At 39.3% G+C, this 57671-nt stretch carries 30 protein-coding genes (2 of these 30 cut by a window edge); 18 read left to right on the top strand and 12 right to left on the bottom strand.

Features of this window, described 5'->3' with window-relative positions; all coding sequences use genetic code 11:
* The 4 genes from B5X70_RS18165 to B5X70_RS07045 all read left to right on the top strand — a co-directional run.
* Positions 1-10740: the 3' portion of a choice-of-anchor Q domain-containing protein gene (locus tag B5X70_RS18165; protein WP_198314208.1), read on the top strand. 2805 nt of this gene lie to the left of the window's left edge; the window shows 10740 of its 13545 coding nt (coding positions 2806-13545); its start codon lies beyond the left edge, outside the window; the stop codon is at positions 10738-10740.
* Positions 10741-10813: 73 nt separating this feature from the next.
* Positions 10814-11746, top strand: a complete 933-nt coding sequence (locus B5X70_RS07035; protein ID WP_079557189.1) for a hypothetical protein — start codon at positions 10814-10816, stop codon at positions 11744-11746.
* Positions 11747-12032: 286 nt separating this feature from the next.
* Entirely contained in the window at positions 12033-12497 is a 465-nt protein-coding gene (locus tag B5X70_RS07040) for an Lrp/AsnC ligand binding domain-containing protein (RefSeq protein ID WP_079557190.1), read from the top strand.
* Positions 12498-12995: 498 nt separating this feature from the next.
* Positions 12996-16886, top strand: coding sequence for a choice-of-anchor Q domain-containing protein (locus tag B5X70_RS07045; protein WP_079557191.1), 3891 nt, complete (start codon positions 12996-12998; stop codon positions 16884-16886).
* A gap of 100 nt (positions 16887-16986) precedes the next feature.
* Here the strand turns inward: B5X70_RS07045 and B5X70_RS07050 are convergent, their stop codons facing one another.
* Positions 16987-17940: a bifunctional metallophosphatase/5'-nucleotidase gene (locus B5X70_RS07050; protein ID WP_079557192.1), complete on the bottom strand. Its 954-nt coding sequence runs from the start codon at positions 17938-17940 to the stop codon at positions 16987-16989.
* Positions 17941-17960: 20 nt separating this feature from the next.
* Positions 17961-18587 (bottom strand): 5'-nucleotidase C-terminal domain-containing protein, encoded by a 627-nt coding sequence (locus tag B5X70_RS07055; protein ID WP_157666452.1) that lies wholly within the window; start codon positions 18585-18587, stop codon positions 17961-17963.
* A gap of 356 nt (positions 18588-18943) precedes the next feature.
* Between B5X70_RS07055 and B5X70_RS07060 the strand changes: the two genes are divergently transcribed.
* The 6 genes from B5X70_RS07060 to B5X70_RS07085 all read left to right on the top strand — a co-directional run bounded on the left by B5X70_RS07060 (position 18944) and on the right by B5X70_RS07085 (position 29061).
* On the top strand, positions 18944-23086 hold the full coding sequence (locus B5X70_RS07060; protein WP_159449994.1) for a hybrid sensor histidine kinase/response regulator transcription factor: 4143 nt from the start codon (positions 18944-18946) through the stop codon (positions 23084-23086).
* Between the two features lie 138 nt (positions 23087-23224).
* The gene (locus B5X70_RS07065) at positions 23225-24565 is read left to right on the top strand and encodes a Gfo/Idh/MocA family protein (RefSeq protein WP_198314206.1); all 1341 of its coding nucleotides are present in this window, start codon (positions 23225-23227) and stop codon (positions 24563-24565) included.
* Positions 24566-24597: 32 nt separating this feature from the next.
* A complete protein-coding gene (locus B5X70_RS07070) occupies positions 24598-25986 on the top strand; it encodes a putative oxidoreductase C-terminal domain-containing protein (RefSeq protein WP_079557240.1) in 1389 nt (462 codons plus the stop codon).
* A 36-nt stretch (positions 25987-26022) separates the two neighbouring features.
* Positions 26023-26877 (top strand): sugar phosphate isomerase/epimerase family protein, encoded by an 855-nt coding sequence (locus B5X70_RS07075; RefSeq protein ID WP_079557241.1) that lies wholly within the window; start codon positions 26023-26025, stop codon positions 26875-26877.
* The gene (locus tag B5X70_RS07080; protein ID WP_079557195.1) at positions 26878-27747 is read left to right on the top strand and encodes an FAD:protein FMN transferase; all 870 of its coding nucleotides are present in this window, start codon (positions 26878-26880) and stop codon (positions 27745-27747) included.
* Between the two features lie 15 nt (positions 27748-27762).
* On the top strand, positions 27763-29061 hold the full coding sequence (locus B5X70_RS07085; protein ID WP_079557196.1) for a Gfo/Idh/MocA family protein: 1299 nt from the start codon (positions 27763-27765) through the stop codon (positions 29059-29061).
* Positions 29062-29380: 319 nt separating this feature from the next.
* Here B5X70_RS07085 and B5X70_RS07095 read toward each other — a convergent pair whose 3' ends face one another.
* The 4 genes from B5X70_RS07095 to B5X70_RS07110 form a co-directional block, all read right to left on the bottom strand.
* The gene (locus tag B5X70_RS07095) at positions 29381-30364 is read right to left on the bottom strand and encodes a PorP/SprF family type IX secretion system membrane protein (protein ID WP_079557198.1); all 984 of its coding nucleotides are present in this window, start codon (positions 30362-30364) and stop codon (positions 29381-29383) included.
* 369 nt (positions 30365-30733) lie between these two features.
* Positions 30734-31657: a T9SS type B sorting domain-containing protein gene (locus tag B5X70_RS07100; RefSeq protein ID WP_157666451.1), complete on the bottom strand. Its 924-nt coding sequence runs from the start codon at positions 31655-31657 to the stop codon at positions 30734-30736.
* Between the two features lie 282 nt (positions 31658-31939).
* Positions 31940-32977, bottom strand: coding sequence for a PorP/SprF family type IX secretion system membrane protein (locus B5X70_RS07105; protein ID WP_079557200.1), 1038 nt, complete (start codon positions 32975-32977; stop codon positions 31940-31942).
* 67 nt (positions 32978-33044) lie between these two features.
* Positions 33045-38000 carry a T9SS type B sorting domain-containing protein gene (locus B5X70_RS07110; RefSeq protein ID WP_079557201.1) on the bottom strand — a complete coding sequence of 1652 codons (4956 nt, stop codon included), beginning with the start codon at positions 37998-38000 and terminating at the stop codon, positions 33045-33047.
* Between the two features lie 463 nt (positions 38001-38463).
* Between B5X70_RS07110 and thrA the strand changes: the two genes are divergently transcribed.
* Positions 38464-40893, top strand: a complete 2430-nt coding sequence (thrA, locus tag B5X70_RS07115; protein WP_079557202.1) for a bifunctional aspartate kinase/homoserine dehydrogenase I — start codon at positions 38464-38466, stop codon at positions 40891-40893.
* 257 nt (positions 40894-41150) lie between these two features.
* Here the strand turns inward: thrA and B5X70_RS07120 are convergent, their stop codons facing one another.
* The 5 genes from B5X70_RS07120 to B5X70_RS07140 form a co-directional block, all read right to left on the bottom strand.
* Positions 41151-41906: a GIN domain-containing protein gene (locus B5X70_RS07120; protein ID WP_157666450.1), complete on the bottom strand. Its 756-nt coding sequence runs from the start codon at positions 41904-41906 to the stop codon at positions 41151-41153.
* Between the two features lie 318 nt (positions 41907-42224).
* Complete coding sequence (locus B5X70_RS07125) at positions 42225-43376, bottom strand: acyloxyacyl hydrolase (protein ID WP_079557204.1); 1152 nt, start codon at positions 43374-43376, stop codon at positions 42225-42227.
* 165 nt (positions 43377-43541) lie between these two features.
* A complete protein-coding gene (speA, locus tag B5X70_RS07130; RefSeq protein ID WP_079557205.1) occupies positions 43542-45434 on the bottom strand; it encodes a biosynthetic arginine decarboxylase in 1893 nt (630 codons plus the stop codon).
* A gap of 92 nt (positions 45435-45526) precedes the next feature.
* Positions 45527-46525 carry a cellulase family glycosylhydrolase gene (locus B5X70_RS07135; protein ID WP_079557206.1) on the bottom strand — a complete coding sequence of 333 codons (999 nt, stop codon included), beginning with the start codon at positions 46523-46525 and terminating at the stop codon, positions 45527-45529.
* A 27-nt stretch (positions 46526-46552) separates the two neighbouring features.
* Positions 46553-47122, bottom strand: coding sequence for a hypothetical protein (locus B5X70_RS07140; RefSeq protein ID WP_079557207.1), 570 nt, complete (start codon positions 47120-47122; stop codon positions 46553-46555).
* A 644-nt stretch (positions 47123-47766) separates the two neighbouring features.
* On the opposite strand from B5X70_RS07140, the gene B5X70_RS07145 reads away from it, so the two are divergent.
* The 6 genes from B5X70_RS07145 to B5X70_RS07170 all read left to right on the top strand — a co-directional run bounded on the left by B5X70_RS07145 (position 47767) and on the right by B5X70_RS07170 (position 56553).
* The gene (locus tag B5X70_RS07145; RefSeq protein ID WP_088328519.1) at positions 47767-50121 is read left to right on the top strand and encodes a glycoside hydrolase family 2 TIM barrel-domain containing protein; all 2355 of its coding nucleotides are present in this window, start codon (positions 47767-47769) and stop codon (positions 50119-50121) included.
* Positions 50122-50133: 12 nt separating this feature from the next.
* Entirely contained in the window at positions 50134-51528 is a 1395-nt protein-coding gene (locus B5X70_RS07150) for a glycoside hydrolase family 88/105 protein (protein ID WP_079557208.1), read from the top strand.
* Between the two features lie 344 nt (positions 51529-51872).
* A complete protein-coding gene (locus B5X70_RS07155; protein ID WP_079557209.1) occupies positions 51873-53105 on the top strand; it encodes a DEAD/DEAH box helicase in 1233 nt (410 codons plus the stop codon).
* A gap of 158 nt (positions 53106-53263) precedes the next feature.
* Positions 53264-53854, top strand: coding sequence for a hypothetical protein (locus B5X70_RS07160; RefSeq protein WP_079557210.1), 591 nt, complete (start codon positions 53264-53266; stop codon positions 53852-53854).
* 154 nt (positions 53855-54008) lie between these two features.
* A complete protein-coding gene (locus B5X70_RS07165) occupies positions 54009-54743 on the top strand; it encodes an SDR family NAD(P)-dependent oxidoreductase (protein ID WP_079557211.1) in 735 nt (244 codons plus the stop codon).
* Between the two features lie 76 nt (positions 54744-54819).
* Entirely contained in the window at positions 54820-56553 is a 1734-nt protein-coding gene (locus B5X70_RS07170) for a cellulase family glycosylhydrolase (RefSeq protein ID WP_079557212.1), read from the top strand.
* A gap of 32 nt (positions 56554-56585) precedes the next feature.
* On the opposite strand, the gene B5X70_RS07175 is transcribed toward B5X70_RS07170, so the two are convergent.
* Complete coding sequence (locus tag B5X70_RS07175) at positions 56586-57167, bottom strand: thioredoxin family protein (protein ID WP_079557213.1); 582 nt, start codon at positions 57165-57167, stop codon at positions 56586-56588.
* A 209-nt stretch (positions 57168-57376) separates the two neighbouring features.
* Between B5X70_RS07175 and hemF the strand changes: the two genes are divergently transcribed.
* Positions 57377-57671, top strand: the 5' end (the start) of a protein-coding gene (gene hemF / locus B5X70_RS07180) for an oxygen-dependent coproporphyrinogen oxidase (RefSeq protein WP_079557243.1). Its footprint extends 602 nt past the window's final position; only the first 295 of its 897 coding nucleotides appear in the window; its start codon is at positions 57377-57379; the stop codon falls past the right edge of the window.

Genomic DNA, 57671 nt, shown 5'->3' on the forward strand with positions numbered 1-57671 from the left:
GGAAATGAAACAGAGTTGAATCAACGAAACTGGGTAGTGAATAAAACTATTTTAAGTGGAGATATTGGTGATTCTGATTTTCATGAGGATAATAGTTACCATGTTCTTAGAGCTATTGGAACACAGTTGATCCCCATTACCAATAATACTATATTGGATGGCTTTATTGTGGAGAGTGGTTATGCTGATGGGGATTCTGATTCAAATGATTATGGCGCTGGGATTTTTTTGGATTTTGCTTCTCCTATAATTAAAAATGTTTGGTTCAGAGATAACTATGCTGCAAATTCCGGAGGTGCAGTATATGGTATAAACTCATCTGTAGCAGAATTCGGAAATGTCATGTTTACGTATAACAGAGCGGAGCAAAATGGTGGAGCTGCAAGCTCCATGTCTTCGGCTATGAAGTTTTATAATTGTCTTTTTTATGGTAATTATGCTGGTGATTGGGGTGGAGCTATACGTCCTGTTAATACAATTGATGAAACAGAAGTAATCAATTCGATTGCATGGAATAATGTATCTAATCGGGGCGGTGGCCAATTTCCTTATGTATCTGTAAGACATACATTGCGTCAGATTTTTTTTAGTGGAAATGGGAATATTAGTGCAGACCCATTGTTTGTTGATCCGGAAAACGGAGATTTCAGATTGTCGAAGAACTCTCCTGCATTAAATATGGGAAACCCGACTCTTGTACCTGCCTGGTTAGAAACGGACTTTGTGAGTTATCCAAGGATTTCAGATGGAGAAATCAACATGGGGCCATATCAGAGCTTTGCAAGCAAGCCCTTTCTTAATTCCCCATATGATAACGCTTTGCTGGAAAGCGTTCAAAATAATGTAGAACTTTCATGGGAATTCCCTGATGATGCAACAGAAACAATCACCAGTTATTCTGTTGAATACAGAAAGAATAATGAAAACATTTCAATTATTGAAGGGGTTGATAATTCTTCCTATAATCTTGATAATTTAGTTGGTTCGGACATAATTCAATGGCGGGTAGGAGCAATAACGAATTGTGGATATACGAACTGGAGCGAATGGCGAACTTTTAGAATATTAAGAACCCAACCTCTTTTTGTGACAACAGAGGGGAGTGGAAATGGTGCGTCATGGCAAGATGCGATGAGTCTTCAGGAAGCATTGTCTTTAGTTGCACCTGGTGAGAAAATTTGGGTAGCTGCCGGCATTTATAAGCCAACAACAGATAATAATCGTACGATCTCCTTCGAGTTAAAGGATGGTATTGAACTTTACGGAGGTTTTGCTGGAAATGAAACCTCCCTTGATGAACGTAACTGGCGTCTGAATAAAACCATTTTGAGTGGAGATATTGGTGAGGTTGACGTTGAAACTGATAACAGTTATCATGTACTAACCGCGATTGGAACCGAATTAAATCCTATATCAAATTCAACCATATTTGATGGATTTATTGTTGAGAGGGGGAATGCAAATTTGTCTTCTAATAATAACAACAATGGCGGTGGTCTTTATCTTAGTTATGCATCGCCTATAATAAGAAATGTTTGGTTTAGAGATAACAATGCTTCATATCGTGGCGGTGCAGTGTATGGCATGAATTTATCCTCAGTCAGATTTGGTAATGTCTTGTTTACTAATAACAGATCTATAGATCATGGTGGTGCTGTTTATACCAGAAACTCCATCATGCGATTTATTAATTGCCTGTTGTATGGTAATCACTCTGAGAATTACGGAGGTGCTGTATATAGCGATAGCTCAGATAACGGAGCTGAAATAATTAATTCTATCTCATGGGAAAACACTGCAAGATTTTTTTCTCAATTCAGATATGTCAAGGTAAGTAATTCAATTGTTCAGGGAGGTTATACCGGCACCGATAATATTAATCAGGATCCCCGGTTTATTGCTGTTGATAGTTATGATTTTAGATTGTTAATGGACTCACCTGGTTTAAATGCCGGTAATTCAGAATTATCTCCTGAATGGTTATCTCACGATTTTGCTGGGAATTCCCGAATTACTGAAGGCCAAATAAATATTGGGCTATTTGAAGGCTCTAATTATGTGCCTATGCCTATTTCGCCTCTTGATAACACTATATTAGATAGCGATATTTCAGAGGTGGAATTATCCTGGCAAGTACCGGAAGAGAATCCTGTTGAGGTTACAGAATTCATAATTGAGTATGTGAAGAATGATGAAGATGCCATACTAACGCAAAATATTGATCAGCTAACTTATATCCTGGATGAAATAAAACCTTTTGATTATATAAAATGGCGGGTTGCTGGGATTGTTGCAAGTGGTGATCACAACTGGAGCGAATGGCGAAGTTTTAGGATTAAAAGATCGCATCCTCTCTATGTTAAAACTGATGGTGAGGGTGATGGTACTTCATGGCTAGATGCCATGAATCTTCATGAGGCACTGTTAACAGCAATTGAGGGTGATCAGATTTGGGTAGCTGCAGGTATCTACAAACCTACTAGCGATGATGATCGTTCCATATCTTTCGAGTTAAAAGAAGGGATAGAGCTTTATGGAGGTTTTGGCGGAGACGAAACTCAATTGAGCCAACGCAACTGGCGTCTGAATAAAACCATTTTGAGTGGAGATATTGGTGAGCATGACGTTGATATTGATAACAGCTATAATGTTTTAACAGCCATAGGCTCTTCATCAAATCCATTTTCAAACTCTACTGTTTTTGATGGATTTATTGTTGAAGGCGGCTATGCCAATGGGGATGCATTAAGGAATCAACAAGGCGGCGGATTGTATATGAGTCATGCTTCGGTCATTATCAGCAATGTCTGGTTCAGGCATAATTTTTCCGGCAGAGGCGGTGCAATATATGTAGGAAATGCACCAGCCGTAGCTTGTGGAAATGTTATCTTCTCCAATAATAGGGCTGAGAAAGATGACCAAGGTTACGGGGGAGCAGTATATTCCGTTAGTTCAGCAATGGAGCTTCATAATTGCCTGTTCTATTCCAATGTTGCTGATGGCATTGGAGGAGCTTTATATAATGCAACTGCCACCAGTGGAGTTAAGCTAATAAACTCTATTGTCTGGAACAATCAGGCAAGGATTGCTGGACAGATCTACAATTTATCAGTAACTAATTCTATAGTACAGGGTGGATATACAGGAAATGGTAATATTGATGTAAACCCATTAATTATTAATCCTGAAGATGGCGATTTTCGATTGTTAATGAATTCACCCGCATTAAATGCAGGTAATCCAGAACTTGTTGCTGATTGGCTGATTATGGATTTTGGAGGCAATTCCAGATTTACAGATGAAGCTTTAAATATAGGGCCATTTGAAGGCTTTGCTGTTGTTCCAACGATTGTTTCACCTGATGATGGATTGTTATTAGATTCTGGAATAACCGAGGTTTTAGTATCATGGGAATTACCAGAAGGCATTTTAGATTACTTTGTTGATTATTCAATTGAGTATGTTGTCAATGATGCTGCACCTATTCAGGTTAACAATATCGAAAGCCTCAATTATCTAATAGAAGGTTTAAATGGAGCGGATTTGATCAAATGGCGTGTAGCAGGCGTTACGACTGATAATTATGTAAATTGGAGTGATTGGAGAAGTTTTTTGGTTAAAAGGTCACATCCTCTTTATGTTACTGTTGATGGACAGGGTAACGGTACATCATGGCAAAATGCCATGACACTTCAGGAAGCCCTTTCGAAAGTTATCAAGAGTGACCAGATTTGGGTAGCATCCGGTACCTATAAACCAACCGATGGAATCGACCGCACCATCTCCTTTCAGTTAAAAGATGAAATAGAGCTTTATGGAGGTTTTGCCGGAAATGAAACCACTCTCGAGCAACGCAACTGGCAAATGAATAAAACGATATTGAGTGGGGATATTGGTGAAACTGGTGTGAATATAGATAACAGTTTCCATGTTCTTACGGCCATTGGTTCTTCTGCAAATCCAATTTCAAACTCTACCGTTTTAGATGGTTTTATTGTTGAAGCAGGGTATGCTGATTTGAATTCAAATAATAACAACCGCGGCGGAGGTTTATACCTGAGTTATGCTTCTCCTATAATTCGTAATGTTTGGTTTAGAGATAACCATGCAGATAATGATGGAGGTGCTGTATATGGAATAAATTCTTCTTCAGCTGAGTTTGGAAATGTTCTGTTTACCAATAACCGGTCACATAATGGTGGCGGTGGAGTTTATTCCTGGAATTCTGCAATGCAATTTCATAATTGCTTGTTCTATGGAAACTATTCTGATTCTTGGGGAGGTGCAATTCGAAGTAATGCCTCAGCGAGTGGAACTGTTGTAATTAATTCAATTGCATGGAATAACGATGCCAGAGCAGGAGGTGCTCAATTCAGCAATGTGTCGGCAACTTATTCATTGGTTCAAAATGGTTTTTCTGGTATAGGGAATATTAATCGTGATCCATTATTCAATGAATCAAGAAATTTTGATTTCAGGCTACGCATGAATAGTCCTGCCTTAAATGCAGGTAATCCGGAGCTCTTGTCAGAATTGTTAACCATGGATTTTGACGGTAAAACACGTGTTACCAACGGTGAAATAAATATGGGGCTTTATGAAGGTTTCGTTTATGCTTCTCCGGTTCCGGTTGCTCCAATTGACAATGCCTTAATAGATAGTGATGTTGCTGAGGTGGAGTTGTCGTGGCAGGTGCCGGATGAATCACCGGTTGAGTTTGCCGGGTTCTTAATTGAGTACAAAAAGAATGGTGAAGAGGGAGTCTTTACGGAAGAGTTTTATCAGCTAACCTATAATTTGGATGGGTTAAACTCTTTAGATATTATACAATGGCGAATCGCAGGAGTAACTCCTGATGGTCGTCGGACCTGGAGTGAATGGCGTTCGTTTAGAATTAAGCGGGAACATCCATTGTATGTAAAGCAGGATGCAACATCCGACGGCACGTCATGGCAAAATGCCATGACTCTTCAGGAAGCATTATCTGTGGCCAATTTTGGTGACCATATTTGGGTCGCTTCAGGAATTTATAAACCAACCAAAGACAATGACCGGACGATCTCCTTTGAACTTAAAGACGGGGTAGAGCTCTACGGAGGTTTTGTTGGCATTGAAACTGAACTGGATCAACGCAATTGGCGATTGAATGAGACCATTTTGAGTGGGGATATTGGCGAGGTTGGTAATGTTTCTGATAATAGTTATCATGTTTTATCCGCAAGACGAACTGAAGACAGCCCAATTACCAGTTCAACTGTTGTTGATGGTTTTATTGTAGAAGGTGGTTATGCTGATGGAGAATCATGGGTCAATAACCGTGGAGGCGCATTGACTTTAAATCATGCATCACCTTTAATCAGAAATATTTGGTTCAGGAATAATCATTCAACGGGCATGGGTGGTGCAGTATATGGTGCAAATTCATCCAAAGCTCTGTTTGGAAACGTAATTTTTACAGAGAACAGTTCTAATGGAGAGGGAGGAGCTGTTTACACAATAAATTCCCAAATGTATTTTTGCAACAGCCTGTTTTATCATAATAGTTCAGGAGCCAGGGGGGGAGCAATAAGTAATTCAAATTATGGGTTTGGAGCTTATGTGTTTAATTCAATACTATGGAATAACTTTTCAAGTGTTGCAAACAATCAGGCATGGAATGCTCAAATTAATCATTCCATCGTTGAAGGAGGGTACTCTGGTATTGGCAATATTGAAACTAACCCGGGGTTAATTGATGCTGAAAACAGTGATTTCCGCTTAGCAATGAATTCTCCTGCATTAGATGCCGGTAATTTAGAAGCTGTGCCTGAGTGGTTAGTGTCAGACTATACCGGCAAATTGCGCATTACCGATGGTAGAATAAACATTGGTCTTTATGAAGATTTTGTTTATACTCCCCTACTTGTTACCCCTGATAATAATGCTTTGATCAAGAGGGGGGCAACAGAAGTTGATCTTGTTTGGGAACTACCAGATGATGCCAACGAAGAATTTGAAGAATTCCTGATTGAGTATGTTACAAGTGACGGTGAGTCTGCCATCATTGAGAATTCAGCGCAGTTGAACCATTTATTTATTATTGGTGATCTCTTTGGAAAGATTCAATGGCGTGTGGCGGGTAAAACAGTTGAAGGAGTGCGCAACTGGAGTCAATGGAGCTCTTTTACGCTTCAGAGACAATATTCTTTACATGTTACAATGGACGGGAATGGAGGCGGTACCTCATGGCAAGATGCCACTAGCCTTCAGAAAGCGTTATCGGAAGCAATCGATAGCGATCAGATTTGGGTTGCTGCCGGGATTTATAAACCAACAGAGGACAACGATCGCACCATTTCCTTTGAGCTTAAAAATGGCGTTGAGCTATATGGCGGCTTTGCAGGTAATGAAACCAGTCTGGAAGATCGTAACTGGCGAATACATCAATCCATATTAAGTGGCGATATAGGAGTGCCGGATGATGAAACAGATAATAGCTATCATGTTCTTACTGCTGTTGGTTCTGAGCGTAACCCAATTACTAATTCTACAGTGGTTGACGGTTTTATTGTTGAAGGAGGCTATGCAGACTTGTCTGCTAATAATCGCAATAATGGTAGCGGCTTATTTTTAAGTAATGCATCTCCCATTATACACAATGTGTGGTTCAGGAATAATCATGCGAGTACTTTTGGAGGCGCTATTTATGGTGGAAATTTATCATCAGCAATATTTACAAACGTGCTCTTCTCTGAAAACAGCGCTCAGAGTCATGGTGGCGCTGTTTATACAATGAATTCAGAATTGAGCTTTCGCAATTGTCTTTTTTATAATAATTACGCTAACTATTGGGGAGGTGCAATGTTTAACCATAGTTCCAATACCATTGTTGAAGTTGTAAACTCCATAGCCTGGAACAATAATGCAAGGCTCGGCATCGCGCAGTTTGGAAATATAACAGCAAATCATTCTCTTGTACAGGGAGGTTATTCCGGGACTAATAATAAATTTTCAGATCCTTTATTTTCAGATTCTGGTATTGGGGATTTTAGATTGTTGAGGAACTCTCCGGCGATAAATGCAGGTAGTTCAGAATTTGTTGCCCCTTGGCAAACTACAGATTTTGGCGGTAACTCAAGAATTATCGATGGAAAAATCAATATGGGACCTTACGAAGGTTTTACAATTGCCCCGGCTCTTATTGCTCCAATTGATAATGTTTTGCTTGATAGCAATGTCCATGATGCAGAGTTGTCCTGGAAAATGCCGGAGGGGGATTCTGAAATAATTACCGGATACAGGATTGAGTATCGAAAGAATAATGGAAGTTCTGTAATAATTGATGATGTAGAAGGTACTACTTATACGATCGATGAATTGTACAGTGCCGATCAAATTGAATGGAGGGTAGCAGCTTTAACAGTTGAAGGAAATCGAAACTGGAGTGATTGGAGTTCATTCAGCATTCAAAGGGATCAACCTATTTATGTTACTACTGATGGAAATGGCTGGGGTACTGGATGGTATGATGCTATGAACCTTCAGGATGCACTTTCAGTAGCCGTTTCTGGTGATGAAATATGGGTCGCAGCCGGAACATACAAACCAACAGATAACGACGACCGCACCAAATCTTTTCAGTTAAATGATGGCGTTAAACTTTACGGCGGTTTTGCCGGAAATGAAACCACCCTGAGTCAACGCAACTGGCGGGTAAATGAAACCATTTTGAGTGGAGATATTGGTGAAGAGAATGTTGAGTCAGATAATGCTTTTCATGTCTTGCAGGTTCTGGGTACTCCGGATGAACCGTATGTAAACAATGTGGTCATTGATGGAATAATAATCGAAAACGGAATGGCCAATACTCCCACTGTTAGTTATCATCGTGGTGCTGGATTAAGAATAACCAATGCAATTGTTGATATAAAAAATACTTGGATAAGAGATTGCTATGCTCTTTATCAAGGAGGAGGAATACATGTTGATGTTAACTCTCAGGTGATAATTTCGAATTCTATATTCACAGGTAATTCGAGTCAGATTGGTGGTGCTGTATATAATAATGGAAGCACAAGAATTTACAATTCTTTATTCTATTATAATGCTGCAAGCATAGCGGGAGATGCTATTTGTAATGATCAAAGGAGCACCAAGGTTGTTAATTCAATATTTCATAATAATTCTGGTTCAGGAAACAGTGTTGTAGGAGATGGAATTGAGGTGCGTTACTCCATCGTTCAAGGGGGATATTACGGTACAGGAAATATAGGTGCCGACCCGTTATTCATGGATCCGGAGAATGGGAATTTTATGTTGAAACCCGGCTCTCCGGCAATAGATGAAGGAAATCGAGACTTACTTCCGGAGTTTTTAACAACGGATTACCTGGGATTAGCCCGGGTTCAAGGTACCAATGTTGATATTGGACCTTATGAGAGCATTGTCGTAGTTAATACCATGCCAGCAAATCATGCAGGTGCAAGGGAGTCACAGATTTTTGGTCTTGAGTTCAGATGGGGTTTAAAGGATGGCGATGGAAATGATGAATCTGTAATTCCCGGAATGCAATATCGCATGCGGGTATGGGAATCAGGTTCGGAGGAAACGCCATTATACGAGGAGGTAATTACGCCCGGAGGTTTTTTACCCACCCAATACAATACAACTAATTTATTCGGGTTCAATACCGGGGCAACTTATCATTGGCAAATTGCCATGTTGATAGATAATATGGAAGTTTGGTCAACACCAACACTGTTTTATGTTGGGCACGATCATGTGATTCATGTGAAGGAGGGAAGTAATGGTACTAACGGCAGCAATTGGAACAACGCTTTTGGAACTTTGTATGAGGCGTTGGAATATGCCTTGCCGGGAGATGAGATTTGGGTGGCTGCCGGAACCTATTACCCTGTGGAGGTAAGTAACCCATCATCCGTTTCTACAGCAGAAAAAGAAACCGCTCTTCAATTGAAAACCGGGGTATCAATTTATGGAGGTTTTGCCGGTACTGAAGTTGCCAGAAATCATAGATATTATTCCGCTAATCAAACCATTATTAGTGGAGATTTATCCGGCGACGGTAATTATGCCAGCAGCAGTGTTAATCTATTTACTAATAATGGTGCTGAGGAAAGACCAATAGAGCGTGGTGCAATTTTGGATGGTTTGATATTCGAACATTCCGCTCAATCTGCCATTGTTAATCATGGTGCATCACCTTCTATCCGCAATTCCATTTTCAGAAACAACAAAGGAACCAATGGTGGAGCCATTTCAAATAGCAATAGCAGTTCACCATTTTTCTATCATGTTCTTTTCCATAGTAACGAAGCTGTTAATGGCGGAGCTGTGTGGTCTGATGAAACATCAGTGCCTGAGTTTATCCACGTTACCGTAGGAAACAATACGGCAACAGAGATTGGAGGTTTATTTGGTCCTGCTTTGGTTAAAAACAGTATTGTATATCATAACGAGGGCGGGCAGCTATCAGATATTGCAACAGTCCTGTATTCATGTGTTGAGGGAGGGTTTTCCGGCGAAGGTAACAGGGAGCATGACCCAATGTGGGTGGACATGAACAATGGAAATTTCAGGTTGAAGGAGTTCTCTTCTGCCATTGATGGCGGGAACCAATCCTTTATGCCGGAAATGCCTTTTTATGATCTTGGTATGCAGGGACGTTTAATGCACAATACTGTTGATATGGGGGCATACGAGGCACAAGCAAAAGGTCAATTGGAAATGGAGTCAAGCTCTACTGATCAGGGTGATTTTTATTTCAAGGATTCTATGAATCTGACCTTTAATCAGCCACTTGTTTTAGTAAATCCTCAATTAATTCAACTTTTTTCGGATGGTTCGTTGATTGATATTAATGTTGTTTCAGAGGATAATGTGTTGATTGTTTCTCATGATGGGCTTCAATTCAACTCAGATTATAGATTAATTTTATCAGCCGGTGCTGTTACATTTGAAGGTAATTCCACTATTCTTAATCAAGTTATAGAAATAGATTTCAAAACATTGGATTGCCAGCCAGTAATATTGACAGATTTTGTTAATGAAATGGAAATATGTCCATATAGTGAGATTTTAATTGAGGTTCATGCTGAAGGCGATGTGCTTTCTTATCGATGGATATTTAACGACGAAGTGTTACCGGATGCTGGCGAACAATTAGTTATTGAGTCCGTAACTCCTGATCAATATGGTGTTTACACTTTGGAGGTATTGGATTATTGTTCTGTAGGTACTTCACAACAATTGGAATTGAAATCGGTTGAAACTACGCAATTGGATATACTGGATAAGTGGAGAACAATTTTCTTCGTAGATAACTCGCAAAATCAGCTTTCTGATTTTAATTGGTATTTAAACGATAGTTATTTATCAGGCGGCCAGTTTATTGATTTGAGTAATAAACATGGAAAATTGATATTGCATGCTTTTGATGAGGTTAGCGGGTGTACGCTGCGTTCAAAAGAAATAGATGTTATATCAGGCAGCAGAACGGGGTTGACCTTTTGGCCTAACCCGGTGGTTGCCGGTAACAGTGTATCAGTGTTAATGCCAGTGGGTTTTGTGCCTGTAAACGTTCGTCTTTATGATATTTCAGGTCGTTTAATGGTTAACGAAAAAGCACCTTCAGGTGTAATGGTAAGTTTTGACAAAACCGATTTTCGACCTGGCGTTTATATTCTCCAATTTGAAGACGAAAGTGGAAGAATCGAATTTGACAGGATTACCATCGACTAAAACTATAAAATGAGATTACAATTTTCAGTAAATAACCTGTGCTGAGGTACTATTAATTTAATATTCTGTTTAAATGAGATATGTAACAAATATATCAAATCAGTCGAAGGTTCGAGTTGATTTTATAAAACCCGGTTTTTTAATTATTTTCATGATTGCATCTTTAACATTGGAAGCAGGATCACCCGCTTCCAATGATACAATAGCTACTCCTAATTATACAGTGGACAATACAATTGAAAACACTAGAGGATGGTATTCTACCTCATTATATGGCGAATTTGGCTTGCCAACCATCCAGCATAGTGTAAATCAGATTGGAATTGACGATCAAATTTCTTTTGGTGGAGGTTTGTCATTTAATTTCAGGTTTGTTGATTGGCTTGGGATTCAGTTTGGTGCCGGTTTATCCTATCATAACACCAACCTTAATATTCCTGAATATAATGCTGAGATAGCCTCTATAGATAATGAAGGTGATTCATACACTAAAATAGTGAGCGCCAGGAATGTCATGGAGGAGCAAAAATGGCTTTGGCTCAATGCGCCAGTTTCTTTAAACTTTTTTTATGGCTTTGGAGATTGGGAATTGTATGGTTTAGGTGGTATAGAGATGAGGTATGCTATTCTATCTGATTATACCCAAACCGGAACATTTACTCATCAGGGCTATTATGAGCAATGGAACGTTTTGTTTGATGATCTTCCTTCTTTGGGATTTTATACTGACCGCAATATAAAATCAGAAGGAAAAATTGAACCCGATTTGTTACTATTGCCCTATTTTGGTATTGGAATGATAACCCCAGGGCAGAATAGTCGTTTTTATATGGAGTTTCGATATTATTTAAACAGTCAGGATCCTCTTGCTAATAGTAAGCAGGATGGGTTATTTCCCGGTCCCGAAAATAACCAATCGGTAAATATGTTTAGTAATAAATCTGTATTGAATTTTGGCGATGTTGCCTTTGGTGGCTTGAAATTTATAGTTGGTATTAATTTTTAGGGCGTTAACTAGATTTAGGCTCTTATGTATTTTGGTCAGCTGGTTAATCTTATTTTTATTTTTTAAGTGTTGAATAGATTAGTCTCTGAAAATCAGTTATCTGGTTCTTTGTTTAATCTAATCCTAATTATTGTTCAGAAAATTCTTAAAATCTGATTTTTATAAAATGAAACCACAAAATAACTTCTAAATTGTTGGATATTCGAGTGAAAAGTTTTAAGTTCGTAACAAAATATTATTAATATCAGTGTTATAGTAATAATTTGTTATAAAGCCACTTTATATTATGGAACCCGGATTACAAATTGACAATTTAGATAAAAAAATACTTTCTCTGATTACGAAAAATGCAAGAATTCCATTTTTGGAAGTAGCCAGAGAGTGCAAGGTTTCAGGCGCTGCTATTCATCAGCGCATTCAGCGTCTGATGAATATAGGAGTGATTAAAGGTTCTGAATTTATTCTGAACCCTTCAAAAATTGGATATCATACCTGTGCTTTTATGGGAATCTTTCTTAAAAAAGCTAGTTTGTTCGATAAAGTAGTTCAAATGTTGGAACAGGTTCCTGAGATTGTAGAGTGTCATTATACTACCGGCCAGTATGCCATTTTTATTAAAATTTACGCCAAAAGTAACGAACACCTGAAACGAATTCTCCACGATAAACTGCAATCCATCCCCGGTATTTCATCAACCGAAACCATTATTTCTCTTGATGAGTCATTTAAACGGCAATTGCCGGTCGAATAAATATTGTATGAGAAATTCGGGATAGAGATTATGCCAGAACAATATTGACCAAATTTAAAAAAAGTTCACTTAGGTGAACTTTTTTAATTTAAACTCATTCGTTGATATTATAATTTAAGAATCTGAGTTTGTATTCTTATTACCATCATTAGAAAATGGATTGATTTTTTTTAGGATTTGTAAATGATAGACCAGGTGGGGGATAAGGAGTTGCGGAGTGACCCGTTTCTCAGATGGTGAGAGTTCATAGTATTAAATGAATTGTTATTATGAAATTCTCTGAATATTTTACTTGAGCAATTATATTTATTTGATAATGCCATATTTATATCGAATTATTGCAACTTTGACTTCACAAGTTCGTAGAAAATTAAATTAGTTTAACATGCTAATCTTTATTTAATCTGGGGGAATTCTAATTCTGCTTGGATTTTACTCGTTAAATAAGTACTAAATTAAGTAGTTGTTAAAGCCATTAACCTTATCAAAATAGATCCGATGAGAATTTTATTTTTTTGTTTTTTGTATTGCGCCTCATTCATCAGTATTGAATCAACTAATGTTTTTCATGTAACCCCAAGTGCTACGGGTGCAGGAACTTCCTGGTCTGATGCAATTCATTTACAAGGAGCCTTAAATTTGGCCAGTGCCGGTGATGAAATATGGGTTGCGGGCGGTGTTTATAAACCAACCAATACCACCGACCGGAGCATCTCATTTGTTATTCCTGATGGAGTAAAAGTTTATGGAGGTTTTAATGGTACTGAAACTCAATTGAGTCAGCGAAACTGGTATTTGAATAAAACCATCTTAAGTGGAGATATTGGGCAGGTGAGCAATCACGGTGATAACAGCTATCATGTTGTTACATTTAAAGGGACATCTTCTAATCCCATTTCAGAATCAACAAAATTTGATGGTTTTTATATTCAACATGGAAATGCTAATGGTGTAGGTGATTTTAGCAATGGTGGTGGTGTATACATGGAATGGGCTTCACCAATTGTGGTCAATGTTTGGTTCCGGAATAATGTTTCATCAGGAGTTGGAGGTGCCGTATATGCAGATGAAAACAGCTCAGCCAAATTTGCCAACTGTATTCTGGTCGATAATCAATCGAATGGCGATGGAGGTGCTGTTTTTTCAAATGGAGGATTACGTCTTATAAATTCATTATTTTATGGAAATACGTCGTCCTCAGGTGCTGGAGCTGTTAGAGGAACGATGCAGACATTGCTGCTTAATTCAATAGTATGGGGCAATTTTTCTCCTTTGGGCATTCAGTTATCAGGTGTTACTGCTTCAAATTCTATAGTTGAGGGAGGATATTCCGGCGATGGAAATATCTCTTCTGATCCGCTTTTCTTTAATGCTCCCAACAAGGATTTCAGACTAAGAGGAAGCTCTCCTGCCATCAACTCTGGAAACAATGCCTTTGTAGAATCCTGGCATACATTAGATTATCTGGGTGGAGTGCGAATCATTGAATCAATCGTTGATATTGGACCATTTGAAGGGGCTGTAATCACCCCTTATTTGGTGTCTCCGTTTAATAACAGTTTTCTTAGTGCCGGAACCACAGAAGTTTCTCTTGAGTGGAACTGGACAACTGGCAAACCCGCCGATGTTGTAGGTTTTGAACTGGAATATGTTGTTGATGGAGGTAGTAAAATTGTTGTATCTAACATACCGGGAACTCAATTGATGCAAACGATCAGCGGACTAAGCTCTACCAATCGCGTTGAATGGCGTGTAGGAAGTGTGGATGTATTCGGGAATAAAAACTGGGCCGGCTGGTTTGTTTTTACCATACAACGGGATCGACCTGTTTATGTAAAGCCTGATGGAACTGGGGATGGCAGTTCATGGTCAAATGCTTCCAGTTTAGTGGGAGCAATCAATAATTATATTCATGGAGATGAGTTATGGGTTCAAGCAGGAGTATATAAGCCAACAAACTCAACAAATAGAAATGCATCCTTTGAACTAAAGAGAGGTATGAAACTTTATGGAGGGTTTGCAGGCACCGAAACCTCCATAAATCAAAGAAACTGGGTTAAGAATAAAACCATTCTTAGCGGAAACATTGGTGATCCGGATACTGAAATTGATAATAGTTTCAGAGTGGTAACTGCCAGAGGAACTGCTGAGCAACCTATCACTTTCTCAGCAATAATGGATGGTTTTATTATTGAAGGTGGTTATGGTAACAGCGAAACCAATTCTAATGACAGGGGAGCTGCTATACGATTTGAGCATGCTTCTCCAATTATTGTTAATTGCTGGTTTAGAGATAACTATTCATTAAATTTTGGAGGTGCAGTTTTTACTGATGGAAACTCTTCACCGTCATTTTATAACACCATCTTCAGCAATAACAAATCGGGTCGATTTGGGGGAGCAATACTTGCCAACCGTGATCTTCTTTTGGTCAATTGTGTGTTGTTTGGGAATCAGGCTTTAACACGGGGAGGCGCTATTAATGGCGAGCTTATTCCACAGGGAGGGGTATCTGTTATCAATTCAATTGTTTGGAACAACAATGCTCCTTCATTTCCTCAAATGTTTCAGGTAACAGCATCACATTCAATTGTAGATGGAGGATTTACCGGGGTTCAGGTTAGAAGCGATAATCCGCAGTTTCTTGATCCTGATGAGTCTGATTTTAGGATAAATTCATTATCGCCGGCTATTAATATGGGTGATAATGCTAGAGTTCCGGCTTGGTTGGATAAGGATTTTGCACAGAATCAGCGTATTCAGGGTAGTCATGTTGATGCAGGTGTTTTTGAAGGTGCCACTCCGGTTCCTTTCCCTACGTCCCCTTTAAATAATGCATTGTTTACACCTGAAATAGTTAATGTAACATTGGAGTGGGAGTGGGAGACTGAAAAACCATCTACCATTACTCACTATAGATTGCAGTATCAGATAAACAATCAGCATGTTGAAACAGAAGAGGGAATCGGTTCAGAGTTCTTTGAACTTGCAGGACTAAAACCTGCCGACCGAGTGACATGGAGAGTGGGTGCTCAAGATCAGTCCGGTGATTTGCTGTGGTCACCATGGTACAATTTTGGAATCAGGAGAGATGAACCATTGTTTGTTAAGCCTAATGGAACTGGTGATGGATCATCATGGAATGATGCAATTGATTTGAAAAATGCTTTAGCCATTGCATCCTTTGGTGATAGCATTTGGGTTGCTAAGGGAATTTATACGCCTACCAATGACGGTAACAGAGAGATTTCTTTCCAGTTGTCTGATGGAGTTAAAGTATTTGGAGGATTCTTTGGCAATGAAACCGAATTTAATCAAAGGGATGTTGTTAATAATCAATCAATCCTGAGTGGTTTGATAGGTGATGAAATCAAGTCGTTTCATGTGGTTAAGATTCTTGGAACGACGAATCATCCTGTTTCATCAGAAACAATTCTTGATGGGGTTGTCATTCAGGATGGTCATGCATCATTTTCTTTCAATAACAATAATCTGGGAGGAGGAATATATCTTGAAAATGCCAGTCCTGTTCTGGCTAATGTATGGTTCAGAAATAACTCTGCCACGGGTAATGGAGGTGCGGTTTATGCTGATGCAATGTCGAATCCCGCCTTCGCAAATGTTATCTTTACCGTGAATTCCGCAAACGATCACGGGGGGGCTGTGTTCTCAAATTCTTCAATGAGATTTTATAACTGTCTTTTTTATAACAATCAGGCTGGCAGGATGGGTGGTGCGATGTCTGCATCTAACTCAAATCTTAACCATGTTCATAACTCTATTTTCTGGGGAAATAGAGCCGATCAAGGTTTCGATCATTTTAGAAACATTGTTGTACGCAGTTCTATTGTAGAGGATGGTACTGGTGTTAATAGTTTAACTGATGATCCTCTTTTTGTAGATGCACTAAATTTTGAGTTTGAGTTGCAAGATGAATCTCCTGCCATTGACGCCGGTAGCATTCAGCAAATGCCTGATTGGATAACTTTTGATTTTAGAGGTGAACCGAGGGTTCAAGGTGAGATGATTGATATTGGCCCGTTTGAATTCCCTGTGGATGATAACGGAGGAGATAATGGAGGAGACAACGGTGGTGATAATGGTACAAACATCGAAAACTCCGAATTATTAAATACCTTTCTGCAAATCATTCCTAATCCTGTTTCAAGAAATCAGAAGATACGCATTGTAGCAGAAGGAATAACAGATGGAACTCTGTATGTAAGTATTTATGATTTCACCGGTCGTTTATTGCGCACTGAAAAGCTAATTGTAACAAATGGAGAAGCATCCTTGCCTGGAATGGATTTTAATCCGGGAAATTATATTGTGATATTTCAAACCAATGATACTGCAAGGCCTGTTTCACGTCAGTTAATCATCCGCTAGATTGTGATTTTCATGGCACAGCAATAGTAAGATTTCTAAACAAATCGTCCCGGGGTTAATCCCTGGGACGATTTGTTCTATCTCTCTTGGATATATCTTATTAATCTAGCTTAATAGCAATTGTAGAGGCATTAACCAATTCGGTTTGTTTTCCTCTACGGAAAACAAAATCCAGTCTGCCCATTTGTACACCATTTTGACCTGATTGCCATATGATTACTTCTTTGCCGGACAGATTAGTGACGAAGCGCGGTTCCTCCATAAATCTGTGTGTATGACCACCAAGTATCACATCAATATGATGGGATTGTGCTGCAACTTTTAAGTCATCAAAACGATCCTCTCCCATATCAAAACCAAGATGCGATAAGGCGATGATGATATCGCAATGGTATTGTGTTTTTAACAATTCAGCAGTTTTGTCACCTGTTACAACAGGATCAAGCCATTTAAGCCCGTCTACGTGATGCGGAGCAACAAGTCCATCAGGATCAACCCCGAGTCCGATGATTCCAATCCGAATCCCGCCGGTTTCAATTATGTGGTATTCTTTTATTTTGCCATCAAGCAAAGTTCCTTCTACATCATAGTTTGTCGAAATAAATGGGAAGTTCGCATACTTAAGCTGATTGCTCAAACTTTCTATTCCATTATCAAACTCATGGTTTCCCAATGTGGCTGCATCGTATCCCATTTTGCTCATCAGTCTTAACTCCAGACTTCCTTCATAGAAATTGAAATAAGGAGTTCCCTGAAACATATCTCCCGAGTCAAACACTAGAACATGTTCAGTGTTTTCACGGATTTGATTGATTATTGTGCTTATTCGTGCAAAGCCTCCCATGCCCGGGAATCTTCCATGATTTTCTGGAAGTGGTTCAATGTGACTGTGTAAATCATTGGTATGCAATATTGTTATTCTTGTTTCATTTGCATTGTTGCACGAATAGAATACGGAAAATATAAGCATCAGAAATATTGCTGAATAAATTCTATTGCTAAATTGCCGATTGTAATACATGGTAAAATTCTTAAATGATGAATTGTTTTTCATTTTTAGCGGATAAATCCCAACTACTGCTTCACAGTTATTCTAACTGTGTTATCAGGTTTAATAATTTCTCCGTTTTTGTTTAGCATTTTGATATGAGCAATAATCAAATCCCGGATGGTTCTTTTGGATGTTAATATTTGATCTGATTCCTGGAAAACATTATAATGGTCGCCACCTGCTGCCAGATAATCTGAGGTTATAACCCAATAGAGTGAGTCTGGAATTGGTTTTTTATTGTGAATTCTGATCTTTTCTGCGCGATCTTCAATTAATGTAAATGATGCGCCCGAAATTCCATCTCCGTCAATTGATGCGATATGATTGAAGAGTGTTTCAATCTGTTTGCCATTCAATTTAACTGCTACCATCTGATTTTCAAATGGCATGACTTCAAATGCATTTCTGATAGTTATATCTCCAGCTGGAAGGGGAGCTCTTAAGCCTCTTACATTTACAACGCTTATTACAGGGAGTTCATCAGCATGCTGTCGTTCAAGAAAATCCTTTCCTGCCTTCAATACCAAATCGGCAACAAAACTTGATAAGGGGCTCTCCGGTTTAACCGATCTAATGGTAGCTTTATTCTTGCCAATCACCTCATTCATGATTTGCTCCAGGGAATCACGATAAGGTTCAATTATCGACACAATTTTTTCATTTTGAGGTATTGATGCGTCAATTTTTATTATATCAACATTTTCAAGTTGATAGGAATGCTGCTGATTACATGAGTATATCAACAGAGGGAATAAAATGAATATTAATAGCGTGCGCATGTCATTTTTTGGCTAAAATAGAAAAATTTAACTATAAGTTCTAAAGATGTTACGATATCGTAACATCTTTATTCCAAATTCAATTTCTGAATAGGAGCGTTGTTTTGTAAATTATTATATTTGCTTGCTTATACCAAATAAAACATGCGATTTATAAAAAGGTTTTCACTGTGGACTCAGATTTGCGCATGTTTTAGTTTAAAATGTATTTACCAATGAGGCCATGTATGAGCTTTTATATGTTCAGATATTTGTTGTTGGCAATTTTCGCAGCTAATGCGGCGGTTGTTCGCGCTCAGACTCCGGTAACATTTGAACGATATTCAACTTTACAGGGGCTGCCACAGAATTCTGTGTTCAGCATAGCTCAGGATGCCAGCGGATTTATTTGGCTTGCAACATATGATGGAATTACCAGATTTGACGGATTTCAGTTTGTTTCCTATAAACCCGAGCCTGGTAATATCGGAGGTTTAAGTTCAAATATTACTGTAGCTCTTGAGGCCGACAATGATGATAAGCTTTGGATTGGAACAACGGGCAGTGGATTGTCGATGTTCGATACACGAACATTGAGATTTAGAAATTATCTTTCTGATGATGCCGAAAACAGAGCGCTTTCTGATAACAATGTGAACGCGATTCTTCCCTTAGCCAATGATGTATTGATTGGAACCAATTACGGTTTAAATAAACTTAATCGTGAATCAGATATTTTTGCTGTTTTCCTGGCGGACGATGGATTGGCAGGGAATAACATCCTAGCTCTTAATAAATGGTGCCATGATAAAACCTGGGTGGCAACCAATAATGGTTTGCAGTTGATTTCGCTTGGAGATGAAATTGTTCAGCATGCTTATTTGCCTCAATCCCAAACAGGAGGTCCGGTTCTCTCGCTTAAAACAGATCACAATCAGCGTTTGTGGACTGTCAGTTCTTCACAACTGAGTTGCTTTCGGGAACAGGATGGAGAATTTATTCTTGAAATGCAACTTACGGATGCAGAGTTAAATGAACAATTTAGTTCCACAGGTGGCTTCAGTGTCATTGAGATGGGAAAGAACGATGAAATTTGGCTTGGTACCCATGGAGGGCTTTTTCGTTTAAAGGAATCGGCACAAAAACTTTACGCTGAATCACATTTTATTAACGCTTTGTACGATGAGCACAGTCTTCCGGGAAACCAGATTATTAGTCTTATGACGGATGAGGAAGGCATCCTATGGATTGGTTCTCGTTTCAATGGGTTGGCTAAGTACGATCCTTATAAGCAACCTGTTACACGTTTTGTTCACAATCCGGCCAATCCAAATTCGATTCATAGTAACGATGTTCGCGCCATTAGTCAGGATGTTGATGGAAATATCTGGATGGGAAGCCGTAATCAGGGTCTGGATTTTATCAATGTGCAAACTGGAGAAATTAAGCGCTTTGATGCCGACCCTGATGCGAACGGGGCATTGTATAACAACAGCATAAGGGATTTGTATCTGGATAGTCAGAATCGGTTGTGGGTAGGATATTATTCAGGATTTTCCAGAATTGAGCGTGATGTTTTATCGGGAAATGTCCTGTTTCATCCCGCAACGGATTCTGTTGGGGATCCGATTCATTTTTTGGGGCATACCTATTTTTTTTATGAGGATAGCAAAGGCCGATTCTGGGTTGCAACTTCAGATGGGCTGATTCAATATGATCCCCACAGTAAATGGGTGGAGTGGTTTATAAGTGAACACGCTCAATCTCCTTATCTTGGTAATTTCTTTAGATCTGTTTGTGAAGATGCAGATGGTTATCTGTGGCTGGCCACCGATGGAATTGGCGTGTTCAGATTGAATCCGGAAACCAGAGAGTTTACTAATTTCAGGCATTTTCTGGATGATCCTGCCACATTATCGCACAACAAGGTATATGTTATTGCAAAAGATCTGAATCAGGATTTATGGTTTGGCACACACAGCGGTTTAAACCGCCTGTGCAAGGAAACAGGAAATTTTTATCATTTCACGCAGGAGGATGGGTTAAGCAACAACATTGTTTATGGCATAATGCCCGATCAGAACGGTTTTCTGTGGTTGACCACAGCAAACGGCTTGTCAAGATTTAATCCTCAAAACAGTGCTTTTAAAACATACTTATCGGGTATAGAATTTTCAGATGATGCTTTTTCAATCAGCAGAGATGGGAAAATATTCGTTGGTGGACTAAGTGGTTTCTTTGCATTTCACCCGGATAGTTTAAGGGAGAATCAGTATGTAGCGCCTTTGAGATTTACTGGTTTTCGTTTGCACAATGATCTTATTCAGCCGGGAGAAACCTATAATGGGCGTATCATTCTTCCGGAAGCGTTATCTTTTTTGGAGGAAATTACCCTCAAACACAATGAGAATTTTTTTTCTGTGGAATATGCCATGCTGTCTTATGCCTCTCCAACACAGAACAGGTATCAGTTTCTTTTAGAGGGGTTGCATACACAATGGTTTGATGCCTCAGCAGGAGAGAGGGTTGCGGTCTTTACCGGGCTGAAGCCCGGACGATACATTTTACGTGTTCGGGGTGCTAACCCCGATGGTATTTGGAGTGAATCTGCTTTAATAATTAATATTTTACCTGCATTCTATCAAACATCCTGGTTCAGAGGTTTGTTGATAATGATTTTTGCTGCAATCATTGTTATGTTTTATCGCTTAAGGTTACGATCACTGACACGACAAAAAATCAAGTTAGAAAGCCAGGTAGAAGAAAAAACACGCGAGCTACAGAATCAAAACGATCTTTTGAAGAATCAGCACGACGAGATTGTTCGTCAACGCGATCAGGTTGTTGAAATGACTCGAATGGTTCATGATGCAGATGAACGTAAATTGAGATTCTTTACAGGTATCTCCCATGAAATAAGAACTCCTTTGACTTTAATTCTCGGACCTGTAGAACAAATTCTGAAAAACAGTGATGTTTCCCAACCTATTAGAACTAAGTTGGACAGGGTCTATCGCAATGCCCGAAATCTACATAAATTAATCAATCAACTGCTTGATTTCAGAAAAATTGATTCCGGGTTAATGCCGGTGGAACTTTCTGCAGGAAATATTAATTCATTTTTGCATGACCAGGTTGAGTTATGTCATAATATAATAACAGAAAAAAAACTCCATATCGTATTTAACTTGAATGACAATATCCCCACTTCATACTTTGATTTTGACATTGTGGAGAAAATTGTTCAGAATTTGCTTACCAATGCCATAAAGCATTCTCCGATTGGAGGAAAGATTACCCTTGAAACCGATATTGTTTGCATAAATGAAGACAAAGTGATTGGAATACGAGTTGCTGATCATGGAGCAGGCATTCCTGCTGAAGAACAATCCCGTATTTTCGATCGATTCTACAGAGCCAGTCATTCACGCCAAAACATAAACGATGGATTGGGCATCGGACTCTCTTTCTCAAGGGATTTGGCTCGATTGCATGGAGGGGACATTCTGCTTGAGCAATCCACTGGAAATGGAAGTACATTTTTGTTTCGATTTCCTCTCAATGTCAGTCATATCCCAGAAAATAAGGGTGTAGAGTTTCGGGAATTTTTACCATCAGGTTCGTTGGATTGCCAGAATTCTGATGAAGACCCTGGCGAAACTACTGTTCTGATAATTGAAGACAATGATGACCTGCGAGCATTTATTAAAGATGGATTTAAAGGTTATAATATATTGGAGGCTTCTGATGGCAACAGGGGGCTACAATTAGCTGTAGAGCATATTCCTGATATCATTGTTTCGGATATTTTGATGCCCGGATTTAATGGATTTGAAGTTTGTAGAAAGTTAAAAGAGGAGGTTTCAACGGCACATATTCCTGTCCTGCTTTTGACGGCTTTGGGTGCAGCCGAGCACCAAAAGGCAGGTGTTGATTGTGGAGCTGATGATTATATTGTAAAACCTTTTAATGTTCAGTTGCTTGCAGGTAAAGTACGCAATATCTTATCTGCCCGAAAGCACTATAGGGAAAGATTGCTATCCCACTATCAAATTCCTGCTTCTGACAGAGAGTCAAAAGGAGATCCATTACTTGATTCTGTGACTGAGATTGTGTTATTAAATATAAATGAACCCGGTTTTGGTGTTGAAGAGTTAAGTCGTAAACTTAATATGAGCCGGTCAACGTTTTACAGGAAGATTTCTTCACTCACCGGAGTTTCACCCGTTGAATTCATCCGAAGAATCCGGTTACGCGAGAGTTGCATCTTATTGAAAAGCGAATCCGGTATTACCATCAATGAAGTAGCATTCAGGGTGGGTTTTGAAGATGTTGATTACTTCAGGAACTGTTTCAAAAAGGTTTATGGGAAAACCCCGTCAGAGTACTGATAGATAAATGTTTATGGAGTTTTTGCTTGAGGCTTGAAACAAATATCGGGTGAAATTGAATCAATTAGCATGTGCTTTATGATCATCTGTTGCGTAAATTGCAATCTCTCACTTTAAAGTTGTAAATTAAAAAGCAGCATGAATATAGAAAACAGCAGACGAAGCTTTATTAAGAAATCCGCATTGGGAGCGGCGGGTTTTACCATGGCGGGGATGGGGATGAGTTCAAGTAGTTATGCGCGGATTATGGGTGCAAATGACAGAATAAATGTTGCAATTGTAGGACTGGGAAGGCGTTTATACGCTTTTAATGAGCCCATTTCTATGAAATCGAGCAATGTGCGATTGGCCTATTTATGTGATGTCATGAAAGGTCAGCGTGATCGCGCAGCGAATTCATTCAAACATCTGGATTATAAATTCAAACTTGAAAATGACGTTCGTAAAATCATGAACGATAAGAGCGTTGATGCCGTAATCAATGCCACACCTGATCATTGGCATACACCTGGCGCTATAATGGCTGTTCAGGCAGGGAAGCATGTTTATGTTGAGAAACCCGGAAGTCATAACGCCCGGGAGGGAGAATTACTGGCAACAGCTTATAAAAAATATGGAAAAGTGATTCAACTGGGAAATCAGCAAAGATCTTCACGCGAAAGTATTGAGATTGTTAAACAAATTCATAATGGAATAATTGGGGTTCCTTACAAAGCGGTTACTTTTTATTCAAACAACCGGGGTGAAACTCCAATTGCCACAAAAGCTCCCGTTCCTGATGGACTGGATTGGGAATTGTGGCAGGGGCCTGCACCTCGTCAGGAATATAAGTATAATACCTGGGATTATCATTGGCACTGGTACGGTTGGACTTATGGTACGGCTGAAACCGGTAACAATGCCATACACGAAATGGATATCGCACGGTGGGCGCTTCAGGTTGACCATCCTGAAAGGGTTAGTGTTGAGGCCGACAAGCGTCATTTTATCAATGATGGCTGGACCATGTACGACACCATGATGGCCTCATTCTATTATCCCGGAAACAAGGTCATTGAATGGGATGGTAAAAGTAGAAACGCCTATAATACTTATGGGTCTGATAGAGGTACCGTAATCTTTGGAAGCGAGGGTACAGTATTCGTCAACAGAGGTGGATATAAACTATACAATCGCGATGGAAAATTACTGAGAGACAGTGAGTCTGCCGATGATGAAGGAGGAACCGCTCTTGGTGGCGGTGGCGGAATGTCTACCAACCACGTGCTAAACTTTTTTAATACCATACGAGGGAAGGAAGAATTAAGATCCCCGGTGGATGAAATGATGAAAAGTACACACATGTGTCATCTGGCAAACCTTTCATACCGCTTAGGAAAAGATCTAACCATCGATCCGGTTACAGGAAGAGCAAAAGACAATGATGCGCTCAAACTCTGGGGACGTGAATATGAGCCCGGATGGGAGCCAATTATATAATTTTTAACCACCAAACATTAAATAGTCAGAAAATGAAATTAATTATAGGTTTAAGTACCGTATTGATGATGCATTTAAGTTCATGTCAGCAACCTTCTGGAAATGGGTTTACCGGAGCAGAGAATGAGGTGAAGTTAATTACTTTAAATCCCGGACATTTTCATGCAGCTTTAATTCAAAAAGAGATGTATAGCCAGGTGGATCCTACGGTGCATGTTTATGCACCGAAAGGTTCGGATTTAGATCTTCACATGCAACGGATCAATGGTTTTAACACCCGCGAGCAAGATCCAACTTCCTGGGAAAGCCGGATATATACAGGAACTGATTATCTTGAGAAAATGCTTTCCGAGAGAAAAGGGAATGTGGTGGTTTTGGCCGGGAATAATAAACTGAAAACTTCTTACATTAAAACGGCAGTTGAAAACGGATTCAATGTTTTATCCGATAAACCAATGGTTATTGATGGAGCCAGTTTTGAAATGCTTGAAGAAGCATTTCAAATTGCCAAGCAGAATAATGTTTTGCTATACGATATCATGACTGAGCGCTATGAAATAACCGGACAACTTCAAAGAGCCATTGGGTTGGTACCTGAAATCTTTGGAACCATGGAAAAGGGAAGTCCCGAGAATCCCGCAGTAGTAAAGGAAAGTGTTCATCACTTTTTTAAATATGTTGCCGGCTCTGTATTACGCAGACCACCTTGGTATTTCGATGTCTCTCAGCAGGGAGAAGGAATCATTGACGTTACTACTCACCTGGTGGATCTGATCCAATGGATCTGTTTTCCAGATGTTATCCTCAATTACAAATCGGATGTTAACGTGTATGATGCCCGTCGATGGCCAACGAACGTCTCCCTTCAACAATTTTTGGATGTAACCGGACTCCAGGCGGTTCCGGATTATATGAAGAGTGATTTTAACGACAATGATGTTCTTGAGGTTTTTGCCAATGGTGAGATGAGTTATGAACTAAAAGGCGTTCACGCAAGGGTTTCTGTGGTATGGGATTACGAGGCTCCGGAAGGAGGAGGCGATACTCACGTATCGCTCATGCGTGGGAGCAAATCAAATTTAATTATCAGACAGGGTGCTGAACAGAACTTTGTACCCATGTTGTATATTGAGCCTGCACCAGGACAAAGTTTTACCAGCTGGAAACCCGAAGTCCGTAATGGCTTTGAGAAAATATCAAATCAATTCCCAGGAGTTGAACTTGTTTTCGAAGGTTCTGAATTCCGTGTGGAAATACCCGATCACTATCGGATTGGACATGAAGCTCACTTCGGTCGTGTAGCAGAAAAATATCTTGGATTTTTGGTGGATGGAAAACTTCCCGATTGGGAGGTGCCAAACATGCTAACCAAGTATTACACCACCACACGTGCATTGGAAATGGCACGTGAGCGAGATTAATTACACGGGTATTATTTAATGTTTAATGAAAAAGCAATGAATCAAGTCTTTAGCCGGATTTTTTGTCTGGCAATTATATCAGCAATTGCTTTTGGATGTAACTCACAACCAAAAGCGTATGTTTCCGATCCCGGTGTTGTCTCATTTTCATTTCGAAATCAGTTCTCTGAGGATGTTCCCGCTACACTGGACATGATTAAGGATATGGGAATATCCAATATTGAATTCTCCAATTTGTTTGGATTAGCTGCTGTTGAACTGCGGGAATTGTTGGATGAACGTGGTATGATCTGCACTTCATATGGAGTGGGGTACCAGACTTTGGTGAATGACACAGAACAGGTTATTTCCGATGCAAAAACCCTTGGAGCAAAATATGTTCGTGTGGCATGGATTCCTCACGAGGGAGAGTTCTCATTAGAAGATGCCCGTCGTGCTGTTAATGATTTTAATGAAGCAGGCAGAAAACTTGCGAACGAAGGATTATATTTTTGCTATCACAACCATGGTTATGAATTCCGTCCTCACGGTGATGGAACACTTTTTGATTACATGATACAAAATACCAATCCGGAGTATGTTAGTTTTGAGCTGGATCTTTTGTGGACTGTTCATCCGGGTGCCGATCCGGTAGAGTTGCTTCAAACCTATCCTGACCGATTCCGGTTGATGCATCTAAAAGATTTAAAAAGAGGCGTTGTAGGTGACTTTTCCGGCAGAACATCAAGGGAGAATGATGTAGTACTTGGAACTGGTCAGGTTGATTTTCCGGCAGTGTTGAAAGCTGCCCGTAAAACCAATATTGAATATTATTATATTGAAGATGAAAGCCCCGATGTTATTGAACGGGTTCCGATTAGCAGAGAGTATATTATGAGTATAACCAAATAGATGAAGGTTTTTCATCATACATTTTTTGCCATGGGTACAAGGTTAAACGTGGTAATACCACGTTTAACCAATGCCAATGGGATGTTTCTTGCTGATGAAATCGAGAAAGTAGTAAAATCGGAAGAGAATCGTCTGAGTTGTTTTATAGCTGAATCCGATGTCTCTTATATCAACTCAAACGCGATAGTAAAGCCGGTAAATTTAACTGATGAGATGTCTGAAGTTTTGAACCTGTCACAAAGGTTTAATACAGATACATCCGGCGCTTTTGATCCGGCACTTTATTTTTATACTCAAGCGACTCGTGATGAGTCGAATTTAAATAAACAAAGATCATTGGGATGGAAGGATGTTTTATGGAATCCCTTAGAAAAGCAACTTTTTATAAAAAATCCTCGTACAGGACTAGACTATGGGGGTTTTGGAAAAGGATGGGCTCTTGAGAAAATCCTAAAACTCCTAAAAATACATGAGGTTGATTCTGCTTTCATAAGTTTTGGAGAAAGCTCAATATCAGTTATTGGAGAGCATCCTTTAGGAAAAGCCTGGCCATTAACCATCACACATCCGCAGAGCGGAGTCTCGCTTGAGTTGGAATTAAACGGCCAGTCCGTTTCTGTTTCAGGGCTAAAAAGGTCTGAAAGTAACGTTACTTTCAAATCTCACGTGATACGTAGTATCGATTTTACATCCATCAAAGAACACAAAATCGTGGTTGTGTGTACGGACTCACCGCTGATTTCAGAGGTTTTATCCACCGCAGTTACTTCTGCTAATGAGTTGCAGATTAAAACCATTAAAATGAATTTCCCTAAAGCCAAAATTTATCAATGCGGGCAAAATATGCTTGAATTTGAACGAATTAATTAGAACGGGTAAAAAGATATGAGCGAATTAAGTAGAAGGAATTTCCTGAAAAATGGATTTTTGGCAGGAACAGTTATGTTGTCCCCGGCCACTTTGTTAAATACCAAGTTAAATGCACAAACTGCCGATAAAAAGGAAAAGGTTCGACTGGCTGTTGTGGGAGCAGGTTCCCGAGGACAATATTTAATGCAATCGGTGCTTGCTCTGCAGGAACATGAGAACATGGAGCTTGTGGCCATTTGTGATGTCTATGAGCCAAGTATTCAGAGTGCTTTGTTATTGGCTCCCGGTGTTAAAGTGTTTAGGGATTACAGAGCTTTGCTTGAAATGAAAAATTTGGACGGTATCATTGTTGCAACGCCATTGCATGAACATGCAGCACCAACCATTGATGCCCTCAATAATGGCATTCATGTGTTTTGTGAAAAAGCTATGGCCTTAACTTTGGAGGATACATACGCTATGGCTGAAGCGCATCTTAGAACAGGTAACGTTCTTCAGATTGGACACCAACGTTTATTTGACCCACGATTTCTCAAAGGAATGAACTACGTGCATTCCGGAGAAATTGGGAAGGTGACTCAAATGAGAGCATTCTGGCATCGTCACAACAATTGGCGTCGGCCTGTTCCTTCTGATCAACCGGAATTGGAGAGATTCATCAATTGGAGGTTGTATCGCGAATATTCTTTGGGCTTAATGACCGAGTTGGCCTCTCACCATATTCAGGTTGCTAACTGGGTCAAAAAAGCTCTTCCTAAAGTCGTTCGTGGTGCAGGCAGCATCAGTTATTGGAGAGATGGACGTGAAGTGGAAGATAATGTGGCTCTTATCTATTCATACGAAGATGGAACCCAGTTTATATACGATTCAATGATACAAAATCGTAAGTATGGACTCGAATTGCAGGTGATGGGTGATAAAGGAACTTTGGAGTTGGAGAATAACAGGATGTTTTATGAAGAACCACCTGTACCTCCAAAACCACCCGGAATAGTGCAATTAATTCAGAATTTAGAATCCAATGTTTTTGGAAAAATTCCTTTGGGTAGTTCATCCTGGGAGCCGGAACTGGCCATTCAGGAACGAGGATATCCCATTCTGGAAAATAATTCAAGACCCGATTGGTGGCCCGCCTGGGAATGGCGCGATGGTTCACTGGAGCAGATTATTGGTTTTGCCGATGCCATTAGGGAGGGAAAAGCAATCCCGGGATTGTTTGAGCAGGGTTATTATGGATCAATCTGGACCATTCTTGGACAAATGGCTATAGATTCTGGACAGGCGGTTACAATGCCTGATAAATATTTGATTTAACAACGCTGATTGTTGATCTGAAGTGCTGAGTTGATGATTAAGTGCTTTCAGGTTTATAAGGAATTGAAAAATAAAACTAATATGAGAGATATTATAATTTCCGGTAAAAGAATAAAAACCGAGCTATATTTTTTATTGATTGTGTGGGGAGTGGCAAATTTGATAAATGCTTTTTCCATATGGAATTATGAGACCAGTTGGGTTGAAATGATAACATTTCAACCATTAATACTGATGATAACATTTTTCTTTTATCTGCTAACAATTGTTGTAAGAGTATTTATTTCACTCGTTAGCTTTTTGGTAAGCAAAGTAAAACCTAAAAGTACCTGAACGATCTGACACCTCCATCTTCCGCAGCTCTTCGGAATTCTCTGTCACGGTTTCTCTGTACAAATCTGAAACTATCAAAGGTGATTGATATTTCCTGGCTGCTGATGTTGTGTAAGGTGTTGGAATACAAAGGAAAGTCGTATGAGTAATTAACACCCCAATTTTCATTTATCTGTATACCAACAATAAGTGCGGCAGCATTATTAATACGGTAAGCTCCACCTAGTTTCAAGAAGTTATTATAGGTGAAATGCATATGGAAATCGTAAGTATTGATGTCATCTTCAACTATTCTGGCTAAACTTGAAATTCTGGCGTTTAATTCAGGATTAAAATGAAAGCGATAACCTGTAGTTAAGTAATAATGTCTGCGCGTATCAAATGTGTGGTTTTCTCTTTCGGTGTACCTAATTTGGGAGTTTAAAACCTGGGGTACAGATACGCTCAAATAGAAATCCGGAGTAAACAGAACAGCGCCGGTTCCAAAGGTTGGTCTGAATTCATTTTCCATTCTGCCGGAAAAATGTGGATCGCTTTGGTTTACTACTCGTAGTCCACTCAAATTTGCCCAATAATTATTTAATCCGCCACTTATTCCAAATGAAATAAATGATTGAAGTCCGGTTCGCACAAGATAGGAGTATACAAAAGAAAGCTGATTGGTCATCACCGGTCCTACATGATCGGATAGAATATTTCCACCTACTGACATTTTGGTGTCATTAATGGGAGTATGAACGCCGTAATAGTAAGTTGCCGGAGCATCTTGCATTCCCACCCATTGTAAACGAACAAACATATCCATGGCCAATGAATTTCTTGTTCCGGCAAATGCCGGGTTCATCAACAATGGGTTATTCATATACTGAGTGAAAAGCGGCTCCTGTTGGCCATATAAATTTGATGACCAGCAGAAAAGCCATCCGGCAATTATGCATATATAAATCTCTATATTTTTTCTAACTCTCAATTTATGCTGATGTTATAAAATAAAAAACCTGATATCCATTAAAATTGTGTTGAATCTCAAATATAAAAGAGCCGCTTTAAAACTAATAACCAATTATACATTAATATGTGTTATTTTTATACTTAATACAAGACTAACCCTGTTTTGTGCCACTCACCACGAAACCCAAAATTCTCAACCCCCAACTCTCAACCCCCAATTCTCAACCCTCAACTCTCAACCCTCAATTCTCAACCCCCAACTCTCAACCCCCAACTCTCAACCCTCAACTCTCAACCCCCAACTCTCAACCCTCAACTCTTAACCCTCAACTCTTAACCCTCAACTCTTAACCCTCAACTCTCAACTCTCAACCCTCAACTCTCAACCCTACCTACTCAAATAAACATATCCCGTTATCTGCTTTTTTAACCCCGGAATTTTAATGGCATAATAATAAACACCTGTTGGCAACAGTTTTCCATTAAAAGGACCTGTGTTCGCCATTCCATTCCAATTATTGTTATATTGTTGATCATCATAAACCATAACCCCGTGACGATTAAAAATGGTTATTGAAAGGTTCGAATATTGATCGAATTCAGGAATATTAAAAGTATCGTTGATATTATCCCCATCTGGAGAAAAGCCCTGTGGGATAAATATCTTGTTATCCGAATCATCGGCCAGTTTAATAAAGAGGTAAGCTCTGGAACAATCGCCATCTCTGTCGCATACTTCATAAAACAGGGAGTCCATTCCTAAAAAATATTGATCAACTCTGAATGAAATTTGATTGTTGGAAACTTCAGCTCGGGCATTTCTGAAATTTGAGACTATTGATAAAGAGATCGGGAGATCGTACAAGTTTTTGTCATTCTGAAGCACATCAATGGATGAGTTACTGTCTTTAAATACAGTTACAGTATCATTTACGGCAACCGGCTTAAAATCATAATCTTCTACTGTAACAAATACAGATGCTCCATCACAATTTCCATAAGTATTACAAACTCGGTATTCAAAATAGTCATGTCCGGTGAAATAGCGGTTAGGCGTATAAATGATGGTATTTCGCTCCGTAACAATCGCCGTCCCATTAATGGGTGGTTCTAATATTGTCATACTTGTAATACCGGCACTCAACCCATAATCGTTGATTATCACATTGGCCTCGTGTGGATGCATCTTGTTTGTTACAATGGCATCGTTGTTCGCAATGACTCTGATTCCACTTTGTTCTTCAATCATAAAAGTGCTGATGTCATTCAACGATTCCTTATGGTTCACACTCCCAGATAATGGTAGTATCATGCATAAAAACAATAGGAGTATTGTTATTCGTTTTTTATTGGATATGAGGGTAAATATTGTCATCAACCAACTATCGGTTTAGTTTTTTTAGTAATGCGAATATATAAATAAACGTCATATATCCTCAAATATTACCAGAGACTTATTATAATTGATTTCTTTAGCAGTTATCTCTTGTTAAGTAAGAATGAACTCAGTATTAAAAATTTGTTGATACATAAAATTCCACCTGTAATCCATACTTGGCTTAGCAGGTGGAAATATTATATAATTCGGAGATTTTTAACGTCTTCTAAAAATGGAGAATCTTCTTCCGTTACCGTTATCACCTCCCGGCGATTGCAGCATTTCATCACGCTCATGACATGGAAGGGTTCGTGGACGTCCGCTTCTGCAAAATGCGTACCCAACAACCAGCTGCATGGCACTTCCTAAATGCGTTTGTGCTGATGTTAAACCATGCTGATACTCGATTCCAAAATTAATACCTCTGTATACTAATCCCAAAGTTGTAGCAATTCCCAAGTCTTTACCATACTGGTGGTCAACAGTTCTTCGGTGAGCAAGCACCCCCCAGAAAGCCAGATCCGGATCAGGTGTTGGCATACTCATTTTTAGGTTCATGTCCATGCGGGTATCTGAGAGAGAATTACGTCTGTAGTATACCAAAGGTTCAATATATATATCGTAATTGGGAATTTTAAATAGAGAACCAACATGAAAATGCATGTCAGCAGGTAGTTCCGGTTCAAATTCTGAATTATACATCGGGTTATTTTGTGGGAAAATATTTGTAACAGAAGCCCCAATGTGATGTTGATTATGATTCAGAATGAAACCGGATGCAGCGTTGAAACCGGTTCCGCTTAAAGTTCCATTATTCAGAACGGGATCCATTACACCGGGTGTTAAGTTTGCCTGATTTATGGAGGTTTGCTCCACCAGTGCCGATAATCCGAATCTCAGTCTGGTATACCCTCTCATGTTTTCACGTAGAGTTACCACTGTTGAGAAAGTTTGCTGAATGCCAATCTTTTTATTATTCCCGTTCTGGTCATTATACAAGTATGTACCTGAGCCCACATTGGAACCAAGAGGTGCCTGCACTGTAAACAGTTGAGTAGTTGGAGCCATATCAACACCAAACCATTGACGCTTATAGTAACCATTTGTGGTAATACACTCTGTGTTTGCTCCCGCATCAGCCGGGTTCATTAGGAATAGGTCATATACATAATTATTAGTTACATAGTATCTTTGACCACTCATATGAGCTGAAATAAACAACAAAGGTATGAGCAGTATGATCAATTTATTCATTTTAATCGTTTTTGGTTGAATTTTAAGGTTAACTGGTTGTGTTGTTTTGTAACACTCATCAGGTAAATTACCTGATGAGTGTTACATTTCCTCTTAGATACTTATCAACCGGCAGCAGATGGATGACGTACCAGTAGTCGTCCGAAGGTAAAGGTCTATTCAAATAAGTTCCATCCCATGGTTGATCCGCAGCACTGAATTTTCTCAGTAGCTTTCCGTATCGGTTATAAATATATACGATTGATTCAGGCAATCTTTCTAACCCTTCAATGATCCAGTCGTCATTAATTCCATCACCGTTTGGAGTAAAGAAATTTGGAATTTCAATGTCATAGTTTGAATCCAGATTAAAAACAGTAAACGTCTCACAACCATGTGCATCTTCAACCCAAATGATGTGTTCCCCGTTTGGAACATCCTTAAATGTGTGGTTTGTTTGTGGCATTCCATCGTTTAATGTGTAGCTGTATGGCATGGTGCCTCCTTCAACAAATGCAGTAACTTGTGCATAAAACATGGTGTCCAATCCTGCGATGATAGGAGAGGGGTAATAGGAAACCTGAAAAGTATCGGTATAAGTATGGCATCCGTCAAATACTTCTACTATATAGTTGCCACTCTCAAACACCTGCAAGGTTTGTCTATGTCCATCTCCAACCTCGGTTGCTTCATCAAATTGGATGCGTGATGCCTCGCTTACCTCGTTCAGATACCAGTTCCATTCAAGTATAGGAGCCATTCCATATCCAATGGTTTGCTCTTCTATTGTGTATTCACCACCATCTAAAACCACTATTTCCGGATCGCACACTTCGATGGTATCACCAACCTGATACTGGTTACGAAGAGCCGGATAAATCGAATGTGATTTCATAGAACGGCAATCGTTTTCATCGGTGATGTATGCGATGTATAGCCCAATATTTGCATCACGTGTGGCTTGATTATCAAATAAATCATCATGCCATTTAATTTCGTATGAGTATTCACTATTTACGTTTAGGTTTAATTGTATTGGTAATTCTACCGGACATAAATAATTGACATCATCAGGATGGAAATACGCAGTTGGCATGCTAAATTTGTTTATATATGTTTCAGTATATTCACTTCTGCATCCATGTTCGTCTATTACTCTGACCTGATATATTCCTTCTGCAGTGGTCGTTATTGAAGATGTGTTGTGCCGGATGCCAGTTGGCGTTATCCAAACAATTGTATAATCTTCAGGAGAATGAGGTATTGACAATTCAATTTTTTCTCCGGCGCATACTGTAGGTACTGATGGAAGAGATACCTCCGGAAGTGGTATAACATCAACATTTATGTCATGGGTTGATGTACAACCGTGTTCATTCCAAACCTGCAAACTTACATTGTCCTCGCCCGGGGTGGTAAGGTCATAAAACGCAGGTTGATCATCTGCATCGCTTCCGTTCCATTCGTATCTGGTATAGGAATCATCAACTTCGATGGTAATGCTTTCGCCAATACAAACCGCTCTGTCTGCACCCAGACTGAAGTTGGGCGAAGGATTCATTGTGGCAGTAAAGGTTATGGTGGTAAAACAACCAACTTCTTCCCAATCCTCGTTGAAATGTAAGTTATTATCTTCAATGATAAGAGTGTATTCTCCCGGTTCTGTAATTATTAGGTCATTGTCGTTTGTTGTTCCTGATGCCCAATTCCAAATGTGATTTTGTATTTCAGATGTGTTCACCACGTCTGAAAGTGAAATGATTCTGCTCTCATTATCACAAAATTCAATATCAGTGAGATCAATGTCTTGTACGGGGTAATACTCTGCCGCAGCTGATTCAGTCCTGAAACATCCTCTTTCGTCCCAGGCTGTTACTGTGTAGGTACCGATATTTGATACTGTAATGGATGTTGCAACTTCATCCGGATCATGTAACCATTGAACACTCATTATGTCTAAACCATCAACATAAAGCCAGTCGATTTCAAATTGGAACTCTTCGTTCCCGGGGCATAGTTTCGCATCAAACAGGTCAAATTCTGGTTGAGGATATAGCTCTATCTCAATTTCTGCTTCATTTCTACAGCCAAAAGTTTCTGTGGCCTCGAGTCTGTATATTCCCGGAACAGTTGCAATAACATAAGGGTCATCTCCTATCTCCTGAAATTCCGGATCGGAAGAATCTCTGAACGACCATTTGTAGCTACTAAACAGATGGCCTGGAGTTGTAATTCTAATGGTATCCATAGAACACATAAATCCATCTTCAGCATGGGGATTGAAGTTCTCTATTTCTAAAGGCGGGTTGCCAATAAAGATCTCAACATTAAACGAACTGCTTACATGGCACCCATTGTTGTCAACGGCAGTAATGGTATATGTTCCTTCTTCATCAAGTTCTCCCAGAAATGAATTAATGTTTTCCGGATCCGTTGTATAGGGTGGTTCGCTATTAAACTGCCAAACGATATTGCTGAAAATACTTTCATCAACTTCTATATCAAAACCTGGACCTGAACAAATTCGTATGTCTTCATAATCAAATGGTACTTGATTATGAACCGTGAATTCTGCTGTGGCAGTCGCTTCACAACCATATTCATTGGTTACGGTTACACTCACCTCAGGAACTGACTCGTTTAAAGTAATTGAGTTGCCTGTTTCATTATTGTACCACCTAATGGTTTCATAAATTGCTCCATCAACTGAAAAAGTTCCTGTTTCACCATAGCAAGCTTCATCATCCTCCAATGTCACCACTGGCAGTGGGTTTACAGTTATTTCTCTGGTGTGCGAATCCACACAATCCTGATCGGTCCATACTGTAAGGCCGTATTGTCCCGATTCAGTTGGTTCAATATAATTGTCTTCTGAAATTACTCCTCCTTCAAAAGTCCATTGGTAACGGTGATTTGTGGATAAATTCCGAATCTCGTCTCCCAAGCAGATATCATTGGTGTCTCCAATATTCCAGTCTATTACCGGAGCCGGTAGTCCTGTTACAGTTACTTCTTTAGTGTCAGTGCAACCTTGGGCGTCCGTAATTGTAAGGCTTATTTCATAAACTGTAGAAGCGTCAACAATTAAATTAAAGTTGTTATCTGTTCCGAAATCGTCACCATTTACAGTCCATTGAAATGTTTCATTATTGGTAAACTGGTCAAACTCAAAAGATAATTCTTCACCCGGACACAAAGACTGATCCTCTCCTAAATCAAAATCCGGTATACTAAAATCAACATCAATGTAATTGGTTGTTTCACATCCCGGGAAAGCCATTCTAACAAAATATCTGTCAGATTCAGTTACAGTAATGGAATTTGAATGAAATAATGTTTCATTATCTGTTTCGCTATACCAATATAAGGATATTGCATCCGGATTTAGATGAGTAACATTTGGTAATGCCGTAAGCGTAACTTCGTTGCCCACACATGAGCTGGTCAATCCATCAACGTATAGCGAGCTGTAGGAGCTGAAATATCCGTAGCTCATGCTGTTTCCGTTGGCATCGAGAATACTCAGATGAAACATCCCGTTAGGGCTCGTACCCGGTTTTAATCTAACAGTATAAGGATCTGTAGTGCTAATGGTGTTTCTTCTAAAGTTTATAACACCGGTGTACCAGGTTTCTTTTTCACCGGCCTTTTCGGTTGCGGCAACTATGTTCCACTGTATGGAGCTGATGTCTACACCATTTCCCTCTTTGTCAACCATCTCCAGATTCTCGATGTTTTGATGTTGAGTTAGTATTTGAACTAAAAAGTCAGCATCATTTACTTTCTGAAATGTGACCTCTCTGGAGCCCGTACAATCAATTGGAGGAAGAATGGCGCTTCCAAGTTCATACCCAAAACTTGCAAATTGGTACACGATTATTGGAAATTCAGATTCAATTAAAATGGCATTTCTAACAATAGGATTCAGTGGATTCGGATCTTCTATTAGTACTTCTATAAAATCCCCCCTTCCATTTAAAGTTGCGGTGGGTATGGTATCGATACTAATAACATTATTAGTAGCATCGGTCGCATTCCAAATAAAAACATGTTGGGCTGTACTTGTATATTCTATTCTACGTGGGTGTGTAGCTCCAAATGAGCTGCTATGCCCCCAGGAGGTGTGCATTGCAATATATCGGGTTCCTAATCCGTTAACAGGAACAATTTGATCCCCTACAAGATCATTGTTCCCTTGTCCGGGATGTCTTATCGAGTCATCTGATATGGTAATAGCAATTGGGTGGTTTGAAGTAATATAAGTTCCACCCAAATGTCGGGCTGCTGCACCCGATGTTGATCGAAGACTATAGGTTTGACCCTTGTTCAGAGTTATGTTGAAAGTTGATCCGGCTGCGTGTCCCTGAATATTATGATCGTTGGTTAGTTGTACGGTAACTACAGTATTATCTTCTGTGGCTACAATGTCTATTTTCTCTCTTGAACTATTATGTCTATTTTCATATCTATTTTGCGATGGAATCAGGAACTCCGTCCCTAATGCGTTATTTCCTTTCAGATTAAATCTTTCTGGATTTAAAGAGTTGGCAACCTCATAATATGCTGAAATGTATTGGTCAGATTCAATGAGAATTCCTTTGTTAAAAGGCGTTCCGGCAGTCCACCCCTGCCAGTCGTTAGGTAAGTTATAGCCATTGCCGCTTACAGCATCCATGGTTCCGTTTTCAACAGTCCATAGCATTTTATTATAAACCACACTCCCGCTTTCAACAACTACCGCATCCCAAAACTCATGTTTTACCTGAGAATTTGCTGGTATGTTATTGAATACTATTGGTTCAAAATCCGGATTGGCCGGCATAGAGATGGTCACATTGGCAGCATTTTCAAAAGTAGTTATTCTAATCACTCCCGGCTCTTTCCCGTAGTGGTCTCCCGGGTTAGCAGGGGATACCCATTGGTGATCTCTTGTGGTTTCAGGTATTACAAACCAAAATCTTTTATCTATCTGTCCAAGAATATCTGTGTCGATAAGAAATAAAAGTACAAAAGATAGAACTGTGAATTTTATTGTCTTATTCATATTTTAAGTGATAAGGTGTAGGTTAAATGACAAAACTCTAGTAAATTAACTAACTGAAAAACGTTTTTTTAGTTATTATGTTAATTGTGTCGCTTCAGTTTTAATATTTCTGATAAAAAAGAGCATATATTGTAATTAGATTGCTTTAACATTTATTTATACTAGTTAATAATTAAATTGTTACAATTTTTCAATAAAAAATCTATTCGATTCAAATGTTTATGAAAATCGAAAAGTTATGTTAATTAAGTTCGATGCGAATCTCTTAAAAACCTTGTGTGGTTTATTATTTTGTGTATTTTTGTGTGACATGAAGAGTATCATCACATAAATATTCTACTTAAACCTTAAGTGGTTTAAATGTTGTTTTATAAGTCGCATTCCCGTTTATTATTCATGCAAAAGTATAATTTATAGGTAATCGACAAAATTTTATAATGAATTTTTTAACGAATATTTTAATATGCAGGTTTTAAAGTTTGGAGGTACATCAGTTGGTAGTGCTGATAATATTCAAAAAGTAAAAGAGATAGTCTCGTCTATTCAAGGACAGAAAGTTGTTGTTGTTTCTGCTGTTGGTGGCATCACCGACAGATTGATCTCAATGGCACGAACGGCAGAACAGGGAGATAAAACTTGCTTTGAGAACCTGCAATCCATTATTGATAATCATTTTGAGATCATAGATCATCTTTTTCAACCAATTGAAAAGGATGAGGTTATTAAATTAATTGAGCCGGACATTGAAGAGCTTAAAATAATAATTAAAGGTGTATTTCTTATCAGGGAATTAAGTCGAAAGAGTTTTGAGAGTTTATCGGGAATGGGCGAGCGATTATCTTCAAAGATCATCGCTCGATATATAGGCGCCAAGTGGTTTGATAGCCGTAATTATATAAAAACCAATTTTGAGTTTGGCCGAAATCAGGTTATAACCGATGAAACCAATAAACTCTTATCAGAAGTAAAACCGGAAATGGGCAATTGCTCACTGTTCCCGGGTTTCATAAGTAGTAATAAAAAAAGTGAGAACACCACTTTGGGGCGGGGAGGGAGCGATTACACAGCCGCCTTGCTGGCTGCTGCGTTTAAAGCTGATAACCTTCAGATATGGACAGATGTGGATGGTTTTATGACTGCTGATCCCAGGGTCATCAGTCGAGCTTATTGTATAGATAAGCTGAGCTATGCCGAAGCCATGGAGCTTTCGCATTTTGGAGCCAAGGTGATTTATCCTCCAACCATTATCCCGGCTTTTCAGAGCAATATCCCCATTTGGATCAAGAATACATTTAATCCCATGGCACAAGGGACCTTGATTAACAACGAAAAAGTTGATATTAAGGAACGTCAGATTAAGGGGATTTCTTCCATTAAAGAAGTTTCGTTGTTAACGCTGCAAGGAATTGGAATGGTCGGCGTTACCGGCATATCTATGCGGTTGTTTACCGCATTGGCTGCCAATGATGTAAATATAATTCTCATTTCGCAGGCATCTTCTGAAAACAGCATCAGCGTGGTTATTGGTGCCGATCAGTCTTCAATTGCCCGTAACGCAATTGAGCACGAATTTAGAAGAGAGATTGCTCAGAATCATATCAGTCCGGTTACCATTGATGAAAATATGGCCGTTGTTGCCATTGTTGGTGAAAACATGAAACACACCACGGGTATCGCTGGACAGTTATTTAATAGTGTAGGTAAAAATGGCGTCAATATTTACGCCATCGCTCAGGGTGCATCGGAATTAAACATCTCTTTTGTTATAAAAGAGAAGGACATCCGCAAAGCTTTGAACGTAATTCACGAAGCATTCTTCCTCTCTGATTATTCCCGACTGAACCTCTTCCTGGCCGGAAAAGGAACGGTTGGCAGCAAATTACTGAATAAAGTTGTGTCTCAGGCACGTAAACTAAAAGACGAAAACAATTTAATGATTCGTCTGGTTGGAGTCGCCGGAAGCAGTAATATGCTTTTGGAACGCGAAGGTCTTAATGCCGCCACAGTTATTGAAGATCTTGATAATGTTGGTGAACCTTGTACCATTGAGTCTTTTCGCGATCGCATAATAGAAATGAACGTGGCAAACAGTGTCTTTGTGGATTGCACTGCCAGTGAGCAGGTCGCATCTGTTTATCAGTCACTTCTTGATGCCAACGTGTCGGTGGTAACTGCCAATAAAATTGCCAGCTCATCTTCTTATGCAGCTTACAGTAAATTAAAAGCAACTGCCCGTGAAAAAGGTGTCAAGTTCTTTTTTGAAACCAACGTTGGAGCTGGATTACCTGTTATTGCTCCTATTAACGATTTGGTTAAAAGTGGAGATAAAATTGAAAGATTGGAAGCAGTTTTATCCGGAACTCTTAACTTCATTGTAAATACCCTTTCAGAAGATAATCCGCTTTCAGATGTCATTTCGGAAGCTAAAGCCAAAGGCTTTAGCGAACCTGATCCAAGAGTTGATTTAAGTGGTACCGATGTGGTGCGTAAACTTCTTATTCTTGCACGCGAATCGGGTTACGTGCTTGAGCAGGAAGATGTGGAAGTTGAACCATTTGTGCCTGCTGAATATTTGGATTTACCTTCGTTGGATGCTTTTATGGATAAGGTGAAAGATTTAAATCCAGTATTTGAAAATCAGAGAAAAAATCTGGCTATAGAAGGGAAACGCCTCCGCTACGCTGCGCGCTTATCAGAGGGGAAAGCTAAAGTGGGATTAATTGAAGTAGACAGTAAACATCCTTTTTACGACCTGGAAGGCAGCAACAACATCATACTTGTTTGGTCAGAGAACTACAATGAGCATCCCCTGCAGGTAAAAGGCTACGGAGCCGGTGCAGATGTTACAGCTGCAGGTGTGTTTGCCGATATTATAAAAGTGGCAAATGTGTAAAAGAGAGCTGGGTTCGTTAGTTGATGTGAAGGTTGTAGTCGGTTTAGATGTTTTCTTTTACTATTTTAAAATTAGAACAAAAGGGCTGTCATATATAAAGTCATTTCAATCCGAATATAGAGGGGCGTAGCCCTAATATCTTCGTAGTATTTTTTAGTTCTTTTGGTTTTAGGGACGTAGCCCTGGCATCTTAAGGAATTAATTTTTAATCCGTCGTAACTTTTTTAAGAGTGTAACTGCTTCAATTCTAAAAGTTTCTACTCAGTAACCTGAACAACCATCCCGGATGGACGTAAAGTTGATGTTTCATCCTGTTTATACTGAACTTCCGGATTACCGGAATAGTATACATTACCGGAAGAAAAAATGGTTACATCAAGTTTCTCTGTAGAGTTTACAAAACAGTTTCCAAAGGACAAATGACGTATATTGGTTGTTCCTGTTGTCAGGGCTGAGGCGTTGATGTTGGTACCACCTTCAATGTGATAATATGCTTTATTTGCAACGCCCAATAACTGATGCGTCGTCTTTGTCCCACGTCCATATACATTGAATCGAAAATGGTCACCTTTTAGTTTCAAATCACTTGTGGTATATGTTCCTCTTCCGTTAATTGATATGGTGAGATTTTCAAATTTCAACGAGTCACGGTTGGCCAGTTGACTTGGTGCGTTTATGGTCAATCGTCTGAAATCAGGTGCATAGATTAAAATATCTGGCAGTTTGTCCTGTTGAAGCCGAAAAGGATTGGTATGTGTGATGTTAAGTTTGTTGTCGGAAGTGTCAATTTCATAGCCCCTGGCTATGAAATCCATTCCTGTTATTTTGATCTTATAATCTTCACTGTTTACCAGAACAATTGAAGATGAAGCGTTCACCTCAATGTGGCCTGATCCGTCCCATGGAATTTCTATGGTAATTTCTTCTCCTGTTCTTTTTAGATCCGTGATGTAATCACAGGCCGAAAGAACTAATATTGTAAAGAGAATGAATGAAATGACAGTTTTTTGCACGAAATATATGTTAGTTATTTGTCTGTTCAATGATTATCACCCATAGTTAGCAAATTTGATATTCTTCGGAATGATTGACAGTTGATAGTTTATGGTTTATAGTTTATGGTTGATAGTTCATGGTTGATAGTTCATGGTTTATAGTTTATGGTTGATAGTTGTTAGTTTATGGTTGATAGTTTATAGTTAACTTAATTTCTCACTAATCACGTAATTTCGCCTCACCCCGCAATCCAAAATCTGCAACGCGCAACCCCAAACTCTAAACCCTAAATCCTAAATCATAAACCTTAAACCTTAAACCCTAAACCCTAAACCCTAATACCTAAACCTATACCCCATCCCAAACTCTATAAACTCTGCCGTGAAAAAGTTGGCCTTTATACCAAAATGACCCAACAGGTTTTCATAAATCTTTTGCCTGATGCCCAAACGTGCATACACTGGTTGACGTGGTTCTGTTTTATAATGTACATAAGCGCCTGCAGTAATATACAGTGCTGTAGCGCCAAGATGCGATTCCATGGTTCCGGTTATTCCGGTATAAAAGTAGTCAGAAAATCCATATTCCGCATTAAAATCCATCTCCTCCAATTTAATAAAGGCCAAAGGAGCTCCACCGTATCTTATAAAATCAAGTCCCAGTCCATATGCTTTGTTTTCAGTTTGATACCACAAATGTGTTAAAGTAAGACTGCCCGACCAATGTATGTCCGGGGGATATGGCGCCGCCTGATTGCGTCCTGCACTCAGTGTTCCGACAATTTCTCGTGCTTTGATTCGAGGAGAGGTTTGCGGAAGAACCCTTGGATATTCCTGCGTCGACAAATGATATGTTGCACCAAAAGAGATAGCAGCTGTATTGAGCCCGTGATTTGGCTTGCGTGAAGAGCCATTGCTCATATGGTTAAGCGAGAGGGTTGATCGAAGATTAATTCTGTTACTGACCGGATAGGATAGATGTAGCCCCAGGCCTATATAAGCATTCAGATACGATCCAAAAATGTTATTAAACAAATTTCCTGATTTGTCATAAGGAGTGTCAGCGTATCCCAACCCAAGCGCGACTCTGTATCGGGCATTAAGGTTTCCTAAATCAAACAGGTTGAAATTGATGTATGGATAGATTGCATAGCCGTTTCCGTAGATGTTTGGTTCTCCAAGCGTGCTGAACCAAAAACCGATCCCGGTTTCCGGGTATCCCATTTTACTTTCCCAGATTTGTGATCCGAATCTTCTTCTGTTTAAATTTATCTCCACCCCACTGGCATAGTCGCTTATAAAATAGGCCATGTTTGAGTGATGGGGTATCACGATGCCGTAATGGTATCTGGCTTCTATTGAGTAGAAAGTGCTGTCATTGTTTGCCTCTGAATCAGCTGAGATCAAAAAGGCGGCGATGAAAAAAAACGTTACGTTTTTTTTAAGAATTAGTAACTCCCGAATGACTTTTTCTAAATAATCAATCAATTTCTGGTTTTGTTATTATTAGGGTTTATGAATGTAGGGTAGATGGTTTATAGTTTATAGTTCATGGTTGTTAGTTCGTCGACAAAATCATAAATTCAAACTATCAACTCTAAACATTAAACTAAGAACTCTCAACTATCAACCCCAAACCATCAACTATAATCTCTATTCTAGATAGGTGTATCCATACAATCCAGATCGGTATGTAGACAAAAACTCTTTACCTTCCTCCGCCGTAATTTTTCCTGCTTTTACAGAACTTGTTACCCAGGTTTCTACTGTTCTTACCAGTTTTTTCGGATTAAACTGAACATATTCAAGAACTTCGGCAACAGTTTCTCCGTCAATGATTTGCTCAATGTTATAATCATCTTTATTTACACTTACATGCACCGCATTGGTATCACCAAACAGGTTGTGTAAATCGCCCAGTATTTCCTGGTAAGCACCTACCAAAAACACACCAATATAATAGGTTTCTCTGGATTTTAAAGGGTGTACCGGCAAATAGTGTGAGATATTCCTGGTGGCGATGAAATTGTCGATTTTACCATCAGAATCACATGTAATATCTTGTAAAGTGGCGGCGCGTGACGGTTTTTCGTCCAACCGATGAATGGGCATGATTGGGAAAATCTGGTCGATGGCCCAGGAATCAGGCAGCGACTGAAACAATGAAAAGTTGCAGAAATATTTGTCAGACAGTATTCTTGACAGATTCCTGAATTCATCGTTGGGATGTTTCATGGTAGATGCCATTTGGTGAATTTCACCTGCAATAGACCAGAATAAACGTTCAACTCTGGCTCGTGTTACCAAATCCAGAACTCCGAGACTATAACGGTCAAGTGCCTCCTCACGAATCTGAAGCGCATCATGCCAACTCTCCAACATCCTTGGCTGATTTAGGTTGTCCCATAAATCATAAAGCTCTTTCACCAAATCGTGATCCTCATCGCCTACTTCATCATCATCCTTCCACATAGGAGGAGAGGTTGCCTCCAGTACCTCAAATATAAGAACAGAATGGTGAGCCGTTAATGAACGTCCGGACTCTGTGATTACATTTGGATGAGGAATTCCCTCCTTATCACTGGCTACAACGAAATGAGAAATGGAGTCATTAACATACTCCTGTATGGTGTAATTCACACTGCTTTCACTGATGGAAGAGCGCGTTCCGTCATAATCAACGCCCAAGCCTCCGCCAATATCAACAAAGTCAATTTTAAATCCAAGTTTATGAAGCTGGACGTAAAATTGAGCAGCTTCGCGAAGTGCTGTTTTTATCCTGCGGATTTTTGTGACCTGGCTGCCAATATGAAAATGGATCAGGCGCAGACAATCTTCCATTTTGTTCTTTTCAAGGAATTCGCAAGCTTCTAATAATTCACTTGATGAAAGACCAAATTTGCTTTTATCGCCTCCCGATTCTTCCCATTTTCCACTTCCACTGCTGGCAAGTTTTATTCTAATACCGATATTTGGCTTAATTTTCAGCCTTTTGGAAATGGACGCAATGAGTTTAAGTTCATTAAGTTTTTCAACTACAATGAAAATCCTTTTACCCATTTTTTGAGCCAACAGTGCCAGTTCAATGTAGTCCTCGTCTTTGTATCCGTTACAAATAATTAACGAATTGGTCTCAGTATTGATGGCCAACACTGCATGAAGTTCAGGTTTTGACCCCGCTTCAAGACCAATGTTGAATTTCTTTCCGTGGCTTACAATCTCTTCCACAACCTGACGCATTTGATTTACCTTAATCGGGTAAATCAAAAAATTCTGTGCTTTGTATTCGTATTCCTCGGCTGCTTTTTTAAAACAGGTGGATATGGTTTCAATCCGGTTATCTAAAATATCCGGGAATCGGATGAGAACAGGGTTGGGGACATCCCGAACCATTAATTCATCCATGAGTTCCTTGAGGTCAACGCCTGCCTGACCTTTTTTCGGGGTTACTATAACATTCCCTTTATCGTTAATGGAAAAGTAATCCACTCCCCAACCGTTGATGTTGTAAAGTTCAGCAGAATCTTCAATACGCCATTTTCTCACTTCTGACCAATGTTTTAAGGTTTATAATATAAAGTGCGAAATAACTACTTTTTTATGAGAAAAGAAACAGATGTTACAATTCAAATTACTGATTACTCCAACGAAGGTTTAATGGAGGTGTTTTTAATTGAATAAGGATGTGTAACAGCAACTTCCAATCCCCAGTCGGTTAAGCCTTTAAATTTGCCTCGCAACTCTCCCCGTGTCATGTCCATTTCAGCACAGTCGCCGTTTCCAACGGCTCCCCACGACCAGGCCAGCCAACCAATGTCGTGTTTCTGGCACTGCTCCATGATGGTTTCATAGTCAATGTGCCTCGCACAGTTTACACCCATCGGTGCAAATTCTCCAACTATTAAAGGAAGGTTTAGGTTGACAGATTGTTCAATTCCATCAATGATTCGCTGAGTTGAGCCATCTTCAGCAACCCACCACATGTGTACAGAAAAAATTAAATTTGATAGTGGATCATGTTTCAATAAGCCGGGGCCTGTCTCCAGAAGAATGTCCAAATCCTGGCCCCAACCTGATGCATCAATTACTAATGGGCATCGTAATCCTGTTGCACGAATTCTATCAATGGCTAATTCGTAACCTATTCTGAATGTTTCTGCATCAACATCATGTCCTCCACATTCGTTGACAATGTTAAGTAGCAGATAACGTTCATGTTTCTTCAAAACTTTAACAACATCAGGCCTTACCCAATAATCTACTTGTTCCTGTAGTTTTTCCCATTTGCCGGTTGCACCATGCAATTCCGGCATGGGGAAGATGCCGGCATCAACTGTGTTTTGAATGATTTTATCCAGGTTCTCTGGTGTAGCATTGATGTTTTCTGAATCCGTTAACCATACAATTCTTAAAGTGTTGGAGTTGGTTTTCGCAATTTCCGGAATGATGGTGTCTCCGGTTAAATCATCACTCCAAATAAACATCTCGTTCACTCCCCGCATAACCAGTTTTTCATGGTTGGCGGTGTAAACATGTCTTCCTTTCACATACGCTACGCCATCTAATGATGTATGATTTGATTTACAGCTTGCCAGTGCCAGCAATGCCATTAGTGAAAAGAAAGTGTAGGTTTTCATAGGAGTGTTTTTGAGTTAGGAAAATAATTAAAGAGGGTTGCTTAAATCAAACTCAGCCCTAAATACAATTTCACCTAAATACCCCAGTTCATATGTCATGGTTGACAAGTCATCTGAAAGTATGACATTCCAGACACGATCAAGTTCATCATCCAGAAGATTGTCGGTATATTGATCTGCAGGGAATGATTGTCTGAATGGCGTTCCTGTTCCATCTGAATAGCCACCATATAAAGTCAGGTCTTCTGGTGTGCCATCAGGATGTCTGTGATCGTGCCTGAATCGTAATGATCCGTGATCATTAATAAACATCCATGTACGTGAGGTATCATCGTCAATGTGGAACGGAATATGCACTTCATCTGATTCGCAAACTGTGAAAAAGATGACCATTCTTTTATCTGCCCAACTGTCGCGTCCATCCTTGGTGTATGTTTCTCTTCCTTCAAAAGATTGGCCGCAAAGGGATTTTAGATTGTCGAGGAATTGTTGTTCTGTTTCAGATAGGCTGTTAGATTGCTGAGAGTCTTGTCCCGGTGAGGTTGAACAAGCAACCAATATCCATGAAAGGGTTATGAGACTTAATACAGTTTTCATTTTTCTTATAATTTAAAGTGTGCAATAGTTGGCTGATTTTTTTATTCTACAGAATTACAAGCAGATATAAACATGCTTGCCAAATGTATAAGTTAATTGAAGTCAAAGATATACTCTTGTTTACAATCTAAAAGTTTAACGAATTATTAATTGTATTGATTCTAAGTTTAATTGCGATGCTAATTTATGCATAATAGAAAGCGGATTTATTTGATAAAAATCTATCTCTTCCCCTAAAGTTTAGATGTTTTGTATTTTCAAAGATGTATAAATCAATGATTTTCATGTGTGATGATGCTCCACTTAGTCATTTTACGATGCGGATGGAACCTCTTTTGTTGTCAAAACTGAAGTAAATATCGTATTTTAATGTTTATTTACAAAACAACAACCTGGGTGCTTTTTATAAATGGGTAGGCGAAATCATTAGTTCCTTTTCAAAAACCAATGAAAATAGTTTTCATGAGCGTTAAAAAACATCTTAAAAATTGTGTTATCTTGTAAATACATGTATATTTGTGTTTTTTAAATCATTTGTTGTGTAGGCTTGTCATATTAGGGGGCAGGGCACAATTTAACCAACTCATTATTATTTGTTTTGTTGTTAGCGTCTTTACAAGTTAAAATAATTTAATATCTGTACCATGACCACTATTATCTACAAAAAATGGAAAAATCTTTTTACCCTTCTATTGATTTCAATATTTATTTTTAGCGGATGTATGGTTGACGACCATGACTACCCTTCATCTCGCATAACAATTTCATTTAACAATGATTGGATGTTTATGGAAGGAGATCATGATGGAGCTCAGGCAAGAAGGTTTAATGACCGAAGTTGGAGAGCGCTGAATGTTCCCCATGATTGGAGTATAGAAGGAGAGTTTGATCAGAATAATCCAACCGGAAGAGGAGGGGGGTATTTGCCAAATGGTATTGGCTGGTATAGAAAATCGTTCGATATTCCATCTGCCTTTGAAGGAAGAAGAGTTTTTATCCACTTTGATGGCCTTATGGCCAATAGTGATGTTTATATTAACGGAGAGCATCTTGGGCACAGACCCTATGGCTACGTGAGCATGGAATATGAGTTGACCGATTACTTAAGGTACGGCCGCTCTAATACCATCGCTGTGCGTTTGGATAATTCAAAACAGCCAGCATCACGATGGTACACAGGTGCTGGAATTTATCGAAATGTCCGTCTTATAGTGAAGAATGATGTGCATATTGATAATTGGGGAACTTTTTTTTCTACTCCGAAAGTCTCTGAAGAGTCTGCAACAGTAAGAGTGTTTACCACTTTGAAAAATAGTTCTGAGATTAGCCATCAAGTGCATTTAAATACGCTGATCCATAATCCTACAGGGGATCTTGTTTCAGAAAAAGGGACTGTTATAGATTTGGCACCAGGAGAAAAAATCGACATTGAACAAATATTAGAGGTGCTTAACCCTCAATTGTGGTCTCTTGATTCTCCTCAACTTTATAAAGGTATTTCACAAGTGACTATAGATAATGAGTTGCAGGATGACCTTGTAACTAACTTTGGAATAAGGTCATTTCATTTTGAGCCTGCTACCGGATTTTACCTCAATGGTGAGAACATCAGAATTAAAGGTGTATGTCTTCATCATGATGCAGGTGCAGTCGGTGCAGCCGTGCCTCTTGCAATTTGGGAGGAAAGATTTAATCAACTTCAATCAATCGGAATTAATGCCATAAGATTATCACACAATCCTTTTGCACCCGAATTTCTGGAGTTGTGCGACCGCATGGGATTCATTGTTATGAATGAAAGTTTTGATACCTGGCGTGCACGTAAAAACCACGGAGATTACGGATATCAACATCATTTTGATGAATGGTGGGAGGAAGACACACGTTCCATTGTTCTAAGAGATCGCAATCACCCGTCCATATTTATGTTTAGCATTGGTAACGAAATTAGGGATAATCTTGATAATGAGCAGGGGTTTGAAACATTCAGGATGCAGTATGATCTTGTTCATAAACTAGATGGGACACGCCCTGTTACAATGGGGTTGTTCAGACCCAATCAAGCCAATGTTTATCAGAATGGATTTGCTGAAATGATGGATATTGTAGGGCAAAATTATCGGGAAGAAGAGTTGCTGCAAGCATCAATTGATAACCCACACTGGAAAGTAATTGGTACGGAAAACGGGCATACCAGACAGGCATATCTGATTTGGAGAGATAATCCTGCCATCGCCGGACACTTTCTATGGACAGGATTCGATTATCTTGGCGAAGCCGACTGGCCTGAGGTGTCGCATGATTTTGGCCTTTTTGATCGCGCTGGTTTTACCAAACCACGCACCTACGAAAGAGAAAGTTGGTGGTCTGATAAGCCTATGATCAGAATCTTCAGACGTGAACAACATTTAGGTGAAGGAGGACTTGTGGATGATTGGACACCTACTGATTTTGATACATATGATGAAGCTCATATCGAAATTTATACCAATTGTGATGAAGTGGAATTGATCTTTAATGGTGAATCGCAGGGTGTCAGAAAACGTCCTGCCGATCATTCACCCATAAGATATCGACTGACCTATCAGCCTGGGTCTATAAAAGCAATTGGGCGAATTGATGGAAAAGATGTTGCAATTCATGAGATGCAAACGGCTATGCCTCCTTCTAATATTGCACTATCAGCGTCTAAAACTACATTGAAAAATGATTGGGATGATGTGGCCATCGTTCGTGTTATGCTGACTGATGAAAATGGCGTTCATTCTCCCAATTTTGATCGGCCATTGACTTTTAATGTTTCAGGAAATGGAGAGCTAATTGCGGTAGATAACGGACAACGGGATAGCCACGAGCCATTTAAGACCAATGTGAGAAGAACATCCAGAGGACAAGCCATTGCTATTGTGAGAGCTAACGCTGATGTTGGACAGATTCTTGTGTCTGTGTCCGGTGAAGGTCTGGAAGAGAGCTCCATTGAGATTAATATAAACCAATAAACCTATAAGACTATGAGATCTATTATTTTAAGTGCTTTTTGTCTTTTGATCGCTGTAAGTTGCTCAACAGACACCGAAAAGCAACCTGTTTTAACAGACACAACTGCTCCTTTGCATCTTTTGCAGGCCGACCATGGCGTTCCGTATGGCATTATGGCTGAAGAGGATATCATGGAAGTTTTATTCAGAGTTCATGAATATTTAGATAGAACAACACCAAAAACCCTGATTAATAAAAACTCATTATTGCCGGTATCTGACTATACTGAGATAGACAAAGAAACCATTTTTACAAGAGGCGATTACCGTTTGATCAGTTACGAATGGGGTGTTACCTATGGAGGCATGTTACTGGCTGGTGAAATCACAGGAGATAATAGATTTACGAACTACTCGGTAAGCCGATTGGAGTTTTTGTCAGAATTATTGCCTTACTTTAAGGAGTTATATGATAATGGTTTTGTTGAAGGTAACCCCATGAGAACCGTTATTGAACCTCGTTCATTGGACGATTCAGGTGCGATGGCTGCTGCTATGATTAAAGCTGTGAGAGGAGGGTATACCGATGGTCTGGATTGGATGATCAGGAATTATGTGGATTACATATCCAATGATCAACTCAGGTTGTCAGATGGTACATTGGCACGACATAGACCACAGCCATATACTCTCTGGCTTGATGATTTATTTATGAGTGTGCCTGCTCTGGCTCAAATGGGCGTTTACACAGGCGACGATAAATATTTTGATGATGCAGTATTGCAGGTGAAGAACTTTTCGGATTACATGTTCAACTGGGATAAAGGTTTATACATGCATGGATATGTAACCGGAATGGATGTTCACCCTGAATTCAGATGGGCACGTGCAAACGGCTGGGCCATTATGACCAAGATAGAGCTGCTCGATGTTTTGCCAGCATCTCACCCCGGATATGATTTCGTAGTTAGCCTGCTTCAAGCCCATGTTGCCGGATTGGCAGAAGTGCAATCAGGATTTGGGTTCTGGCATCAGTTGCTGGATAGAAGTGATAGTTATCTTGAAACATCAGCCACAGCCATATTTACTTATTCAATGGCTAAAGCAATAAATGAAGGTTGGATTGATGGTTTGGCATACGGACCTGTTGTCTCTTTGGCTTGGAACGCTGTTTCGACCAAAATTAATGCCATGGGACAGGTTGAAGGCACATGTGTTGGAACAGGTATGGCTTTTGATCCTGCTTTTTATTATGCTCGTCCGGTAAATGTTTTTGCTGCACATAGTTATGGGCCGGTTTTGCTTGCTGGTGCTGAGATGATTCGGTTGTATAGAGAACAAAAAACTTCAATGAATGATAGCGCATTTCTGTTTTACGATGATGATGCTGAACTTGGAAGTGACCCAATTTTTTACGTTACACCTTAAATTATTGAAAGTTATTTAGATATATTGATGGTTCTGAAAGATACACAAATATTACCTATTTGTTTTAAACAGAACAAAACTCAAATATGAGAAGCAAAATAGAGGCTGTTCCCATGGGAACAGCCTCTATTTTGTATTAGCCTAGTCAAAGGTAAATGTGATCTTATTGATAATGCTTTTATCTATTTAAAACCTCTACTCAATCTTATCGATTTTTTGCAATTGATGAATTTCTTTAGCCGATGCAATGATGATGTTTGTAAATTGGCAAAGATAGCAAGTTGTTGCTATCTTTGCTTTCTTTTCATATTGCTCTAGGCCGACTTTAAAAACATATTCATATCATGAGATTTGATAAATACGATTTCCATCCTCAACTAATTAGAAATCTAGCTGAGCAAGGGTTTAAAAAGCCTACCGATATACAATATAAATCGATTCCACCCATCTTAAAAGGTGAGGATGTTTTGGCGGTAGCACAAACCGGAACCGGAAAAACTGCAGCTTTTGCGATTCCGGTGATTGAAAAACTTATTCACAGGAAAAGAAGTCTGGCTAATTTTGAAGTACGATGCATGGTAATGGTTCCAACTCATGAACTTGCGATGCAGGTGGCCGGGGTTTTTGATTCCCTGCTAAAGGGGACTGGGCTTAAGGTTCTTGCATTAATAGGAGGGGTTGATCAAACACCACAGATTAATCGTCTGAAAAAAGGTGTTGATATCATGGTTGCCACACCAGGCCGTATGTTTGATTTGTCAAGTCAGGGCTATCTGGATCTAAAATCGATTGAAATTTTAATTCTTGATGAAGCTGATCATATGCTTGAACTCGGTTTTTATAACGACATGCGTCAACTTTTCAGAAATCTTCCTAAGAATAAGCAAACATTGTTCTTTTCAGCAACGATTGATGAAAAAATAAAGGATTTGGCTTATGGCCTGGTCAGACATGCAGTTCGAATTCATATCTCACCCAAGAATCCGGTTTCCGGCAAAATTGATCATGCTGTTACTTACGTGGAGATGGATCATAAACGGTTTTTTCTGGAGAGGATTGTCAGAGAGAATCCCGATAGTAAAATATTGGTTTTTGTACGTACAAAAGTTCGTGCAGAACGTGTTCTTAAAGCGATGGAGCGAGTTGGACTCTCCTCTGAAACCATTCACAGCGATAAGGATCAGAAGAACCGTAACAGTGCTATGAGTAATTTCCGGGAAGGAATTAATAAGGTTTTGATAGCTACAGACGTTAGTGCCAGAGGAGTCGATATACCTAATGTTGAGATTGTAGTAAATTATGATTTGCCTGAGATTCCGGAGAATTATGTTCATAGAGTAGGACGAACAGGTCGGGGCGTTAATCGGGGAAAGGCTGTATCATTTTGTAGCGATGAGGAACGTGAAATTTTGGAGCAAATTGAAGAGTTTTTAACAAATCCAATTGCCGTAATTAATATGAATACTGAAGAGTATGAAAAATCAATCGATTTTTCTCCTGCAGCTACACATGACTGGAAATCATTAATAGATGAAGATCTTGAAAAAGGTAAGAAAAAGATTAAAAAACGCAGATAATAGTCCCTGATTTAATTGCCTTTTGGATTAAAAAATCATAAATTTATTAAAAATAAAGCACTGTTTTTTGAAACGATAATCTCTTGAGTTGCGTACAATTTAATAAAGGATGACATGATACATTAAAACCTTAAATGCTTCATAAAACAGTCTCCTTTATGGCTTTTATAGTCTGGAACGGGAACCCTGTGTTCGAAGTAGTTTTAATTTTAACTGGAGGAACGGTCATGAAAACGAAAACGGTAGTATTCAGGTTTCTTGCTGGACTTCTGGTGGTAGCGTTAATAAACATTCAAGGGATTTCCCAGGAGAAAGAAAAGTTAAGTGACAGTGGAACCATTTGTATTCTTATAAGCTCTGCTTATAGCCAACCAGTTTTAATTGAGAACTTTTCTTTTCTTGAGGATTGGATGATTAATGATAATTTCGTTACCGGAAATCAGGAGATAAACTTTACATTAGAGCTATGGATGTTGGACATCGAGAGGAATGATGAAGTTGTAGAAGAATTGAACATAGTTTCTGATTGGATGCTGGAAATTGGGTTCGATGTTCTGATTGATGAAACTGAGAGTTTGTTTGATTGGATGATTGAGTTTGAGCAGTTTGTGTTAGATGAGTTGTTAATCCAGACCATCGATTCCCCTAAGTTGGAGCAGTGGATGTATGATGAATTTTTCTCTCTGGACGAATGGACCGCCGGAGATGAGGTGGAAGAGTGGATGCTTAAGTGTTTTAGTTTGAACTAATAGTTAGATTTGCTGTATTTTAAAGAAAGGAAAAGAGTTGCATTTTGGCAACTCTTTTTTTTTATCCTCTCTTTTGTGAGTTTTATCCATGCAATTTTCTGAATTATTTTAATATATTTGCATAGTAAACGTTTAAAGTACACTAACCATGGCGATGAGTGATATTTCTACAAAACATGTGATTGTAACGGGCGGCTGTAATGGAATTGGTGAAGAAATAGTAAACCAATTTCTTGAAATTGGAGCATTTGTTCATGTCGTTGATGTTGACCGGGAAAAGGGTGAGAAATTGGTTAGTTTGAACGAAAAGTTACACTTTTATGAATTTGATGTTGCAGTTCCGGAAAATATAACTGCTTTCTTTAAGCAACTTAGTTCCGAATCTGTTGAGCCGCATATATTGGTAAACAATGCAGGCATAAGTCGTTTTAAAGAATTAAAGGTGTGCGATACCAGTTTTTGGGATGATGTTGTTAACACGAATTTACGAGCTCCTTTTATCTTTTCGCGCGAATTTGCAAAAATGCACAAACCCGTAAGTTATGGCCGAATCATAAATATTGCCTCAACCCGGTTTGTTCAATCTGAACCCGGTAGCGAAGCTTACGGCGCGTCAAAAGGTGGACTGGTATCATTGACGCATGCACTTGCAGCCTCTCTGTCAGGTACCGGTATTACGGTCAATTGCGTCTCTCCAGGCTGGATAAATACAAACGAAAATGCCTCATTCTCTGACGTTGATCATATGCAGCATTTCTCCGGTCGAATTGGCAAACCTTGCGATGTTGCAAATATTGTTCTGTTTTTGTGTGAACCTCAAAATGATTTCATAAACGGTGAAGAAATTCGAGTTGATGGAGGCATGACACGCAAGATGATTTATTTATAAATATCGACTTATTGAATTAAAGTTCAATATTAACATAGCCTTTACAACATATTTATTCATATAACACCAAGCCACTATGAAACAAAAATTACTATTACTTATTATTTGTACAAGTTTATCACTTGCGGTTTTTTCACAAACCAGACAGCCCGCTTTTGAAATGAATGAGCGACTGGGGCGTGGAATGAACATGGGAAATACATTTGAAGCCCCCTCAGAAACAGCCTGGAGCAATCCCTGGCAGCCTCAATATTTTGAGATGATGGCAGACTTGGGGTTCAATCATGTTCGAATTCCTATCAGATGGGAAACTGAAGCCCGAAGTATGGATGAATATCCATACACCATAACCGCCTCGTTTATGGAACGAATACAGGAAGTTGTGGATAATGCCATTGAGAATGGTCTCATAGCCATCATCAATATGCATCATCATGAGTTGTTGTTAGCAAATCCAAGCGAGCAATATGATCGATTTATTGCGCAATGGGTGCAAATTGCTGAGTTTTTCAAGGATTATCCGGATGAATATCTGCTTTTTGAAGTTCTGAACGAACCTCATCAGGCCATTACCCCACAAATGTGGAATGACATGTTTGCAGATGCTCTGGAGGTAATTCGTGAAACTAACCCAACACGTGTTGTGTTAATGGGGACTGCCGAGTTTGGTGGTTTAAGTGGAGTTAGGCATATTGAACTGCCCGAAGATGATTATTTGATATTGTCTGTTCATTACTACAATCCGTTTCAATTTACACACCAGGGGGCAGATTGGGTTGAGGGTGATGCCGATGAATGGTTGGGAACCAAATGGTATGATACGGTTGAAGAACGTAATTTTATTATTAACGAATTCAATTACACAATTCAGTTTTCTAATGATAATGACGTACCCATTCATGTTGGAGAGTTTGGCGTTTATAGCAGAGCAGATATGGAATCCCGCGCTCGTTGGACTACCTTTGTTGCCAGATGGTTCGAAGAGCAGGGTTTTAGCTGGGCATATTGGGAGTTCAGTTCTAGTTTTGGAATTTATAATCGAAATACCGGCAACTATCGTACGGAACTTGTTGATGCATTGTTAAATAACTCAATGCCAGAACCTGCTTCACTAAATAGTCACATAATATATGAAAGTGACTTTACAGAGGGGGAAGATGGTTGGGCATTTCAGTTAGGTGGCGAAGCTGCAGGTACAATGAGTGTCGAAAATAATCAACTTGAGATTGAAATTACCAATGGAAGTTCATTAGGTTGGCATGCTCAACTATTTCGACCTAATATCTCTCTTGAAAATGGGAAATTATACAGATTTTCATTTTCGGCATCGGCGTCTTTCTCCGGAAATTCAACGGTTTACATGGGTCGAAATGCCCCTGATTGGGATGCATACAGCGATCATCACGGGGTTCAGTTTACATCTGAGTTACAACATTATTCTTATAGCTTTACCATGAACGCCGATTCCGATCCCGAAGCACGGATGGCTTTTGATTTGGGTGGAAATACCGGTTTATTTGTATTGCGTGATGTGAAAGTGGAGGAGGTTTTATTGCCTTCTAGTACCAATGAAATGGCTGCTTCTTTGCAATCAGTATATCCAAATCCTGTAATGGACAGGCTGTATGTTAGAAGTAATCAGATCATCTCCAGGATAAAAGTATACTCCATTTCCGGTGTACAGCATTTCTCCAGTGATTTTAATAGTTATGAAACTGACATCTCATTTTCGGAGTTTTCCCCAGGTTATTATCTGGTTAAAGTGATGGATGCTAATGGCAAATTTCAAATTCATAAAATCCTGAAGTAGTAACTTGTTACATTGGCCTGTGAACCTGTGACCTATACAAGGTCACAGGCTTCTGCGGGCATCCAATGTTTGTCCTGTCCGTCCCATTTTACATTACAGCCAATGGGATTTGTTTTTGAGTAGGGTGGTTGTTTGCCTGATGTCAAAGCATCCAACACCAACTCTAAGGTGTTTTCAGTCATTTTAGAAGTATCTCTGGGAGAATCAACTCCTCTTCCAGTGTAAACCAGCTCTCGCTTTTCATTGAAAATGTAAAAATGAGGCGTTCGCAGAGCGCCATATTTCAATGCAACTTCTTGTGATTCATCGTGAAGGTAGTTCCATGGAAATTTGTACTCGTCCATCCGTTTAACCATGTTTGGAAAACTGTCCTCTTCATATGTGTTTATACTGTTGGAGTTAATTCCAACAAATTTAACTCCTTTACTGATGAATTTTTGCGCTGTTTCACGGGTTACTTCATCACTTCCAATAACATATGGGCAATGGTTGCAAGTAAAGAAGACCACCAGCCAGGGAGTTCCCTCAAAACTGCTGAGGGAATAAGTCAGTCCATCAGTTGCCGGTAGATTAAATTCCGGGGCTTTTTGCCCTAAGTCTAATGTAAATGCCATAATTCAATCTGTTTTTTGGATTAATTTGTCCTGTTTGTTAAACAACCTGCTCCAAAAAAGGTTTTAATAAACATTAACTGATGATGCAGTAAAAGCCTGAAAGGTTTTAATATTAGTAACCATGGGGACACCCGTGGTAGATAGGCATTATCCACACAAGCCTGAAAGGGTTAAATATAATGGGTTTAATTTTATATCAATACCACCAAATGGAAACTTTTAAGGAGCAGTTTATAGAATTTATTCATAATTTGCAGGATTCAATTTGTGAGGCGGTTGAAAAGTCCGATGGACTATCTCTTTTTCATGAAGACAGATGGGAGAGGGAAGGCGGTGGTGGTGGTCGTACCCGAATCATTTCCAATGGGAAAGTGTTTGAAAAAGGAGGCGTGAATACTTCTGTTGTTTTCGGGCATTTACCCGAAAACATGATGAAATATCTTGCAACACCGCACAACAGCTTTTTTGCATGTGGATTATCACTTGTGCTTCATCCTATAAATC

It is taken from the genome of Alkalitalea saponilacus (assembly GCF_900168165.1).
Taxonomy (GTDB): Bacteria; Bacteroidota; Bacteroidia; order Bacteroidales; family Marinilabiliaceae; genus Natronoflexus; species Natronoflexus saponilacus.

Coding starts and splice junctions, on each gene's coding strand:
- B5X70_RS07035 (WP_079557189.1), top strand. CDS start 10,814: ATGAGATATGTAACAAATATATCAAATCAGTCGAAGGTTCGAGTTGAT.
- B5X70_RS07040 (WP_079557190.1), top strand. CDS start 12,033: ATGGAACCCGGATTACAAATTGACAATTTAGATAAAAAAATACTTTCT.
- B5X70_RS07045 (WP_079557191.1), top strand. CDS start 12,996: ATGAGAATTTTATTTTTTTGTTTTTTGTATTGCGCCTCATTCATCAGT.
- B5X70_RS07050 (WP_079557192.1), bottom strand. CDS start 17,940: ATGAAAAACAATTCATCATTTAAGAATTTTACCATGTATTACAATCGG.
- B5X70_RS07060 (WP_159449994.1), top strand. CDS start 18,944: ATGAGCTTTTATATGTTCAGATATTTGTTGTTGGCAATTTTCGCAGCT.
- B5X70_RS07065 (WP_198314206.1), top strand. CDS start 23,225: ATGAATATAGAAAACAGCAGACGAAGCTTTATTAAGAAATCCGCATTG.
- B5X70_RS07070 (WP_079557240.1), top strand. CDS start 24,598: ATGAAATTAATTATAGGTTTAAGTACCGTATTGATGATGCATTTAAGT.
- B5X70_RS07075 (WP_079557241.1), top strand. CDS start 26,023: ATGAATCAAGTCTTTAGCCGGATTTTTTGTCTGGCAATTATATCAGCA.
- B5X70_RS07080 (WP_079557195.1), top strand. CDS start 26,878: ATGAAGGTTTTTCATCATACATTTTTTGCCATGGGTACAAGGTTAAAC.
- B5X70_RS07085 (WP_079557196.1), top strand. CDS start 27,763: ATGAGCGAATTAAGTAGAAGGAATTTCCTGAAAAATGGATTTTTGGCA.
- B5X70_RS07100 (WP_157666451.1), bottom strand. CDS start 31,657: ATGATACTACCATTATCTGGGAGTGTGAACCATAAGGAATCGTTGAAT.
- B5X70_RS07105 (WP_079557200.1), bottom strand. CDS start 32,977: ATGAATAAATTGATCATACTGCTCATACCTTTGTTGTTTATTTCAGCT.
- B5X70_RS07110 (WP_079557201.1), bottom strand. CDS start 38,000: ATGAATAAGACAATAAAATTCACAGTTCTATCTTTTGTACTTTTATTT.
- thrA (WP_079557202.1), top strand. CDS start 38,464: ATGCAGGTTTTAAAGTTTGGAGGTACATCAGTTGGTAGTGCTGATAAT.
- B5X70_RS07135 (WP_079557206.1), bottom strand. CDS start 46,525: ATGAAAACCTACACTTTCTTTTCACTAATGGCATTGCTGGCACTGGCA.
- B5X70_RS07140 (WP_079557207.1), bottom strand. CDS start 47,122: ATGAAAACTGTATTAAGTCTCATAACCCTTTCATGGATATTGGTTGCT.
- B5X70_RS07145 (WP_088328519.1), top strand. CDS start 47,767: ATGACCACTATTATCTACAAAAAATGGAAAAATCTTTTTACCCTTCTA.
- B5X70_RS07150 (WP_079557208.1), top strand. CDS start 50,134: ATGAGATCTATTATTTTAAGTGCTTTTTGTCTTTTGATCGCTGTAAGT.
- B5X70_RS07155 (WP_079557209.1), top strand. CDS start 51,873: ATGAGATTTGATAAATACGATTTCCATCCTCAACTAATTAGAAATCTA.
- B5X70_RS07160 (WP_079557210.1), top strand. CDS start 53,264: ATGGCTTTTATAGTCTGGAACGGGAACCCTGTGTTCGAAGTAGTTTTA.
- B5X70_RS07165 (WP_079557211.1), top strand. CDS start 54,009: ATGAGTGATATTTCTACAAAACATGTGATTGTAACGGGCGGCTGTAAT.
- B5X70_RS07170 (WP_079557212.1), top strand. CDS start 54,820: ATGAAACAAAAATTACTATTACTTATTATTTGTACAAGTTTATCACTT.
- B5X70_RS07175 (WP_079557213.1), bottom strand. CDS start 57,167: ATGGCATTTACATTAGACTTAGGGCAAAAAGCCCCGGAATTTAATCTA.